We start from the raw sequence: 57,671 nt of genomic DNA, 5'->3' as shown, positions 1-57,671 counted from the left end.
GGTGGTGTCGAATATTGGCGCTACGGTCTTGAAAGGTTTGAAGAAGAAATACGCGCAAGCGGCATTGAACTGATTGTTGTTCCCGGTGACGACAAATGGGATGCCGATCTCAGTGGGCGGTCAACAAGGCCTGTTGAAGACGTTCATCGGTTTTGGCGGTACTGTGTTGAGGGCGGATCTGAAAACTATGCCAATGCTCTGCGCTTTTGTGCATTCCTGATCGGAGATTCTGAAGAACCCGCCCAGCCAGTTCCTCTTCCGCGTGCCGGTCTTTATCTTCCCGGACACGCATCCCCGGATCTGAGCACCTTGAAGTCGACCTGGCATGATCAGGCCAGGCCGCTGGCTGCCATCACCTTCTACCGTGCGCTTGTACAAGGTGCCCAGACTGCTCCGGTCGACGCCCTGGTTGATGCCCTGGACAAAGCAGGCGTCAACGCGATGCCGGTTTTTGTTTCGAGCCTGAAGGAAGCAGAATCCGTTGCCGTGCTGGAGAGCCTCTTCGCCGACGCGCGACCGGACGTCGTTCTGAACGGTACAGCATTCGCCGTTTCTAAGGCAGGGGCGCCGCATCAGCCCACGCCATTGGATCGACCGGGCAAGCCCGTATTGCAGGTCGTCTTTTCGTCTTCCTCAAAGGAAGGATGGGAAGAAAGCGATCAAGGTCTTTCCATTCGTGACCTCGCTATGCATGTGGTGTTGCCGGAAATAGACGGGCGCATCTTGAGCCGAGCCGTGTCGTTCAAGGAAGAGGGCGTTTTCGACGAGGCGACGCAATCAACACCCGTCAAATTCACACCCGTGCCTGATCGAATCACCTTTGTTGCGGACTTGGCGGCAAATTGGGCGAAGCTTGGCAAAAAGCCTAAGGCAGAGAAAAAGACCGCACTGATTCTGGCAAATTACCCCAACAAGGACGGTCGTCTTGCCAATGGAGTTGGCCTGGACACACCCGCATCCTGTGTCAAAGTTCTGGAAGCATTGAACAATGCCGGATTTGATACCGGCGAAGCCCCAAAAAGTTCCGCTGCCCTGATGGAGACACTGACAAGTGGGGTCACCAATTCTCTTGATAAACGTTCTGACAAAATGGCGTTTCAGGAATTTGACCTGAACGACTACCAATCGGCCTTTGCGCGGCTGTCTGATGATGTGAGGCGTTCAGTTCTCGAGCGTTGGGGACAACCTGAAGACGACCCACATGTGACAGACGGCAAATTCCGCTTGGGTCTACACAGGTTTGGCAATCAGGTTGTCGGTATTCAACCGGCGCGCGGCTACAACATTGATCCGAAGGAAACGTATCACGATCCGGACCTTGTACCGCCGCACAACTATTTCGCTTTTTACTTCTGGCTGGGTTGCTCCTTCGGGGTGGATGCTGTCATTCATCTGGGCAAACATGGCAATCTGGAATGGTTGCCCGGAAAGGCGCTAGCTCTTTCGGCAAACTGCTTTCCCGAAGCAGTGCTTGGGCCGGTGCCAAACATCTATCCATTCATTGTCAACGATCCGGGTGAGGGGGCGCAGGCAAAAAGACGGACCTCTGCCGTCATTGTCGATCATTTGACGCCAGCCTTGACGCGGGCTGAAAGCCACGGCGTCGCGGAAGAGATGGAGACACTCCTGGATGAGTATTATCTCGCCAGCGGCGTGGATCCGCGCCGCTTGAAAGCACTGACCGGCGACATTCTGGATGCCGCTGCACGTCATGGGCTCGACAAGGATATCGGCCTTTCTGACGAAATGGACGAGGAAACGCGTTTGGCGCGTTTGGACGCGCATTTGTGCGACTTAAAGGAGCTGCAGATCCGCGACGGACTTCATATTCTTGGAGTAAGCCCGGACGGAGAACAGTTGACCGATCTCCTGGCAGCGCTTGCAAGAGTGCCACGCGGGGCCAGCCCTGCAGACGAGAGCCTTCAGAGAGCCATCGCAAAAGACCTTGGGTTTGGTGACTTTGATCCCCTCGACTGCGACTTTTCCGAGGCCTGGACCTACATTAGGCCCAAACTGCTTCAAGAAGTGCTTGCCTCCGCCTGGCGTTCCAACGGTGACACTGTCGAGCGAATTGAGGTGCTAGCCCAGCGACTGATATCCGGCAATTCGGATGCGCCAGAAGACTGGATATCGACGAAAGCGGCTCTTCGTGAGGTCAATGAAACCCTTCGGCCTTCGGTTTGCGGGTCTGGGAATGCCGAAATCGCTGCGGTGTTAACGTCGCTCTCTGGAGGGTTCGTAGAGCCAGGGCCGTCTGGTGCACCTTCGAGAGGCCGGCCGGACGTTCTGCCGACAGGCAAGAATTTCTACTCCGTCGATGTTCGGGCCGTTCCAACCGAAACTGCCTGGCGGCTTGGTCAGAAGTCCGCTCAGTTGATTGCGGAACGCTATTTTCAGGAGGAGGGCGAGTGGCCCTCGTCCCTGGTGTTGACTTGTTGGGGCACTGCGAACATGCGCACCGGAGGAGACGATATCGCGCAGGCATTGGCTCTGATTGGAGCAAAACCCGTTTGGGAGACCGGCTCGGGTCGCGTTACGGGATTTGAAATTCTCAAACTGTCAGAACTCGGGCGTCCACGTATCGATGTGACATTGAGAGTTTCAGGCTTCTTTAGAGACGCATTTCCGCACCAAATGGATCTGTTCGACAGCGCGGTTAGAGCAGTTGGTGCACTCAATGAACCAGAGGTCGCAAACCCCGTCGCTTCGCGTATGAAAGATGAGACGAGACGCCTCGTTGAAGACGGTCTGGACAAGAATACGGCGGCTCAACGAGCGGGCTTCAGAGTGTTCGGGTCCAAACCAGGGGCCTATGGTGCAGGTCTTCAAGCGCTTATTGATGAGGGCATTTGGCAGAAACGCGCAGATTTTGCAGACGTGTTTCTGAGCTGGGGCGGATATGCTTATGGCGGCGGCGCGGAAGGGACAGGCGCGCGCCCAGATTTGGAAAAGCGCCTGCGGTCCGTTGATGCCGTTCTTCACAATCAGGACAACCGGGAGCATGATCTGCTCGACAGCGATGACTATTACCAGTTCGAAGGTGGGCTGGCCGCGACGGTCGAAACGCTGTCTGAAAAAGACCCCAAGATTTATCACAATGATCATTCCCGGCCCGAACGTCCGGTGGTTCGTTCATTGACGGAAGAGTTGGGCCGTGTCGTCCGGGCCCGTGCCGCAAACCCGAAATGGATTCGTGGTGTCATGCGCCACGGTTACAAAGGGGCATTTGAGATGGTTGCCACGCTCGATTATCTCTTCGCGTTCGCAGCCACAACACATGCTGTTGGGGACCATCACTTTGATCAGCTTTACGACGCATACCTGGATGATGAAACCGTTCGAGATTTCCTTAAAGATGCCAATCCTGCAGGTTTCAATGAAATGCTCGACCGATTTCAGGACGCAATTGAGCGCGGCCTCTGGACGCCGCGTCGCAATTCGACCCATTCTGCCTTGAGTGACATGAAATCCAATCTCGTGGAGACACCAGCACCGTGACCGAAGAAAACGACAAGCCAGGGTTGACCGAAGAAGAACTGAATGCCCGTCACGCCGAGAAGATGCGCAAGAAGAAGGCGGCGCGCGACAAGATCATGGCGACCAAGACCATCGAAAAAGGTCTTCTGATTGTGCATACCGGCAAGGGAAAGGGAAAATCGACCGCCGGTTTCGGTATGGTTTTTCGCTCTCTCGGTCATGGCCACAAAGTTGGCGTTGTGCAGTTTGTCAAAGGCCGTATCGAAACTGGCGAGCGTGCAGCACTCGAACGATTTTCAGATCTGGTGACCATAAAGCGCATGGGCGAAGGTTTTACCTGGGAGACACAGGACAGACAGCGCGACATAGACGCCGCCCAACAAGCCTGGGATGCGGCGAAAGAGATGATTACATCCGGTGATTTTCGGCTGATCCTTTGCGACGAACTCAACATCGTTTTGCGCTACGACTATCTCGACATTGCTGAAGTGGTCGACTTTCTGAAGAACGAGAAGCCCGATGATGTGCACGTTGTCATCACAGGCCGAAATGCCAAAGACGAACTGATTGAGATTGCCGATCTTGTGACCGAGATGACGCAAATCAAGCACCCGTTCCGATCAGGCGTTAAGCCACAAGAGGGTATAGAGTTCTAAAGGTGAGTTCCGGTGCAGGGTTCATGTGTCGTAACATCGGCACAAGCTGCCGATGTTGAAGAGATTACACAGGTTCTGAGACGTTCAATCGCGGAACTCTGTGTTGCCGATCATCTCGGCGAAACTTCGAAACTCGAACCGTGGTTGGCCAACAAGACGTCGGAGAATGTGCTTCAATGGATTGAAGGACCGGATCTGGTCGTGGCCGCTCACCTTCAAACAGATAGCACCCGGTTCATAGCTGGTGTCGGGATGGCGTCAACGGTGGGCGAGGTTTTGTTGAACTATGTGCATCCGGATGCTCGGCTGGGTGGTGTCAGCAAGGCAGTCATGCTCTCGCTGGAGGATCATCTTAGAAAGCTTGGCCTCACAAAGGCGCGGTTGACGAGCACGGTTACCGCTGAGCGGTTTTACAGATCGATTGGCTATGTCGAGACTGGCGGCACCAGATCGCACAGGGGCGTGGTGGTGCGGGATTTTGAGAAGGTGTTTTGATAATGAACAGGCTCTTTGATCATTCGTTACGGTCCGCGTCGGCAGATCATGCCGAGATTGTCCGCAAATATGAACTTTATCGAACCATTGTCGAATTTCTGGCGGCGGTGTTGTTCATCATTGGCAGCATATTTTTCTTCTATGAGCGTCTCGTATTCGCAGGCACCTGGCTGTTTCTGATCGGATCAGTGTTCTTTGCTGTCCGTCCCACCATTCGGCTGTTGCTGGAGCTTCGACTTGCAAATCTGCCGGTGCCAAAGGAATTTCGACCTTATGGAGCCGCTCCCGTGTCAGAAGACACCGCACAATGATTGAAAGCAAGTTCGCCAGGAGTTGCCCGGCGATAATGGTGCAGGGAACCGGCTCAAATGTGGGCAAAAGCCTTATCGTTGCAGGCTTATGCCGTTTGTTCGCCAATCGTGGGCTTTCGGTAAATCCGTTCAAACCGCAAAACATGTCCAACAATGCGGCCGTGACTGTCGATGGCGGTGAAATCGGCCGGGCACAAGCGCTTCAGGCTTTGGGGAGCCGAGTGTCTGCGACGGTCCACATGAATCCCGTGCTGCTTAAACCCGAAACCGATACCGGAGCACAAGTCATCGTGCAGGGAACCAGATTTGGCACGATGCGAGCTCGAGAATATGGAAAACAAAAAAGTGCACTCCTACCGAGGGTTCTTGAGAGTTTTGAAAAAATTACTTCAAGCTCAGACCTTGTGATTGTCGAAGGAGCAGGCAGCCCGGCCGAAATCAACTTGAGGGCAGGAGACATTGCAAATATGGGGTTCGCAGAAGCGGCGGACCTGCCGGTCGTCTTATGCGCAGATATCGACCGAGGTGGCGTCATAGCATCCGTGGTTGGGACCCACGCGGTGCTGCTTCCTGAGGAGAGGAACCGTATCAAGGGCTTCTTCATAAACCGCTTCAGAGGCGATCCGAGCCTTTTTGAGGAGGGCATGCGCGAGATTGAAAGCCGTACAGCATGGCGTGGCCTTGGTGTTGTGCCGTGGTTTTCCGACGCTGCGAAACTGCCGGCGGAGGATGCCCTCGGACTGGCAGACGGCTTCGGCACAGGCAAAGTCAAAATTGTCGTGCCCGTTATGTCCCGGATCGCAAATTTCGACGATCTGGATCCCCTGCGACTGGAACAGGATGTCACCCTTGAACTGGTGCAATCCGGTGCGCCGTTGCCTGCCGACGCGGATATCGTTCTACTTCCAGGCTCCAAATCCACCATCGGCGATCTTGCGTTTTTCCGGGCGCAGGGTTGGGACATCGATCTGAAAGCACACCATCGCCGTGGTGGGCATATTCTTGGCGTCTGTGGAGGATACCAGATGCTCGGCAAGACGATCTCAGACCCGGATGGTATTGAAGGGACACCCGGCACGGTCGAAGGGCTTGGATTTTTGGACGTGACGACGATACTGACACCGCAAAAATCAACGGTATCAGCATCCGGAAATCACATCGCAAGTGGTGCTGCTGTGAAAGGGTACGAAATCCATATCGGGGTTACATCGGGACCGGATTGCGAGCGACCCATGATGATGCTCGAAGACGATAAGCCTGATGGCGCGATTTCTGCGGACGGGCGCGTCTATGGAACCTATGTGCACGGGCTTTTTACGGGCGATGATTTCCGAACGGCTTATCTCGACGGTTTTGATGCCAGGGCACTGGTTGCGTATGACAGGCGCATCGACGAAATTCTGGACGACCTTGCAAGTCACCTGGGTGAAGTGATGGATATAGATGCGATTCTGGATATTGCACAGCGCAGATGACTGCAGTTGGCGTTCAGATAGGCTAAGCCACAAAAAGGATGGCCAGACTGACAACCAGCACGGCTTGAAGCCAGCAAGCACCAACCAGTAGGACAAGTGCCTCCGCGATATCATCAGATGACGCTTGCTTGCGTCCGGTTTCGTTCAGATAGCTGTCCTGGGCGGTATATTCGGCATAAACGCGCGGCCCAGCCAGCGCCAGATTAAGCGATCCCGCCATGGCTGCTTCCGGCCAACCCGCGTTTGGAGAGCGGTGTTTGCCAGCGTCTGAGCGAATGCACTTGAGGCTATCGGCAATGTTTCCCTTTGCCATTGGCGCCGCAAACGCGATGAAGAGGCCCGCAAGGCGCGACGCAGGCAAATTGATCAGGTCGTCAAACCTTGCCGATGCCCAGCCGAACTCGCCGTATTTTTCATTTTTATGGCCGATCATACTGTCTGCGGTGTTGATGGCCTTGTAGGCAAGCAGTCCGGGAAGTCCCAGCACGGCAAACCAGAACGCGGGAGCGACGACCCCGTCCGAGAAGTTTTCAGCGCAAGATTCAATCGCAGCACGCGAAACGCCGGCTTCATCCAGCTTGTCCGGGTCGCGCCCAACGATCATTGAAACCGCTTTTCGCCCGCCGGAAAGGCCATGCTCTTTAAACCCATCCCGAACCGCTGCAACATGCCGGTAAAGGCTGTTTTGTGCCAAGAACACAGCAGCGATGACAACTGTGAGTATGTCTCCAAAAGGCAACTTGGCTGTCAGCGACTGAAGACAAAAACCTGCCACCAACGACAGCATGATGATTGTGATCAGCACCAGAATGCCATTTTGCTTTCTTTTGACATCCGACAAAGTCGACTGGTTGAAACGGTGATCGAAGGCTGAAATCAGTTTTCCGAACCAGACGACAGGATGAGGCAAACGGCGCCACAACCAGTCGGGATCACCTACAATCGCGTCCAACAAAAGCGCTGCCACCAACAGCCATAAAGCATTGTCCAACACCAGCATCGTTGTAGATCAACTCTCGGCCTGAATTTCAGTGAGCGCATCGGAAAGGCGTTCCAGATTTTCTGCGCTTCCCGGCAATCCGAACCGGATCCAGGTTGGAGCATAGTCAAATATCCGCGTCCAGATATGTCGGCGCGCCAGTGCCTGATGCAGTTTCGAAGCGTCCCGCAGCCCTGCCAGCGCGTAAAGCGGCGTTCCACCAAAAACACTCAAGTTGTTCTGGGAAAGGCAAAGCGTCAGATCGGCCATCTCATCTGCCAGTTGACCTGACATTTTTTTCTGCCAGTCAGTGTCTTTGAGCGCAGATGTGCCGATTTCGATCGCTGGACCGCTCAAGCTCCAGCTCTCCAGGATCGACGACATGTTTTCTGTCACGGTCTTGGGGCCCGCAAGAAATCCGAGACGAAGTCCGGCGAGGCCGAAAAACTTGCCAAATGATCTTAACACCACAACGTTTTCGCCAGCGATGTGGGGCAAGATGCTGGAACCGGGCACCACATCCGCAAATGCTTCATCCACAACCAGGAATCCGCCCTTGTCTGTCAGCGATCTTGCGATCTCCAAGAGGCTCTTCACGTCAATCAGTTGACCGTCGGGGTTGTTCGGATTGACCAGCACCACAATTTTAGCGCTTTCCGGAACCGCATAGATGCTGGACAATTCGACCAAATCGCATTTCTCGCGAACCCAGACGGCTTTGTGGCTGGTGTAACTGGGGGAGGTGAGCGCGACGGGTCCGTCCGACAGCACGGATGGCAACAGGGAAATAAGAAGCTGAGTGCCAGGTGCGGCGACGACGCCCAGATGATCCGGAATGGCATAGGCGCGCCGTGCGGCGGTGATCAGTCGTTCCTGACCTGCCCTGGCCGGCAGATCCGTCCATGCCGTCTTGGTGACCGAGCCAGGCAGTGGATAGGAATGTGGGTTGATGCCGGTTGACAGATCCAGCCAGTCGACGCGTGTGCCGCCATACTGTTCCATTGCGCGCGTAAGGTCCCCGCCGTGTTCCATCAAATTGTCCCTCGCCAATCGCTTCGGATTTGAGCATCAGAGCGAAACGCGTAACCGATTTGCAGCGACAGGTCACCGACGGAAACGACATGCCCTTGTCAAAAGCACAGATTGACAGCAAGAACACTCGGTCGCTAAAAAGAACAAAGAGTGAACAAATGCATCTCTTTGTCCGGAGAGTTTTATGACGACAGGTCGACGCAGCCAATCAAAAGCTAATGAAATTGAACGAGAAGACCTCTTGTCGGCGCTTTCGGCTGCCAGGGCATCCTTGATCGAAGCGCAGCGATGCATGCGACCAAGGTCCGGTTTGGCCAGATCCGCAAAAGCCGTCATTTCCGAAATCGACGAGTTTGCCTTTGTCCTGACTGGAAAGGAGAATTACTTTTACACCAAAGCACATGGCACGCCGCCAAGAAGCGTTTCAACGCGGTGAAGGGAATTGGATTGCACCTGCCACCTGTTGAACTAGGTGAGACCTGCCTGGGTTTCCTCAATCAGATGATCAACCATCCTGTCCAGTGTTTCCTGAGGCAGTTGGCTGTCTTCTGAAATTTCTCCGGCAAGCGCCAGCTGTTTATCCGCTGATGTTCCCCTGGTCGCAATTTCCCGGATGTGCATGAGGTCGCTCTCGCAGCCAAAATGTTCTGCGTCGGGCCAGACCAGTTCAATCATTTCGTCAATCAGATCAATGAATGGAACGGTTTCGTTGCGGCCGAAGTCGATCAGTCGCACTGCCGTACCGTGACGTTGGGCCTGCCAGCGATTCTCCGACAATAGAAAGCGTGAGTACCTGCGCCAGCTTTGGTTTGCACGGCGAAGCCGAAACAGCATTCTGCACAAGCATCGATAGAGAGCGGCAATGGCAATGGCATCGTCCAAACGCGGGCAGACATCCGTTACGCGCATTTCCAAAGTGGGAAACCGGTCTGACGGGCGAAGGTCCCACCAGATTTTGGTGGCATCCTCGATTACGCCGGCATTCGTCAGAATGTCGACCGTGTGCCGGTACTCGTAGTTGCTCTCAAAACGTGGCGGCAGACCGGTCCTTGGCAACTCGTTGAAAACGGACAGGCGGTAGGACTTCAATCCCGTTCTGCGTCCGCGCCAAAAGGGTGACGAGGTGCTGAGTGCCAGAAGATGTGGCAGAAAATAGGAAAGTTGATTGAACAGTTCGATCCGAAGTTCTTCATCTTCAATCCCGACATGCACGTGCATGCCGCAAATCAACATCCGTTTGGCGACCACCTGCATGGTTCTGGCGATTTCGTTATAGCGTTCCTTGTTGGTATGCGGCTGATCTGTCCATTCCGCAAACGGGTGCGTGGAAGCGGCAATCGGGGCCAAATTGAATTGGGACGCCTCCTGAGTGATTGTCTTGCGGAAATAGGAAAGTTCAGCACGAACCTCAGCTAGTGTCATGCAAACCGGTGTGCCGACCTCGATCTGGCAGCGCAGAAACTCCGGACTGACCCGGCCTTCCAACGCGCTCTCACAGGCCTGAAAGAGCTCAGGAGGCGGGCTGCTCGCCAGTTTACGACTCGACTTGTCTACGAGAAGATATTCTTCTTCGACACCAATGCTGAAACTTGGTTCTTTCATCAAGGAACCTTCCGAATATTTGTTTTGCCTCATCAAGGCAGAAAAGCTGCCTATTTGGCAAACAAAGTTTCGGACTTAAGCAATCTGCGATGCATATCAAAAGGCTACCAGATGTTTCCAGCTCCAGGCGTATAGGCAGCCCCCATCACTGTATTGGCCTTAAGGACGTCGCATTCCGCGATGCCGGAAAATTTGGCGATAGCAGTGCTGCTCTCTGAAATTGAAGCCGCGAACTTGAGCTTGCTTCCAGCAGAGATTTCGACTGTATCAAGGCCCTGAATGAGAACGCTTTTCGGCGCGCTGATGATAACGTCCTGATTTTGCAGCGTGATGATGCTTTCAAGCTCGGCCAGCCTGGCTTCAAGATCGTTGACCCGTTGACGAAGAGCCTCAACTACCTGATCGCTGTTGCCGGATTGAGATACGACTTGAGGGGTCTTCCTGGGGCGGGGCGGTTCCACGCGCTTCATCGTCGATGTAGTCACAGCGCGAGCGGGCTTTTTCAAAGCGGCGGCTGGATTGGAAGGCGGTTTCATTGGCTTTCCTCAATGTTTGGGAACAGAGGGAAAACGCTAACATGCCGTAAGGGAAATGCACAATCAGCCGCAATGCTGAAGCATTTTGAACTAGCAGGTCGAACAATGAGAATAAATGGAGGCCCCGACCGGAATCGAACCGGTGTACACGGATTTGCAATCCGCTGCGTCACCACTCCGCCACAGGGCCTCTTGGTGGTGTGCCGCGCCTTATCAAACAGTTGTACGCGTTGGTCAAGTCCTGAATTCCGGCAGCAGAAAATATCCACCGGTCGCCGATTTGAAATCTTGGAGGCAAATGTTCACCGTGTGAAAAGCACCCAAAACCTGGAAATGGCGGGGCATCCGCAGTTTCTGATACTTGTCAGGGCGCTTCCGCATCGCTAATGAACGTCACTTGAGAGGCGCCGGACGCTCGGCGAGTCAAATATGAGGGCCGATATGACGGACTTTAGCCAGTCGCGCCGCAAGATGGTGGACAACCAGCTGCGCACGAACGACGTGACCGACCACAGGATCCTGGACGCAATGGAACTGGTTCCTCGGGAGCGTTTTGTACCGGCCTCAAAAAAAGCCGTCGCATATATCGATGAAGACCTGCCAGTCGGTCCGACTGACAGCGGCCGGGTCGTCATGAAACCGCATATTTTTGGCAAGCTGGTGCAGCTGTCTGAAATCCGGGAAGGCGATGTGGTCCTCGTCGTGGGCGCAGGGACAGGCTACAGTGCTGCGGTCGTTTCCAAGCTGGCAGCTTCCGTGGTTGCACTGGAAGAAAATGAAGAACTTGCAAAAACAGCGACTGAAATCCTCGTTGAGCTTGGGATCGAAAACGCCGTGGTGGTTGAAGGCGCACTGAACAAAGGGTTTGCATCCGAAGGACCTTACGATGTCATTCTGATCGATGGCGCTGTTGAGGTTCTGCCCGATGAACTGACCAAGCAGCTGAAGCCCGGTGGGCGGCTGACGGTTGTCGAAGGACAGGGCGGTTCAGGAACTGCCAAGCTCTATCGAAATTCCGACGGTGTTATCGGCAGCGTGTTCGGCTTCAACGCTTCGGTCAGCCTGCTGCCCGGATTTGAGAAAACGGAAGAATTCGAATTCTAGGTTTTTCTGCGCTTCTTAAGTTATTTGGCCCGCCTTTTTTGGCGGGCTTTTTTGTTGCAGAACGAATTGATCAGTCGTTGGACGTCCGACTTGTTGCACCAATGCCTCACTCGTCGAAAAACGGATTTTCTTGATCGCAAACAGTTGAAGAATAACACCCATCAGTTTACTCAACACTGTCGAGTAGGGTGACCCGGAAGGAGTACGGCGTGTCTGGTCGTTCAACACTGAAAGCAGTGGCCATAACTGTTGGGCTTATGGCGAGCGTTTCCAGCGGATCCTTGACGGGGGGCATGTCTGCCGCGCAGGCAGAAACGATTCGCGAATCTTTAGCGCTAGCATATTCCAACAATCCGACGCTGAATGCCGCTCGCGCGCAGCTTCGCGGAGTTGATGAGAATGTGCCTCAAGCGCTGTCGGGGTGGCGTCCGACAATTACCGCGTCGGGTTCTGCCGGACGCCTTGCCAATGGAACAGATGGCAACATCGATTACCGCAACAATGCCTCGATATCTCTGACGATCAGTCAGACATTGTTTCGCGGGTTCCGGACAATCAATTCCACGCGTCAGGCCGAGGCCGTTGTGCGAGCACAGCGCGAAAGCCTGAGTTCAACGGAGCAGGACACGCTTTTGAGCGCTGCAACGGCTTATGTTGACGTCATCCGTGATACCGCGCTCGTGTCGCTTCAACGCAGTGACCTGGCCTTCCTTCAGGAACAGGTGCGCGCGGCGCGTGACCGTTTTGACGTAGGCGAGGGAACTCGGACCGATGTCAGCCAGGCTGAAGCGCGGGCGGCGGAAGCGCGCGCAAGTCTGAACACGGCACTTGCCAACCTGAACACCAGCCGGGCCATTTATCGTCAGGTCATAGGGATCGAAGCCCGCAGTTTGTCAGCGGATACCTCGATCAACCGTGTTGTGCCGAAGTCGCTTGATCAGGCCATGCAGCTCAGTGAAACGCACCAGCCGCTGATCCGGCAGGCCCAGCATCTGGTTGACGCCGCACTTTTCAACATCAAGGCAATTGAAGGTGAGCTGCTGCCGACAGTGACGTTGGATGGTAGTATTTCAAGAACCTGGAACCCCTCCGCATTTGCGGATGAAAGCGACAACGCACAAATATTCGGAAATGTCAGCATCCCCATCTATCAGGGCGGTGGCGTTTCCTCTCGGGTACGCCAGGCAAAGGAAGAACTGGGTCAGACCCGTCTTCAGCTGGATGTCACCCGAGATCAGGTGCGCGCGAACGTGATTTCAGCATGGGGCGTCTATCAAGCTGCCGAAGCGTCGATTGTTGCGGCTCAAGCGGCGGTCGAAGCACAGCAGTTGGCTCTTGAAGGTGTCATTGAAGAACAGCGTGTGGGTCAGCGGACAACATTGGACGTTCTGGATGCGCAGCGTGAACTCGTGACACAGCAGTCCAATTTGGTAACCGCGCAGCGCAATCGGATCATCGGCGGATATCAGCTTGTTTCTGCTATCGGGCGTCTCGATGCGGACAGTCTCGGGCTGAATGTTGCCCGCTACAATCCCAAGCAGCACTACAAGGCGGTTCGTGACCAGTGGATTGGTCTTCGCACACCTGACGGTCGCTAGGCTTTTCGGCAAATCTTATTGATAATGCAGTGAAAGCTGCACTGTAGTTGAAGCGTATGGGCAGACAGCTCATACGCTTCATGTCGTTGAAATTGCGATTTTCAGATGTGAATTTCTTGAGAAATGGTCTCTTGCAACGCCTAAATCCGACTTAAGAGGGGAAAAGGCGTTGGTAATGGACGCGCTTGCTTTGCGCGTTTCTTATTGACCCGCATAATTTCGATTAACGAATCATTCAGCATTGGCTGAGTGTTCGGTAGCGTAGCCGGCAAGTACGGGGGAAGGCATGGCACAGGCGAAAAAGGCTGACGAGCCGTCGATGGAGGAAATCCTCGCATCGATCCGCCGTATTATATCCGACGAGGATTCCCAAGGTGCTGACTCTGGCGAAGCCGATGCAAGTGAAGAAGTTGAAACCCCAGTAGCAGAAGAGGCGGCTGACGATATGGGCGATGCCTCCGAAATGTCCCAGGACGATCTCGACAAGCTGTTCGATATGAGCAGCGATGACGATGACATTGAAAGTGAAGACGATACTGGCGGTGAAGACGTCGACGACATGGCTGCGGCCATGGAAGCAGACGCAGCCGAAGACGAAGAAGAAGACATTCTTGAACTGACCGAGGAATTGGCGGTTCCAGACGAAATGGAGATGGTCGAGGGACTTGCCGAAGACCTTGAAGGGGCCGAGGGCGACCTATCGTTTGCAGAAGCTCCAGTGGAAGACGCTGAGCCAGAGCCCGAACCGGAAGCTATGCCTGAGCCGGAAATGGCGATGGACATGCCTATCCCGGACGATCTTCCAACGGTCGCCGATGACGCGCCTTTGACTTCCAACAACACGGGTGAAGCCGTACATGCTGCATTCGACAATTTGTCGAACATGTTTGTCGGCTCTCAAGCCCAGACCGTGGAAGAGCTTGTCAAGGAAATGCTCCGTCCAATGCTGAAGGCATGGCTTGATCAGCATTTGCCTGGAATGGTCGAGCAGATGGTGCAAAAGGAAATCCAGCGTGTAACGCGCCGCCGATAGAGTTCCTGTTCAGCTATGACAATCAGTCAGGGGGTGCTAAATGGCACCCCCTATATTTTTTGGATGCGATGCTGGAACACAGATCGTGCCATTCGCAGCCTTCACATCCTGCTCGAATGGACTCGTCTGCGAAAGCGGCCCTTAACGCGGCCACCTGTGATGCCGTAAGACGCAATGCCATTTTGGTTTCAAGGCTGGTTTTGAGAAGAGAGCCAATCTGGCGCGCCGCCATTTCATCCCGAGTTCGAACACTGTCATTGTGACAATGGCAACCGGCTTCGTCCAACATCGGTGTGCAGATATCGTCCGGCCCGGAAACAAGCTGCACAGCTTCACCCTCATTCAAACGTGCGATGATCTGATCATAGTTCTTGACGAAATCGGGTGTGTACCCCCGGCCAAGGTAGGTCAGCATACATAAGAGGTGATGCGGTCGGATCGAGACAGTCATTTACCGCTTATGGCAGGAAATTGCTCAGCGCCCAAGGCGACTTCTCTCAGCTTTGGCCCATCGGCCTGATTTGCCAGCCATTGGACATTGTTTCACATCTATCGGCTGTTGACTTGCGGCTGAGCATCAGATTTACACGGGTGCTCACGAATTTAGACTTTTATCCTCCCAACGAGTGACCCTGATGCTGGATAAGACTTACAATGCGGCCAGCGTTGAGCCGCGGATTTACGAAACCTGGGAAAAGGCCGAGGCATTCAAGGCCGGTGCTGGTGCCAAGGATGGCGCTGATGCTTTTTCCATCGTAATTCCGCCTCCCAATGTGACGGGCTCACTGCACATGGGACACGCGCTTAACAACACGCTCCAGGATATTCTCATTCGCTGGAAGCGCATGCAGGGTTTTGATGTCCTCTGGCAACCGGGAACCGACCATGCCGGCATCGCCACGCAGATGGTCGTCGAGCGCGAGTTGATGGAAACTCAACAGCCTGGACGGCGCGAAATGGGCCGTGAAGCGTTCGTTGAACGAGTCTGGGAGCAAAAGCGTAATTCTGAAGGAACAATTCTCGGTCAGCTGAAACGGTTGGGGGCTTCATGCGATTGGAGCCGAACCGAATTCACGATGTCGCCAAACCTGTCGGCAGCCGTTCTGAAAGTCTTTGTCGACCTTTACAATGAAGGTCTGATTTACAAGTCCAAGCGGCTCGTCAACTGGGATCCGAAATTCGAAACCGCAATTTCGGACCTTGAAGTTGAGAACATCGAAACCGATGGCCACATGTGGCACTTCAAGTACCCTCTGGCCAGCGGTGAAACGTATGAGTACGTCGAAAAGGACGAGGAGGGGAACATTACCCTTCGCGAAACCCGCGACTACATCTCTATCGCGACCACACGCCCGGAAACGATGCTCGGCGACGGTGCGGTTGCTGTTCACCCCGACGATGAACGCTACAAGCCGATTATCGGCAAGCTCTGTGAAATTCCGGTAGGGCCGAAAGAGCACCGACGCCTGATACCGATCATCACGGATGACTATCCGGACCCGGATTTCGGTTCAGGCGCGGTCAAGATTACCGGCGCGCATGACTTCAACGACAATGGCGTAGCGCAACGCAACAAGATCCCGATGTACCGCCTGATGGACACCAGGGGCGCCATGCGCTCCGACGGGGCTCCGTATGTTGAAGAAGCTGTGAAGGCACAGGCGATCATTGATGGCGCAGAAATGTCCATCAACGAAGTCGATCTCATCAACATCGTTCCAGACGACCTGCGTGGCCTGGATCGCTTCGAGGCGCGCAAGCGGGTTGTAGAGCAAATCACTGCCGAAGGACTGGCGGTCATGGTGCCTAGCGATCACCCTGAGGTCGCCTGGATGAAAGGTCAGGCACCGGACTGGCATCCGCTTGGCAGGGCAATTGTCCGTCCACTTGGAGAAGACGAGGAAGGGCCGACAGAGTTGCCTTTGGTCGAATCCAAGAAGATCATGCAGCCCTTTGGCGACAGGTCGAAAGTCGTTATCGAACCGATGTTGACCGATCAGTGGTTTGTCGACGCCAAGAAACTGACTGGACCCGCGTTGCAGGCGGTCAAGGACGGCTCGACGAAGCTGATACCAGGCAACGCGGACAAAACGTACTTCAACTGGCTGGATGACATTCAGCCCTGGTGTATTTCGCGCCAACTCTGGTGGGGACACCAGATTCCAGTCTGGTACGACGCTGAGGGCAACGAGTATTGCGCACAGACTGAAGCCGAAGCTATTGAAATGGCCAACGGAAAGGCTTTGACGCGAGATCCGGATGTTCTGGACACATGGTTCTCGTCAGCGCTCTGGCCGTTTTCAACGTTGGGGTGGCCGAATGAAACGCCGGAACTTCAGCGATATTACAAAACGGATGTGTTGGTCACAGGTCTCGATATCATCTTCTTCTGGGTCGCCAGAATGATGATGCAGGGCATTCATTTTATGGGCGAAGTGCCGTTCCACACGGTCTATTTCAACTCGATCGTGGTCGATGGCAAGGGCAAGAAAATGTCCAAATCGACTGGAAATGTTATCGATCCTCTCGATTTGATCGATCGTTTCGGCGCGGATGCGACGCGCTTCGCACTTGCAAGTCAGGAAGTCCAGGCGCGCCGCACTTTGCGAATGTCCGATCAGGCAGCTGAAGGCGGACAACGGTTTGCCACAAAGCTTTGGAATGCGTCCAGGTTTGCTGAAATGAACGGTTGCGCGCGTGTTGAAGGCTTCGATCCTGAAGCAACCCGACATACATTGAACCGCTGGATCGCGACCGAAATGGGCCGCTGCACGGCTGAAGTAACTGCCGCGCTTGAGGACTATCGTTTCAACGATGCCGCCGGGGCCGTTTATCGCTTCACCTGGAACACCTTCTGTGACTGGTATCTGGAGCTGGCCAAACCGATCTTCAACGGTGAGGACGAAGAGGCAAAGACAGAAACCCGAGCAACAACGGCCTGGGCGATCGATGAGATTTTGAAGGTTCTCCATCCCTTTATGCCGTTCCTGACGGAAGAGCTTTGGGAACGTCTTGGCGATGAAGGCGTTAGGGCCGACAACCTGCTGATGCTGACCGCGTGGCCGGAAGCGCTTGTTTCAGACAGCAATGCCGCGGCCGAAATCAATTGGCTGGTGACATTCATTTCTGAAATTCGGTCGGTTCGCGCCGAAATGAACGTGCCGGCAGGGGCAAAGGTCAATATCGTCGTTGCCGGGGCAAGCGATCAGACCAGGTCTCGGCTGTCTACGCATGAAGCTGCCATATTGCGCCTTGCTCGCGGTGAAAGCGTGGAGCTTGCCGATGTTGCACCGTCCGGATCGGCTCAGATTATTGTGGGCGAAGCTACAGTAAGCCTGCCGCTTGCCGGGGTTATCGACCTTGGTGCGGAAAAAGCGCGGCTCGAAAAGGAGATTGGAAAACTCCAGGGCGAGATTTCCAAGATCGAAAAGAAGCTGGCAAATCCGAAGTTCGTTGAAAAGGCGCCGGAAGAAGTTGTTGAAGGCGAACGGGAAAAGGTGGCCGAATCCTCTGAAAAGCTGGAAAAGGTTCAGATCGCCCTGAAACGGCTTTCGGAAATTGGCTAAATGATTTTCGGTCCGGTCAAGCGTCGTCTTTTCCGGGCCGTAATTCGGTGCTAGCGCGGCTGAAGGAAACTTCGTTATGCTGGTCCAAGGGATTCGAAAAGAAGCAGATGGTCACCTTGATTGACGCATTGAAAGCGGCGAAACATCTACTGACTGGTCTTGCGGTCGCTTCTTTGGCCATGTCTGCGTCAGGTGCCGCTGCTCAATCGGAAAAAATTGAAAACCCTGTCGCGGTCTTCTCGGGCCTCGACAAGATTACGGGCCGGATCATCTCGTTCGATGTCTATATTGGCGAAACGGTCCAATTCGGTGCTCTGCAGGTGACACCAAGGGTTTGCCATACGCGTCCACAAACCGAATCGCCCCTGACAACAGGATTTGTACAGGTCGATGAGATAACGCTGAACAACGAAGTTCGGCGCATCTTCTCAGGCTGGATGTATGCTGCAAGCCCTGGGCTTCATGCCGTTGAGCACCCCGTCTATGACATCTGGCTGACCAACTGCAAGCTGGCCTCGACCGTGCCGCCACCGGAAGACTATGACGGGCCTCCGATCAAGGGAGTTGTTGCAGAGGGTGAAGACCCGCTGGCCGGGCCGGATGATGGCGTCGAGAGCGGGCCTGGTGTTCCCCGGCCGAAGCCATTCCAGGGCTGATTGTTTCAGAAAAAAAAGTTGTCTCAGGTGAGTTCGCGTTTGGGGTACCCTTCCGCTCTCAGTTCAAAGCCTCTCTTTGAAGTCTTGAAACCGAGGCTTTCATAGAACTTGTGGGCTTTCGCGTTGTCCGCACCGGACATCAGCATGATCTTGAAGCAACCTGCCTGCCAAGCCAGACGAATTGCCTCCGACAGGACCTTCTTTCCAATGCCCAGACCTCGCCGTTCTTTATGGGTGACGACATTTTCGATCAGTGCGTAAGGTGCGCAGCCGCGCGTCATGTTTGGAACCACAACAAGTGTGCATGAACCGACCGGGACCGCATCTATCGAGGCAATCAGAACCGTCAGACCCGGGTGTTTGATGAGACGTTCGAATGTTTTTCGTTTGAGCAGGTCGTCCGCATGAACGTCCTTCGGATTGAGGTGATCGAAGAGCGCGGAAACGGCGTCAAAGTCGCCGAGATCAGCCGGGCGGATCGTCAGATTGCCGTCGCTTGAAACCATTTCAACACCTGAAAAGAAAAGCCCGCCAGGTGGCGGGCCTTGCGAAACGAAATCAATCGATGTCAACGTAGTCGGCTGGTGTCAGGCCTAGCCGGCCGTCAACATATGTTCCGCATCGATCCATCAGATCGTCCATATCATTTTCAAAGAAGTGATTGGCACCGGGAATTGTCTCGTGATCGATCACAATGCCTTTTTGGGTCTTCAACTTGTCGACAAGCGTCTGAACGTCTTTTTGCGGTACCACCTTGTCGTTGTCACCGTGGACAATCAGACCGGAAGACGGGCAGGGGGCAAGAAACGAAAAGTCGTGCAGGTTCGCAGGTGGTGCAACGGAAATGAAGCCTTCCACTTCCGGGCGCCGCATCAGGAGCTGCATGCCGATCCAGGCTCCGAAGGAAAATCCGGCAATCCAGCACGCGCGCGCGTCGGTGTGAACAGTCTGCACCCAGTCAAGTGCCGCTGCGGCGTCGGAAAGTTCGCCCTGTCCGTGATCAAATGTCCCCTGTGACCGTCCGACACCTCTGAAATTGAACCGTAGCACCGCAAAACCGCGCCGGGCGAACATGTAGTACATCTGGTAGACGATCTGGTTGTTCATCGTCCCGCCAAACTGCGGATGAAGATGCAAGACCAGTGCGATAGGTGCGTTGCGTTTTTTCGCGGGATGGAACCGGCCCTCGAGCCGGCCGGCGGGACCGTTAAAGATCACCTCAGGCATGAAGTGCGATGTCCTTGTCATTTGTGGCGCATCTAATGCGATGCGCAGATTGGGGTCAGATACGTGATTACCCGTAAGTCTAAACTTGACTCTTAGCCTCCGAGTTTCTAGAACCTTGTTTAGAATTATTCGAAACTTCGCACCGCCAGCCAATGACGGCAACGCTCGGGTCATCCGATTGGGGGGTGTTATCGTCACCGCAGCGAAAAATATCAAGGTTTTTCGCACATCTGTCTGACGATAAAGCGGAAATTCGAATTCAGAAGAATGCTGATTCAGGCTCTAGAGGTGTCATGCCGCGTCTTTCAGACCCAATCTATCTCGATCATAACGCCGGCGCTCCTATGCGTCCGGCGGTGCGCGAGGCCATGATTGAGGTCATGGGAGAGGTCGGCAATGGTTCATCCGTTCATAGCCATGGTCGCAAGGCGCGGGGCCGTATCGAGGATGCCCGAGAAAAGGTCGCGCAACTTTGCAACGTCAAAACACGCGCTGTGACATTTGTATCCGGCGGTACCGAGGCCAATATGACTGCGCTTGCGCCCGCCTGGCAGGACCAGGGCGTGCCTGTCTATTTGGACAAGCTGTTCATTAGCGCCGTTGAACATCCCTCCGTGAAGACGGGTGGGCGCTTTGCTGTGGCCGATCAGGAAGTCGTCCCAGTGACGTCAGATGGCCTGATTGATCTTGGAAAACTTGAAGAGCTGGTTGCGAATGCGGAACCGGGTCTGATTTCCGTCATGGCCGCAAACAACGAAACAGGGGTCATTCAACCGGTCTCCGAAGTGGGTCGGATTGCGCGTGAATACGGGCACTTTTTCCACGTAGATGCTGTGCAGGCCGCCGGGAGATTGGCGATCGATCTCGACGCCTGGCAGGCCGATGCCGTCACTTTGTCAGCCCACAAATTCGGCGGGCCCCAGGGTATTGGTGCGATTGTCGTCCGCACAACCGGGCGGGTTCCGTCACCGCTGATGGTTGGCGGAGGTCAGGAAAACTGGCGTCGCGGCGGCACGGAAAATGTGGCTGCGATCGTTGGATTTGGAAATGCTGCGATCGAAGCCCTTGAAGACCTCGAACAGGTGCGCCATTTCGCTGAGATGAAGACGCGTCTTGAGGCGGGTTTGCAGTCCACATGTTCGAAAACGGTGATCTTCGGCGAACAATCTGATCGTCTGGCAAACACAAGTTGTTTTGCTGTTCCAGGCATTTCAGCTGAAACGGCTTTGATCGCTTTTGATCTGGAGCGCGTATCCCTTTCATCGGGCTCGGCATGTTCGTCCGGAAAAGTGTCTGTTTCCCATGTGCTGACAGCTATGGGCGTGGATGAACACCTGGCTCGTTGCGCGCTGCGCGTGAGTTTCGGCTGGAACACAAGCGAAGCTGACATAGATCGTTTTTTGGTGCTTTGGCCGAAGATCATCGACCGGTTGGATCCACAAGCCCGCCATCGGGCGGCATGACGTGATAATTCGGGCTTTGCCCGGCAAGTGAGATGCGGTTCAGGGATCCTGTCCTGAATTGCAGGGAAAACTGCAATGAGCAGACACAGGGTCTGCTAAATGGAGGCACAGTATGCCAGCTGTACAGGAAACCATCGAACAGGTGAAAGCCATCGATGTTGACCAGTATAAATACGGCTTCGTAACGGACATTGAGTCAGAAAAGGGCGCAAAGGGCCTTTCTGAAGAGACTGTTCGTTTTCTCTCGGCCAAAAAGAACGAGCCGCAGTGGATGACCGACTGGCGGCTGGATGCGCTGCGTCGTTTTCAGCAGATGGACGAACCGGATTGGGCGCGTGTTTCCTATCCGAAGATCGACTTTGACGATCTTTACTACTGGGCCGCGCCAAAGTCCGTGGAAGGTCCGAAGAGCTTGGATGAAGTCGATCCCGAGCTGCTTGCGACCTACGAAAAACTCGGTATTCCGCTGGCAGAGCAGGAAATTCTCGCCGGTGTTGAGCCAAAGAACCGGGTCGCGGTTGATGCGGTGTTCGATTCTGTGTCCGTTGTGACGACCTTCAAGGAAGAGCTAAAAAAAGCTGGCGTTATTTTCTGCTCCATTTCCGAGGCTGTTCGCGAATATCCGGATCTGGTGAAAAAGTATCTCGGGTCCGTTGTTCCGATCACTGACAACTACTACGCGACGCTCAATTCCGCTGTGTTCTCTGACGGGTCGTTTGTTTACATTCCCGAAGGTGTTCGCTGCCCGATGGAACTCTCGACCTACTTCCGCATCAACGAGCAGAACACTGGTCAGTTCGAGCGTACCCTGATCATTGCCGAGAAAGGGTCCTACGTTTCCTATCTGGAAGGGTGCACAGCCCCGCAGCGCGATGAAAATCAGCTGCACGCAGCCGTGGTTGAACTTGTGGCTCTCGACGACGCGGAGATCAAATACTCCACGGTTCAGAACTGGTTTCCGGGCGACAAGGACGGCAAGGGCGGCATCTACAACTTCGTCACCAAGCGTGGTGACTGCCGCGGCAAGAACTCCAAGATCTCATGGACACAGGTCGAAACGGGTTCTGCGATCACCTGGAAGTATCCGTCTTGCATTCTTCGCGGTGAGAATTCACGCGGAGAGTTCTATTCGATTGCGGTATCCAACGGACACCAGCAGATCGACAGCGGCACCAAGATGATCCATTTGGGCAAGAACACCTCCAGCCGGGTGATCTCAAAGGGGATCTCTGCCGGCAAGTCGGAAAACACATACCGTGGTCTGATCTCTGCACACCGCAAAGCGTCGAACGCAAGGAACTTCACTCAGTGTGATTCACTGCTGATCGGCCAGGACTGTGGTGCTCACACCGTTCCTTACATCGAAAGCAAGAATGCGTCGGCACAGTTCGAGCATGAGGCGACAACATCAAAGATTTCAGACGATCAGATGTTCTATTGCCTGCAGCGCGGACTGTCCGAAGAAGAGGCAGTCGCCTTGATCGTCAACGGCTTCGTCAAGGACGTGATCCAGCAGTTGCCGATGGAATTCGCGGTTGAAGCGCAAAAGCTCATCTCCATCAGTCTTGAAGGATCCGTGGGTTAACGAGCCGCTTTCGAATTGAATTTGAATTTGGGGCTGTGTGCCCGTGAGTTACAAGGAAACATCTCAATGCTTGAGATCAAAAACCTGCATGCCCGCATCGCGGAAGACGAAACTGAAATCCTTCGGGGTGTCGACCTGACGGTTAATGCCGGTGAAGTTCACGCCATCATGGGACCGAACGGTTCAGGCAAGTCCACTCTTTCCTACGTGCTGGCCGGTAAGGACGATTATGAGATCACTGAAGGGGAAGTCCTCTTCAATGGTGAGAACATGCTCGATATGGATCCGGATGAGCGCGCCGCCGCTGGCATGTTCCTGGCGTTTCAGTATCCAATCGAGATTCCAGGCGTTGCCACAATGGAATTCTTGAAAACCGCGATGAATGCGCAGCGCAAGGCGCGTGGAGAAGACGTTCTGTCCATTCCGGACTTCATGAAGCGCGTAAAGGCAGCAGCAGCACATCTCAATGTTTCCATGGACATGTTGAAGCGCCCTTTGAATGTCGGCTTTTCGGGTGGTGAGAAGAAGCGTGCGGAAATCCTGCAGATGTCTTTGCTTGAACCAAAGCTCTGTGTATTGGACGAAACAGATTCAGGCCTCGATATCGACGCATTGCGCGTCGTTTCCGACGGCGTCAACAAGCTTCGCTCACCGGAACGGGCAATGGTTGTCATAACGCACTATCAGCGTTTGCTGGACCATATCGTGCCGGATGTTGTCCATGTCCTTTCCAAAGGCAAGATCGTCAAAACAGGTGACAAGGATCTTGCACTTGATCTGGAGAAGCATGGCTACGCCGAATATATCGATACAGCCGCTTGAGGGAGCAGGGCGACATGAATGCAACGGCACTCATCAAACACACACAGGCTGAAAGCAACCTGTTGGACCGTTACCAGAGCTCTAAAGACAGTCTGGAAGGTTCCGTCGCAGTGTCTGCGCTCAGGGAAGCGGCGGTAGAACAGATCCGTGACAGGGGACTGCCTCATCGCCGGGTCGAGGAATATAAGTACTCGGATCTGCGCGCCTTCTTGAAATCGGCAGCACCTCTCGCGGCTGCCGCCGATGAAACAGCCGCCAAAGCAATTTTGGCGGATCAGAACAGCTACGGCGACCTCGACAGATACCAGATTGTAACGATCAATGGCGTGTTTGCTCCTCAGCTCTCTGATCTGGACGGGCTCACCGGCGAAGGAGCCGTCGTTTCTGACTTCAACACCGCGTTGAAAGGAGAAAACGGGGCGCAGTTGCTTCGTTCTCCGAAGTCCGCTGCAAATGATGGCGTTATTGCTCTCAACACAGCCTTTGTACAAGGCGGTGTTGTTATTTCGCTCGCAGCTGGTGTGGAAGTCACCAAGCCGGTAGAACTGATTCAGGTTGCAACCTCTGAAGGCGCGCAGGTTAGCCGACACAAAATAACGCTCGGCGAAGGTGCCAAGCTGCGTTTGTTGGAGACGTTCGTTGGCGAAACCGGAATGGGCGAATTGAACGCCGTTTTCGACTATGACGTCGCCGACAAAGCGTCGTTGGCGACGACCCGCCTGATTGTTGGCAAGGTTGATGCCGCAAGGCTCTTTACAACGATCGCCACGATCGCAGGCGAGGCTGAGTTCAAATCGCTCGGGTTTATGGCTGGACCAAAATTCGCGAGGAACCAGCAGTTTATCGAGTTTACCGGTGAACACTCCGAGGCGAAGATCTACGGCGTGACAATGGCGGGTGGTGAAGATCTGGGTGACCAGACGCTGATCGTTGACCACGCAGTACCAAACTGTAACAGCCGTGAATTCTTCAAGACCGTTCTTGATGGTCGTGCGCGGGGTGTTTACCAGGGCAGGATCAACGTTGCCCAACATGCCCAGAAAACCGACGGCGAGATGATGACCCAGGCCCTGCTTCTTTCTGAAGAAGCAGAAATGGCAAACAAGCCGGAGCTTGAAATTTTTGCCGATGACGTGATCTGTGCACATGGTGCGACCAGCGGACAGATTGACGAGGACCTGCTCTTTTACCTAAGAGCTCGGGGCATACCTGAAGACGAGGCACGAACCCTGCTGGTTTTGGCTTTCCTTTCAGAAGCTATCGAAGAATACGGCGAAGACGATGTGACCGAAGGGCTTGAGGAGCGGGTGCGTGACTGGCTGGCCGGCCACTGACATCGCTTAAGCTGAGTGGAATAAGGAGCAGCGGCGCATGACGGTCGCAACCGCAGAAACGATCATTGATGATGTTGGATACGACGTCGACGCCATTCGCAGGGACTTCCCGATCTTGTCACGGGAAGTCTATGGCAAGCCTCTGGTTTACCTGGACAACGGTGCATCCGCTCAAAAACCTCAGGCGGTGATAGACGCCGTGACAAAGGCGTATTCCGAAGAATACGCAAATGTCCATCGTGGCCTCCATTTCCTCTCCAATACGGCGACCGACAACTATGAGGCGGCGCGCGAAAAAGTTCGCCGATTTCTAAACGCAAAGTCGGTTGACGAAATCGTCTTCACCAAATCGACAACCGAGGCGATCAATCTCGTTTCCTATGGATTGGGACCGGATTTCTTCGGTGAAGGTGATGAGATCGTTCTCTCGATCATGGAGCATCATTCAAACATCGTTCCATGGCACTTTCACAGGGAACGTAGTGGCGCCAAGTTGAAATGGGTTTACGTGCGAGAAGACGGCAGTTTCGATCTCGACGCGTTTGCAGATACGTTAACTGACAAAACAAAACTGGTCGCAATTACACAGATGTCCAATGTCCTGGGCACTGTCGTACCGATAAAGGAGATCTGCCGGATCGCGCACGAGCGCGGTATCCAGGTGCTTGTCGATGGCAGTCAGTCCGCGGTGCATTTGCCCGTCGACGTGCAGGACCTCGATTGCGATTATTACGTCTTCACCGGACACAAGGTTTACGGCCCGTCCGGCATTGGTGTGCTTTGGGGAAAATCAGAGCGGTTAAATGCGCTCAGACCATTTAACGGAGGCGGAGAGATGATCCTCGATGTCACCGAAGACATGGTGACATACAACGATCCTCCGCATCGCTTTGAGGCAGGGACCCCACCCATTGTTCAAGCCATTGGCCTTGGCGCAGCGCTTGACTATATGGATGGGATTGGCCGCGAGAACATAGCTCGGCACGAAGCTGATCTAAGGTCTTATGCACATCAGAAACTGAAAGAAATCAACTCGTTGCGAATTTTCGGCGAAGCGCCGGACAAGGGCGCGATCGTTTCCTTTGAAATCAAGGGCGCTCATGCCCATGATGTCGCGACAATCATCGACCGTGCAGGAGTTGCGGTAAGAGCTGGCACACATTGTGCGCAACCGCTCTTGGCAAAATACGGCGTGACGTCTACATGTCGAGCAAGTTTTGGCCTCTACAATACACGCTCTGAAGTGGATGCCCTCTATGAGGCCTTGTTGAAAGCACAGAGCTTTTTCGGGTAAGGACGGACCCAAAGATGGAAAATGCGACGACAATTGACACCAATGCGGATGGTGAAGCCCTGCAGGCCGAGGTCTCCGCAAAGAGTGCTATTTCATCGGACGAACTGGATCGACTGACAACAGACATCGTTGGCGCACTGAAATCGGTCTACGACCCGGAGATTCCGTGTGACATCTATGAACTTGGCCTGATCTACAAGGTCGATATTGAAGATGACAGATCCATCAACATTGACATGACCTTGACTGCACCTGGTTGTCCGGTTGCAGGTGAAATGCCGGGCTGGGTGGAAAACGCTGTTTCAGCGGTTGCAGGCGTCGGGCCCGTCAATGTCGACATGGTCTTCGACCCTCCCTGGACACCAGAACGTATGTCCGATGAGGCAAAAGTCGCACTGAATTGGTACTGAAGCTGCACCGCGTAGTGACAAATACCACTACAGCCAGACCCTTTTTTCTTATAAGCTGAGAGCTTATATCAGGTTTTGGACCGCCGGAACTGAATGAGGAAAATATGGCCGCCGGAAATTTTCAGGTCATTTCACTGACCGATGACGCAGCTGATAGAGTGAAAAGCCTTGTCGAGAATTCGGACAAGGATGCCATCGGCTTGCGCGTAGGCATCAAGAAGGGCGGTTGCGCGGGCATGGAATACACCATGGACCTCGTGGAAGAGGCGAGCGCAGGTGACGACGTTGTGGAAGATAAAGGAGCCAAACTTTTTGTCGACCCCTCGGCAGTGCTCTTTCTGCTTGGAACGGAAATGGACTACGAAGTGACCAAATTCCGGTCTGGTTTTGTGTTCAAAAACCCGAATGAAGTTTCAGCGTGTGGCTGCGGCGAATCTGTGTCTTTGCAGGAAGCCGACCTCAGTGCCTTTGCGCGCTGAGACAACGAACCTTTGTCCGGTTTTTCAAGTAAGCGAAATCAATGAAATTGTTTGAACGGCTCAAGGCCGACGCGGCGCCGCAGTGGGCTGACTACACGCAGCATGACTTTGTCGAGCAGTTGGGTGACGGCAAACTCCCTCTGGAGTGCTTCAAGCACTACCTCGTTCAAGACTATCTGTTCCTGATTCAATTCGCGCGGGCCTATGCCTTAGGGATCTACAAGAGCCCGAGAGTTGCGGACATGCGAATGTCGCTGGAAGGTGTGAAGGCCATCCTTGATGTGGAGTTGGAACTGCACATCGAGTTGTGCGGCAAGTGGGGCATGTCCCGCGATGAAATTGAACAGGCCCCGGAAGACACACCGACAATGGCCTACACGCGATTTGTCTTGGATGCGGGTATGTCTGGAGACTTGCTCGATCTTCAGGCCGCGCTAGCTCCCTGTGTCATTGGTTACGCCGAAATAGGCAGGCAACTCAGTGCGAAGGGCTGTGACAACGATACCAACCCTTACCAGCGGTGGATTCAGGAATATTCAAGTGAAGCTTACCAGAGCCTCGCAAATGACTTTTCCAGCTGGATGGATGGCACAGCAGACGACGTCATGACAGAGCGTCGCTATCCAAGGGTACTGTCACTTTTTGAAAAAGCCTGCCGGTTGGAAAGTGATTTCTGGCAGATGGGCTTGAGAGCAAAAGTCTGAAGTTTTGTTTCACCGAACAACCAGAGCCAGAAAGGTCATGCGTGTGTCCGAGATTGGACTAGGCGACGCTTTCCTGGCTTTCTGCAGATAGGTCCAGCTCGGTCTTGACGAGATTGCGGCCGGCATTTTTGGCTGCGTAGAGAGCTTCGTCTGCGCGAGCAACGATAGAGTGCCCGCTGTCATCAGAACGGAACGTCGCAATTCCGACAGAGATGGTCACACGACCGAGGTTTTCTCCCGTGGAGCGTTTCACCAGTTCCTTGGACATCACGGCATTGCGGATCCGCTCGCCAATCTCCGATGCCTCTTCGAGACTGGAGTGGGGAAGGATGATACCGAATTCTTCTCCGCCGTAGCGACAGGCAATATCCTGGGCCTTGATATTCTGTTTGACGGACAACGCAACAAGCCGCAGGACCTGGTCTCCGGTCTGGTGACCAAAGGTGTCATTGAACTTCTTGAAGTGGTCAATATCGGTCATCAGAAGAGCAAATCCGCGTCTGCTTTCCTTTGACTGTTCGATCACTCGTTCAAGTGAGTTTTCAAAGTGCTTGCGATTGTTGAGGGTTGTCAGCTCGTCCGTGAGCGATTCGTATCTGATCGCTTCTAACGAGGACTGCAGGTTCTCAATGTGCTTCTTAGATTCCAGCAGCTGGCTTTCCAGCTTTCTGTTGGTGGCAACTGCGTTCTGGGTCGATTTCACCAGGTGAGTCACGTAGATCTGCAGCTTTTCCGCGTCTTCGATGGATTTGATCTTTTCGCCGGCCTGTTCCAGCGCACTACCATAGTCTGACGTGGCGTCTGCACTCAGTTTGAGCGTGTCGACAAGCTCTTCAACTTCTCTGGAAACTTTGGATCCAACTTCATCAAGACGATCGCCGAGCCGTGTGGGGGACAGGAAGCGGCCATATAGCGTCAGCATCTCATCTGTGCTTACGCGCCCGCTCGCTTTGATCGTGTCGTTGATAGCCCGGTTCAGGCCCTGATTGTAGCCAGCAGAATAGGTGTACCAAAGCTCATAGGACCTCGGGTAAGCTGGCAGAACGTTCTTCTTGATGTAACTGATTGCGGATTCTCCATACTGGATTGTCCGCTTATGGTCGTCGTCATCCGCCATCAAGCTTCTCTCACTACACACTCGCGAATCCGCCCCACACGGACGCAAGTTCTAGGATCAAACTCGGATGTAAGATTTAAGGAGGCGTTAAGGTTATGAGGATTCTCACACGAACTTGACGTTAGGACGCTTTTTTTGGTCTTGGTTCGCGCAGAAGGAAAGCAGGAATGTGAACACCGGCACCAAACGCAGGCTCCATTTTGTCGCTGCGAGTCTTTTTCCCGCTAGATTTGTGCGGAATGTTGGAGATTGGCAAAGTGTTCAAGGCGTCCTGTTGCTCCTCATTTCGATTGTCGTTGCCGTCACGATTCTTTTGCTGGGAACGGCGGCGTGAGTTGGCTGGTTTTGGCTGATCTGCCTCGTTGTCGTTGCTTGATGCAGCAGTCTTGGCGGACTTTCCTGCTTTCCGACGCGCTTTCCGCTCTTTTGCAACAGCTTCGAAGTCAATCGCGTCACCGGTCCAGTCGATCGACATCTTGATCAAAGCCTCAATAGCTTCCAGGTACTTCTGGTCTTCACCGGTCACGAGCGTATAGGCAGTTCCTGAGCGACCGGCACGCCCTGTGCGTCCGATCCTGTGAACGTAATCTTCCGCATTGCTGGGAACATCATAATTGAAGACATGGCTGACTTCGGGGATGTCGAGGCCGCGCGCAGCAACATCGCTGGCAACCAGGAGTTTGATGTTACCCTTTCGGAAATTGTCGAGCATCAGCATACGGGTTCGCTGATCCATATCACCATGCAATGTGCCGACATTGTATTCGTGACGCTCGAGAGAGCGGAACAGTGTCGAGACGTCTCGTTTTCTGTTGCAGAAGACGATCGCGTTCTTGAGGTCTTCAGCGCCTTCCAGAAGCTCACGAAGCGCAGCACGCTTCTCATAGTCTTTCGATGGCGACGCCTTGAGAAGCTGCGTTACGTTTTCCGCTGTCGAAGACGTCGGCGCAACTTCGATCCGCGCGGGGTTCTGAAGAAAAGTCTCAGTCAATCGTTGAATTTCGGGCGGCATGGTTGCGGAAAAGAACAGTGTTTGCCGCGTAAACGGGATCAGTTTGCAGATCCGTTCAATGTCCGGAATGAAACCCATGTCGAGCATCCGGTCGGCCTCATCGATCACCAGGATCTCTACGCCCTGCAACAGAAGCTTGCCGCGTTCGAAATGGTCCAGAAGACGACCGGGCGTCGCGATCAGGACATCGGTACCGCGATCGAGTTTCTTGTCCTGCTCCGCGAAAGATACGCCGCCAATCAGGAGCGCAACGTTGAGCTTGTGATTGGTTCCATACTTTTCGAAATTCTCTTCGACCTGAGCGGCAAGTTCTCGTGTCGGCTCGAGAATGAGCGTCCGTGGCATGCGGGCGCGAGCACGACCCTTTTCGAGCAATGTCAACATGGGCAGAGTAAAACTGGCTGTTTTACCTGTGCCCGTTTGAGCAATGCCAAGAATGTCACGCCGCTCAAGAACCTGAGGTATGGCACCCGCTTGGATTGCCGTTGGTTCTTTATAACCTGCTGCATCAACTGCAGAGAGGACCTTCTCGCTTAAACCGAGAGTATCAAATGCCATGGAGCGGTGTGCCCGAATGTTGTGATGGTTAGAAAACAGTGCCTTGGACGGACCAGGCGCCGATTGGCGCACACCCTACATTTATGCGCTCAGGTGTCAATGCGTCGTTGAGGTAATTTGCAAAGAAACTCGAGTATTTCCATTAAAGTTTTGCCATCTCAGTTAATAAAGGAAATGGACGTGGGTGCGATTTTTGCTGCTTTGATTGATGCAAATTACTCGGATTGAACCTTTCGACCGCGTTTTAGTTGCCTTCAGGTCGTCTCGTGCAAGCTGAAATCAAGGAATGAAAACAAACAGCAATGTCAGGCGTAAGCTGCTTCTTCGGCATAAAAGAGATCGTAGTCAGCATGGTAGCGCCGTTGCAGTTTCCGGCGAATTCCTTCGTCTTCAAACGAGCACAAAGTGCCGTAGGAGACGAAATCTGAAATACGATACCGAGATCTTGGTATATTGCGCATCGCAACCGTGCTTTCAGACAGGAAAGCGGCAAGCGAATGATCAAATTGCTCTACTTGCAGGACGATGTCTGCAGTCAGCGTGCCCTTGTGTGTCAATGCAGCTGATTGGCTGCGGAACAGGTTGTCAGCTTCCAGGTCCGAAATTGACGAAATATGTTCGACGAATTCCTGTGGTGACATAAGCTGATCAAAGCCACTTTCGCTGTAATAGGAAGGCAAGGCATTTTGAGACAGAATGACACGCTCATAACAGTAGGACAGACGTTGAGCGGGATCTTGAACCCAGGCGATCACTTTTGTGTCTGGGTACCGTCTCTTTAGCTCTCGAGCTGTGAGCAACTCGACATTGCCATGAAATAGAAGCTGCTCATTCCGTTCGCTGGCATGGGTATCTTGTCTGATCGACTGCAGCGAGTGTTTGTTACCCGCCAAATGATTGAGAACACCACCAAGGGCCTGAAAAGCAGGCTCGGCTACGCGCGCGTAGGCAATATTGTGCTCTGGAAATACGAGATAAACGTGATTGCGCAGCGGTCGCAGCCGTCGGTCGAAAACTGAATAAACCCGGTTTAACATTATACTTGTCCGGCAGGTGAAAACGGGTTCGATGTCAAAAGGCCAAACCTTCCAAGCAACTCCCGACTAAAAAACTGCTCTAAACTATCCGTTTTTGCCCCTAAATATCAAGGTCCTCTGCAAATTCTGCATTGTCTTGAATGAAACGGAACCTGGCTTCGGGTTTATTGCCCATTAGCCTCTCGACGGCATCATTGGTATCTCCAATTTCACTCTCATCTACGTCCACCTTGAGAAGTGAACGTTTCGAGGGATCCATCGTGGTTTCTTTCAACTGAGCCGGAAGCATTTCTCCAAGCCCTTTAAAACGGCCAATTTCGACCTTGGATCTGCCTTTGAATACAGTTTCCAGCAGTTCATCTTTATGCGCGTCGTCGCGAGCATACAGAGTTTTTCCACCTTGGCTGAGACGGTAGAGAGGCGGAACCGCAAGATAGAGATGGCCTCCGCGAATAAGTTCAGGCATTTCACGGTAAAAGAACGTAATCAAAAGTGAAGCAATGTGCGCGCCATCCACATCGGCATCTGTCATGATTACGATCTTCTCGTATCGAAGATCGGTCTCGCGATACTGAGATCTGCTGCCGCATCCAAGTGCTTGAATAAGATCCGCCAGTTGCTGATTGGCAACGAGTTTGTCGCGACCAGCGTTGGCGACGTTCAGAATTTTTCCGCGCAGCGGCAATACGGCCTGGTTGGATCTGTTGCGCGCCTGCTTTGCAGAACCACCCGCCGAGTCACCCTCGACAATAAAGAGTTCGGTGCCATCTGCCTGGTTGGCTGAACAGTCGGCAAGTTTGCCAGGAAGCCGGAGTTTTCGGACGGCGGTTTTACGCGCGACGTCTTTCTCCTGCCGGCGACGAAGCCGCTCCTCCGCGCGATCGATAACCCACTCAAGCAGTTTGTTGGCCTGATTGGGCGATGCGGTCAGCCAATGGTCAAACGCATCTCGCACGGCCGCTTCTGCTATTCGAGTTGCCTCATTGGTCGCGAGCTTGTCTTTGGTTTGGCCGACAAACTCAGGTTCGCGGATGAATACGGAGAGCATTCCGCCGGCGGAGGTGAGCACGTCGTCGCCGGTGATGATGGACGCTTTTTTGTTGTTGGTCAGCTCACCGTAGGCTTTTAATCCACGAAGCAGTGCATAGCGGAAGCCCGCCTCGTGCGTTCCGCCTTCCGGTGTCGGTACCGTATTACAATAGGAATTGACGAACCCGTCGCCGGCAAACCAGCTGACAGCCCATTCCACCGAACCATGTTTGCCAGCATTGTCTGTTCGTCCGGCGAAGACCTCATCAACGACCCTGCGTTCTTTGGTCAGCCGTTCGGCGAGAAAGTCCTTCAAACCACCTGGAAAGTGGAAAACAGCTTCTGCAGGCGTTTCATCCTTGTCGGACAAGAGGTTTGGCGCACAGTGCCAGCGGATCTCTACGCCGCCGAACAGATAGGCCTTCGACCGCGCCATCTTGAGCAAGCGCGCCGGTTGGAATTTTGCACCTTTTCCGAAAATCTGGTCGTCGGGTTTGAAGCGTACTTGTGTTCCACGGCGGTTCTGGGTGTCGCCCACCAGTTCCAGAGGACCATCCGCCTTACCACGGCGAAAGGTCTGGCGGTAAAGCTTACGGCTGCGGGCAACTTCAACGACCAGTTCTTCAGACAAGGCGTTGACGACTGAAATACCGACACCATGGAGGCCGCCGGAGGTTTCGTAGACCTTACTGTCGAATTTTCCGCCCGCGTGCAGCGTTGTCATGATGACTTCCAGCGCGGACTTGTCCTTGAATTTCGGATGAGGGTCGACGGGGATGCCACGACCATTGTCCGTAATCGTCAGATAGCCGTCGTCCGCAAGCGTTACATCGATCCATGTTGCGTGCCCGGCGACCGCTTCATCCATGGAATTGTCGATCACCTCAGCGAATAGGTGATGCAGTGCCTTTTCATCGGTCCCGCCGATATACATGCCTGGCCGACGGCGAACCGGTTCCAGACCTTCAAGAACTTCAATGTCAGCTGCAGAATAGTCATCGGAAACGGCGGTAACCGCAGGCATGGAGCGAGGTTTCTGTGGTGCGCGAGATGGCGTTTCCTGCTCCACAGGAGTAGAAACTGCGGCATTGCCGGCAAATAAATCGTCTTTCGCACTCATTCCATATCGCCTGATTGGTTTTAGATCTTCATCGTCCGGGTCTTAGCGGGCTTTACCTACACCGAATCGGTTTCCAGTTTGAAGGACAAACATAGAACGGCAAGGCGATTAGGCCAAAAGCCCCCGTTTTCAACAGCTGCGCATGGCATTTCGCACGCTGGAAACACATCATCAACCAGACTGTGCGCATTATCGTTCCACGTGAGGGATGGGGTGTAAGCTGAAATTGTGCCAATTTCGCAACAGTTGAATAGAGAGTGGCGACGGGAATGCTCGAATGAAGGCATTGCCCATGTTCGGCCATGTTTGCCATTCAACCGTTGCGTTATTATCAGTCCACAAGCCGGTTGTACTTCTTGACGGCAGTGAGGCGGATTGGGACACAAATAATCTGCAAATGGTCTTATTTGGGCGGCAAACGGCCCAACTTAGGCCGAAATGATTGGCCATTTTTGGCCATATCAAAAAACAGGGTCCGGCGAGTACTGCTCGACAGGACACAGTGAAATCAAATGCGCATGGCGCGGATAAAAAACAAGACCGTCCGTCGGAAAAATAAATTCTGTCCGGCGGATAATAGTGTGAATGGGATGCAAAAGAAGAGCTCATTGATTCAACGCCTAGGAAAAACCGGAACTGTGCTCGGTGCGTTGATGATTGCGGGCATGGCAGGTGAGGCGCTGGCGTTTGATGGACAGCCGGCCGCCCCGAGAACCATTGGTCCGCAAGATCTTTCTCCCAGCGAAGCTTTGCGCGCTGGAGCGCGTCAATACTATTCCGGTGACAAAGCTGCAGCGCTCAGCTCTCTGCAATACGCTGCGGAAAACGGTCAGCCTATGGCAGCGTGGAAACTTGGCGAAATGTACTCCAAGGGCGACGGCGTCAAAGAAGACGACCTGAAGGCGTTTGAGTACTACAGCCAGATCGTTCGCGAACATGGTGATGATCGGCCGGACGCGCCTGATGCGCCGTTTGTTTCCAGCGCGTTTGTGGCACTCGGGTCATATTATCTGACCGGAATTGACGGTGCGGTTCCACAAAGTGAAAGCCGTGCACGTCAGATTTTTACTCACGCAGCCTCCTATTTTGGTGACGCGGCCGCTCAGTACGAGCTTGGACGGATGTACCAGAACAACAACAGCCGCATGGCCGTGCGTTGGTACAATCTGGCAGCCCTCAAAGGACATGTTGGAGCTCAGGCACGCCTGGGCGAGACACTCTACGAGATCGGCAACTCCGAAAAGAAGAAGGCGCGCGGGTTGATGTGGATGACAGTCGCGCGCGCGCAGGCCTCTGGTGTCGATGCGAGCTGGATCAACGCGATGCACGAACAATATTTCGCGGTCTCTCCCGAAACCGTGCGCCAGCAAGCGCGTTCGCTAGCTGATGGATGGATCGAACAAAACCGACCGGACATCCTGGCCTCACAGCAGGTTCCGTCTCAATAAACCGGTGTTAAGAGTGCTTCCGGTTCGACAACGGTAGCGACCGCGTCGGCTGCTTGTCCGTTTCCTTCAACTTCGGTGTCATAAGCTTCGAAAGCGGGCAGGGCGTGCTGCTGAAGTTCCATGACGTATTGTTGAGAACCATCTGACAGGTGGCCAGTCGCATGCCATCCGGGCTTTTCAGGCATATGGATTCGCCGACGCCATAGTCTTCACCCTTGTACCTGCAGGTACAGGAAATGGACTGTGAGTATGAGGGTGCGCTCCACATGAATAGAAAAACAACAAAGAACGCGATGAGAGATTTCAAACGCGCTTGCCCGGCCAATTTGCTCATTGCCGGTAAGAATGGCCCACACTTTTGAAATGCGGACGGATATGTGTTGTCCGTTACCCCATGGCCTCAAAGAGTAGCACGGCGTAAGAACACTGCAAGTCCCTACGTAAGGTGCCGTGTTTTCGGCGCGTTCAGGTCGCCGATACACGAAATCTGAATGGTGGAAAAAAGAGAATCACGCTGCAAGATCTACCCAGACCGGGACATGGTCTGAGGGCTTTTCCCAACCTCGAACGTGTTTGTCGATACCACAGCCGGTCATTCGATCGGTCGCTTGTGCTGACATCAGAATATGGTCGATGCGGATGCCATTGTTCTTTTGCCAAGCTCCTGCCTGATAGTCCCAGAACGTGTAGGTCTCAGGAGCTTCCGTACAGGAACGGACTGCTTCCGTAAGACCTAGGTTCAAAAGTGTTCTGAAGCGCTGACGGCTTTCTGGCTGGTAAAGAGCGTCTCCAACCCATCCTTCCGGGTTTTTTGCGTCGATGGGGTCTGGAATGACGTTGTAGTCGCCAAGCAGCAAAAACGGGACTTCGTCCTTTAGCCGCTCTTTGGCGTGTGCAATAAGCCTGTCCATCCAATCTATTTTATAGGGAAACTTTTCCGTACCCAAAGGATTGCCGTTGGGAAGATAAAGACAGCCGAAGCGAAGAGCGCCGCCTTCCGTCGATACACTTGCCTCGATGTAACGTGCTTGTTCATCAGAATCGTTGCCCGGCAGTCCCCGCTGCACGTCTTCCAGCGGCGATTTGGAAAGCAAGGCGACACCGTTGAAACCTTTTTGCCCGTGGGTTTCTACATTGTACCCAAGGTCTTCAAACGGTTGGCGCGGAAAATTCTCGTCGACCGATTTGATTTCCTGAAAACAGGCAATATCCGGACTCGTTTCTTTCAGCCAATCTTGGACCGTATCAATGCGCGCCTTTACCCCATTGATATTCCAGGTCGCAATTTTCATGGCTGTGTCGCCTCCAATTCGAATAGGTCGGGGCAACAGCCCGGATAGAGTGGCTTGCAGCTTCTAGATAGTAAAGCTGGTGCCGCAGCCGCAGCCGGCCACTGCATTCGGGTTGTTTATCTGAAAGGACTGACCAATCAGATCGTCGACAAAATCAATCTCCGAGCCACTCATATACTGCAAGGAAATCGCATCGATCAAAACCGTCGCGCCCGGGTTCTCAATAACGAAATCATCGTCTTCGCTGTCGCCGACGACGTCGTATTTGTATTGCAGGCCCGAACAGCCGCCGCCTTCCACACTGACCCTGAGCATGCTGCCCGCAGGTTCATTTGATAAAATGGACGCAATTCGCTTGGCTGCGCGCGCGCTGACTGTTACTCGATTTTCAAGTGTTTCGGTCATGTGTTGCCGACTCGCTGGGTTCTTGAAGAGTTCAAGAGCATTAAAGCTGATGTATCGAGATAAGTATGTTTTGAAGTTGCCCGCGTCAATGGAGTGAGTATCTCGCAGCTTCGGCGGATGATACGGGACAACGCAGTGAGCGAAGGTTGGCCACAAATGAATGGGGACATCGGATTTGGAGCGCAATCGCGAGCGGTTTACGCGGAAAACCCGTTTCGCAGTCGCGGTCGTCTGTTTCCCGAATCCGAAAGCCCGACCAGAACGCCCTTTCAACGTGACCGGGACCGGATCATTCATTCCTCGGCCTTCCGCCGTCTGAAGCACAAAACGCAAGTCTTCGTGTATCATGAAGGCGATCATTTCCGCACGAGACTGACGCACACAATCGAAGTGTCACAAATCGCGCGATCACTGGCCCGCGCCCTGCGTCTGGACGAAGACCTGGCAGAGTGTCTGGCCTTGTCGCATGACCTTGGGCACACTCCATTCGGGCATGAAGGTGAAGATGTCATGCATGAATGCATGGCGCCATTTGATGGTTTTGACCACAATGCACAGTCCTTGCGCGTCGTGACAAACCTGGAACAGCGATATGCGGACTTTGATGGACTAAATCTCGCCTGGGAAACTCTCGAAGGTCTCGTCAAACACAACGGACCGTTGCTAGATCAGAACGGGAAACCGGTCGGGAAGTTTAAAGACACAGTATTGCCCTTTGCGATCAGGGACTATGCGGAAAAACAAGACCTTCTGCTCGATACCTGGCCCGGTGGAGAGGCGCAAGCGGCGGCAATAGCAGACGATATTGCCTACGACGCACACGACCTGGATGACGGTCTGAGGGCGGGGCTCTTCGCAATCGAAGATATGCGCGACGTTCCGTTCCTGGCGAATATTCTTATCGAAGTTGACGTTAAATATCCGGGTTTGGAAGAAAGCCGGCGCATTCATGAAATCGTTCGTCGTTCGATAACGAGAATGGTGGAAGACGTTATTCGGGAAGCCATACGCAATCTGTCGGAGCTGGATCCCCAAAACGCACAGGACATCCGCATGGCTGGCAAATGCTTGGTTGGGTTTTCACCCGACATGACCAAGGCGGAACGCGAAGTGAAAGACTTCCTGTTTGCGCGTGTTTATCGGCACGAGGACGTTCTTGCTGTTCGAAAACTCGTGGCACGTATCGTCCGGGACCTGTTTGGCAAATTCCATTCAGACCCAGGGCTGATGCCTGAACCCTGGAACTTGGGTATGAGCGATCTGAGCGATGCGGAAATTGCACGGCGAATTTGCGACTACATCGCTGGAATGACTGATCGATATGCAATTGAAGAACATCGCAGATTGTTTGACGATACTCCCGATTTGGGGTAGGCGCTGAGGCAATCCAATAGCCAGCGACGCCGAACGTGGAATTCTCTGCAGTGCGACAGTGCTTGGAAACCAAAAATCGAAACCAGATCGGTGCTCTATGAACATCTTCGCTGACTTTACGCAGCGCGTTAAAAAAATCATTCAAACAATTGACCTTAAAGACGCAAACGGCAATGAATCGAATCTGTCTCGAGTCGTTGTAGAAGCGCCACGCGATCGTGCTCACGGTGATCTGGCAACCAATGCAGCAATGGTTCTTGCAAAACCACTTGGATTGAAGCCCAGAGATCTTGCAGAACAGCTTGTTGAAAAACTGAGTGCTGATCAGGACATTGTCGAGGCCACAATTGCAGGGCCAGGTTTTATCAATTTGCGCGTGGCACCGGTTGTCTGGCAGCGAGTTCTCGGCAGCGTTCTGGAACTTGGCAAGAGTTACGGAAGTATCCATCTCGCCGAACCTCGAAAAGTGAACGTTGAGTATGTGTCAGCCAATCCCACTGGCCCGATGCATGTCGGTCACATTCGCGGTGCGGTTCTCGGCGACGCTCTTGCCAACCTTCTGGCTTTCGGCGGGTGCGATATCGTCAAGGAATACTACATCAATGATGCCGGTTCGCAGATTGATACGCTCGCCCGCAGCGCATATTTGCGGTATCGAGAAGCGCTCGGCGAGGATATTGGCGATATTCCAGCTGGACTATATCCTGGCGACTACCTGAAACCGATCGGAGCCCAGCTCAAGGATGAATTCGGCGAGAATTTGAAAGCCATGAATGAAAGCGAGTGGCTTCCACTCGTGAAAGAGCGTGCAATGGCTGCAATGCTCGAACTTATCAGGTCCGACTTGGCTGCGCTTGGTGTCGAACACGAGATTTTCTTCTCTGAAAAAACATTGCATGAGCGGGAAGGGACCAACGCTTCCAAAATCGACTTCATGCTCGAGACATTGCGCGAGAAGGGGCTTGTTTACGAAGGAACGCTGCCACCTCCGAAAGGGCAGGTGCCGGACGATTGGGAAGACCGGGAACAAACTTTGTTCCGCGCAAGTGACTTTGGCGACGACACAGACCGCGCTTTGAAGAAGTCCGACGGCTCTTACACCTATTTTGCCGCAGACGTTGCTTACTTTCAGGACAAGTTCTTGAGAGGGTTCCAAGAGGCAATCTACGTACTGGGCGCTGATCATGGCGGCTATGCCAAGCGGCTTCAGGCGGTTGGAAAGGCTGTGTCAGACGGCAAAACGGATGTGGTCGTAAGGTTCTGCCAACTTGTAAAGCTCATGCGCGATGGTGAGCCGGTCAAGATGTCAAAACGCTCCGGCGAGTTCATTACCCTTCGAGAAGTGGTCGACGAAGTGGGCCCGGACCCAATTCGGTTCATGATGCTGTTCCGCAAAAACGATGCGCCGCTTGATTTTGATTTCAAGAAGGTCACGGAACAATCGAAAGACAATCCGGTCTTCTATGTTCAATACGGACATGCTCGTTGCTGCTCGGTGCTGCGGCAGGCGGCTGATGATCTCAAGGATCTGGATATTGGGGACAGTTCTCTTTCAACCGCCGACTATACGCAACTTGATGATGTCGGTGAGCTGGAATTGATCGCAAAAATGGCAGAGTGGCCAAAAGTGATAGAAGCGGCAGCCGAAACGCATGAACCTCACAGAATCGCTTTTTACCTGCATGAGTTGGCGAGTTCATTGCATGGTCACTGGAATAGAGGCAAGGAAATGCCGCATTTACGCTTTATTGACACTAGTAACGCCAAATTAACCCTAGCACGTCTTGCATTGGTTCGTGCAATATCTTTGGTGCTTGCTTCAGGCTTGTCGATTCTCGGCGTAAATGCCCCTGAAGAAATGCGCTAGATTCTTTCTTGGCCGCTTGACACATAGTGTTGGCTTAACTGCGGCAGAACTGGACCGGTTTTCGTAAGGCTCATGTCAGAAGATTACGAACCAAAGCGAACAGACTTGCATGCGTCCGTGCAGAGTGCGGACGCAGAGCGTCCTGCTGCGGAAGATCCGCTGCTCGAACTGGCTCGCATTGTCCAGAAAAACAAGCAATCGGGGGCAGATGTGAGTAGTGGTCGTGTTGGTAGTACCGACTATTTTGCAGGATTGAACGAATTCGCCGAGGAGCCACAGGAAGAGGTGCCGACGCTCCAGTCCTCAGGCCGCATTGAGCCCTCCTTCGTGGCTGTACAGCCAGTTGCAGACAATCAGAACCACGGTGGCGAACAATCACTGCCAGAAGAACCGCTAGGCGCTGCTTCTGTTTCGCAGGTCGCAGCGCCCGAGCCTGTTGTCTTTTCACCAGCACAACAGCCGCCGATTGACGCTGCTCCTTCGGGCCATGTTTCTTCCCTATGGCCCAAAGTTCCTGAAAGTGAACCATCTGAAGAAGTGGCGTCGGTCATTCCGGCGCAAGAAAGAACGGCCCCCGTTCAGCCCAGTGTGGTCGAACCTCAAACGCCGACTTTCGAGCAGCCCTCAACCCATTCGTTGGCATCCCAGGAAACAGAGACGCAAGCACCTTTGACGTCCTCCGTGGCATTGGATTTGGAACAAAATCTGACCGCGGAACTTGAAGACGAACTAATCGGTGCGCTCCGACAATCCGTTGATGATACCCCGGAGCCTTTTGCTTCGGCAGCCACCGGTTATCCAGCAGCGACCGAAGAAATCGAGCCCCCTCCGCAAAATGTCGCAGCTCCGGCCGTTGAAGCGATTTCGCAGACCGAAGACGCAGTCAGACCGAGAGTTCGCGATCTCGATTTCGAACAGGCAATCGCAGTTGATCCGGAACCTGCTCCTGCGCCGGAAGTTGAAGTGCAGGCAACACCTGCGGCAGTCAGCCGGCCAAGGGATGATTTTTCTGTCAGGCTGTCTGCGAACCCGGCGAGGGAAGCAGAGCAGAATTTCTCACAGCAAGCGCCAGACTTTGGTACTGCTGCCGTCAGCACGCAAATTGACGACAATAAGCGTCCACGGATCGACGAAAGCGATCTTTTTGCAGCTCTAAATCCGGTAGAGACTGAGCCTGCGCCTGTTGTCAGGCCTGCTGGTTCTACGCCACAAGGCGATGCAGAGGGTATTGAGGCGCTGTTTGCAGACCTTGAGTTTCCTGATCCAGCGGAACGTAAGGTGCAATCTGTTGTCGAAGAAGCGCCGAAAGAAATACCGGCTCCGGCCAACGAGACTGCGTCTGCAGCAGATATTGACGATATGACATGGCCGGCGGCTGCCGGATCCGTCCCACGTCTTGAGGATGATGAAACCCCGCCTCCGCCTGAAGGATATGACCTCGACGCAGTTGCAAGGGCCATGCAGGAAAGTGACCCAAGCCTCAGCGGCGAGGGCGTGTTGCCGCCCCATCCGGCAGCAGAAAAGCAGGCCGTCCCTCAAGCGCAAGAACGTTCGCGCCGAGGACTGTTTGTTGCCGGAGGTATTCTCGGTGTTGCGGTTTTGGGAGCAGCCGGCTTTTTCCTGATGGATGGAAGTTCGGTTCAGGTGCCAAGCGGACCACCGCCGATTATCAGTGGATTGCAGGAACCGCTCAAGGTTTACCCGGAACAAAGCCAGGCACCAACCGACAATCAGTCGGCCAAGCTTATCTATGACCGGATTGATGGAACAGGTGAAACTGGCCCAGATCAATTGGTGAGACCTGAAAGCCCGCAACCTGCTGAGTTGCCGCCTGCACCGGCCGGTGCCAATGGAAATGCGGATCTTCTGCCGGGTGCTCCAAAACGAGTTCGGACACTCGTTGTGCGTCCGGATGGTTCAATCATATCCGGTGACGAAGCAGGGGCTCCGCCGGTCGCCTCACCAGAACCGTCTGTTGCCGCAGTTGAGCAGCCCGTGGTTCCCGAGCCCGCAGCACCAGAACCTGCGCCAGCTGCGCCTTCGGTTACCGCCAACAGTGAAACTCCGAGGGTTGTTTCAACAACACCCGTAGTTCCTGAATCTGTTCCTGACGCCCCGGTTGCAGCTGTCCCATCGCCGGCTCAAGCCACCCAGACGGACGCGCCGGATGCTGCGACACCAGCCACACCTGCAATTGTTGCAGGAAGTGAAACGCCAGCAGTGAGCGAACCCGCACAGCCTGTCCCAACCGTATTGCCGCGCAAGAAACCGGCAGCGCCCGTTCAAGTGGCGAGCGCACCTGCTGCAGCAACGACGCCTGCGCCAGCCAGTCAAAACGATGGGCCGCTTAATCTGGGTCAGCAAAACGCAGCGGCACCAGCACCTGCAACGACCACCCCAGCAGCTGCACCGGCAACAACTAATTCTGGGAGCATTCCAGCCGGTACGTACATTGTTCAGGTGACGTCACAACGTTCTGAGCAGGCTGCCAGCAACGCCTATTCCGGCTTGCAACGGCAGTACCCGAGCATCCTTGGAAACCGCAATGCAGTGATTGTGTCTGCAAATGTCCAGGACCGTGGAGTTTTCTACCGCGCTCGTATCCCCACAGGCTCCCGTGAAGAAGCTATTTCACTTTGTGAAAGCCTCAAGGGTGCCGGCGGTGACTGCTTCGTACGCAGGCAATAGAACAAGCCAGAGTTTGAACGATGACGATCGGAATGAAGGCCGGGCATAAACCCGGCCTTTATTCTGCGGCAACAACCGCTGTTTCGTAATTGGTTCCTTCTAGCCGGCAGGCCATGGATTTGTAGACCGTTGCAATTGCATCAATCGCCCGGCGAACAGCCGGCTCACGGCGCAGATCACGATGCACAATGATATGCTCAGGGTTCGTTAGTTCTGGAATCGGCTTTGTAAGCCGGACAAGATCTTGATGGTCATCGCCCATAAATACTGGCAACAAAGACAATCCAGCCCCGGCAACAGTCATGTTCAACAGAGTTGTCATGGTGTTGGTCCGAAGTAGCGGCGCTGTCACGAGGCGTTCCTCTAACCACCGAACATGCGTCGGGTACCAAAGATCGTCGGGCGTGAAACCAAGCCAGGAGCAGGATGCATAGGCCACCGGATCAAGGGCTGACGGATTATTTGCAACAAAGGATTTGGATCCATAAACCGCATAGGCAAGTTCACCGACTTTTCGAGCGATCAGTGTATCGGTTTGAGGAAGACAATTGCGGATCTGAAGTTCAATGCTTCGGCTTTGATGGTTGACGGACTGGTGGCTTGAAATCAGTTCAAGTTCCACACCGTCGAGCATAGCAGTGAGTTCACCAAAACTGTCTGTGAGCACGCGAGCGCGAACTTCGTCAACGGCCACCCGCACAACTTTGAGAGCTGAACCCGACAAGTCGGGCAAAATACGGCATGCGGCCTCAGCTTTCTTCCTCATGTCCTCGGCAAGCGGTATCAGTCGCAACCCGGCTTCTGTAGGTTTAAGGCCTGTCGGTGTTCTGTCAAAAAGGCGCGCGCCCACTCTGTCCTCAAAGCACTTGAGCCTGCGACTCAATTGAGGCTGACTGATATCGAGCGCTTTGGCCGCACCTGACAAGGACCGCATTCGCGCTGCGGCATCAACGAGTTTAAGGTCATCCCAATTCATGAAATGAGTATACAGTTTCGCAGAGCAGGCATCAACGCGATGCATATTTGAATACCCGTCATGGCTATTTGGCACCTGACATTTTGCAGATGCATCTCTTATGTAACTTTGAAGAAGCTCAGGATTGATAACGGTGCACACAGCCTACCGAAGAGAACAGCATACGGGATTGGCATTTGTATTGGCCATTGCCGGAATGTCTGCCTTTACGCCGATTTTTGCCGCAGGAAAGATTGCAGATGGCCTGCTTCCGGTGATTGTTCTAGTCTGGCTACGTTACCTTGGCGGAGCCATGACCATCGTGGGGGTGTCGGTTGTAAAGCGGGTGTCGCTCACTGGCGGTTTAAGCCCATTATGGAAACTGCATGTGTTGCGTGCTTGTTGCGGTATCGGTGGGTTGGGTTGTTCAATTTATGCCGCCAGTGTCCTGCCTTTGGCTGACGCTACGGCGATCGGACTGACCAAAGGTATCATCGCAATCGGGTTGGCTGGCCTGATTCTGAAGGAAATCGTTACCGGAAGACACTGGATTGCCGGCGCACTTTGTGCCTTGGGAGCTTTGCTTGTGGTTCGCTCCACGGAAGTGACGGGCACGTATGACGGTCTTGCACTCGCTGGTGTTGGAGCCGCCTTGTTGGGGGCGGTGTTCATGGCGCTGGAGACACTCATTATCCGCTTTATTTCTCAACGTGAGAACACGGTAACAATCCTGGCCTACGTCAACGTACTCGCTGCGTGCGTTCTGACTGGTCCAGTTGTCTGGCTGATTATGTACGAGGAAATTTCCCTGGCATCTCTCATGCTTTTCGCCTGGATGGGGCCCCTTGCGATCATTGGTCAGTCTCTGAATGTTTCTGCCTACAGGCGCGCTGGGGCGGCGACGTTGGCGCCGATCTACTATGGAACGGTTCTGTTGTCCGCATTGTTCGGTTTCGCGGTCTGGGGCGAGATACCAACACCAATTGCAGCACTTGGCGCGTTGTTGATCATATTTGGCGGCGCAATCTTGACGCTGCCGCAGTCATTTACAATCAAACGCGGTGGGTAGTCATGTGACGCAATCGAAGTTCGCTAGTCCAGCAGACTGTCTACCAGGAACGGCAAGCTTTCATCCAAACGGTAGTCAATGGACGAATGGGTATCGTTGAATTCATGATAAGCGTGCTCAATGCCGGCAGATTCAAGCTTCCTATGAAAGCGGCGGGCCCCATAGACGAGATTGTATTGGTCGATATCTCCACACTCGACCCAAAGACCCTTCATTGACTTTAGAGCATCGGCGTATTCGTCAACGATGTGGACAGGGTCCCATTTCAACCAAGCGTTCCATCTTTCCTCGATGATTTCACACGTTTCAAGGTCGACCGGTAGCCTGATGCCGCAAAAGACTTCTGGATCTGGATCGGGATCATAGGTAGCGGCCATCGCAAACGTCATCAGGTCATGCAGGGCGTTTCCTGGAAATTTGGGCCCTTTTTCGAAGTTTTTGACGAATGCTTCAATCGAACCAGCTTTTGCGATTGCGCGAAGCGCGCTCGGCATTTCCGGCAGGTAGCAAAGCTCGAATGCCATATCGCCCGAATGACAGGCCGCAGCTGACCAGACATCCGGATACTTCATTGCGTGAATGATTGCGCCATAGCCGCCGGAAGATTTTCCGAAAAGACCGCGTTTTCCTTTACCTCCGCAGTGAAAGCGGTTTTCAACTTCTTCCAGCATTTCTGTCGTTAGCCACGTGCCCCAAGGTCCCATGACTGAACTGTCGATATACTGGTTGCCTCCAAGGCGCGTAAAACAGTCTGGAAAGGCCACGACAACTGGCTTGAGGGCACCGTCGAAAATGAGTCTGTCCAAGCGTTCGGGAACGTTTTCTCCGAAGTTCTTCCAGTTGACATGTGCAGGGCCACCCGCAGTGAAGCCGACGATATCCACCAAAAGCGGCAGGCCGTCCCCGTCATGTCCGTGCGGCGTATAGACAATGATGTCTCGCGTTGCGGTATCGCCAAGCCGGTTGCTGCCAAGAATTTCAGATCTATGGGAAATCCGGTGCAGCTGGCCGGCCGGAATATCAAGTCGCGCGCGCATGCGGGGCTCCAATCTTGGCGGTGTGGGTTGGGACAGTTTGCAAGTTCGCCGATCAGGTGCAAGAGCAACTAACAGCCTTTCTTGACGGACTTGAGGTGGACCGCTAATCCGGTTCCATGACCAAAGCCTTTGTTTCCGGCTGTTCCGGGCCGACGCTCACACCAGATGAAACGTCTTTCTTCAGGAAAGAAAACCCCTGGGGATTGATATTATTCGCCCGAAACATTGAAACGCCGGATCAAGTGCGCGCTTTGACGTCAGCATTCAGAGAAGCAACGGGCAGAAAAACGGCACCGGTTCTCATCGATCAGGAAGGTGGTCGCGTCCAGCGCATGAAGCCCCCGCACTGGCCGAAATATCCAGCCCCCAAACTTTTCGGCGACTTGTTTGAGACCAACGAAAAGGCGGCTACCAGAGCGGCTTGGCTTGGAGCAAGGCTGATCGCTTATGATCTTGAGGCTGTCGGCATTACGATCGGTTGTTTACCGTGCCTCGATATTCGTTTTCCCGAGACCGTTGACGCGATCGGTGATCGGGCAATTTCAGGAGATCCCGAAATTGTCACCAAACTTGGAAACGAGATGGTCAAGGGTGCTTTCGCGGGAGGTATTCTCCCCGTTATAAAACATATACCCGGCCACGGTAGGGCACAGGTTGACAGTCATTTTGAGCTTCCAAGGGTCTCAGCAAGCAAATCAGCGTTGGAAAGCGTGGATTTTCGCCCGTTTAAAGCTCTTTCCCACGTGTCATTGGGCATGACAGCTCATATTGTATACGAAGGCATCGATGCCGCGAAAGCGGGAACCCAGAGTGCGGCGGTTATTCAGGATGTCATCCGTAAAGAGCTTGGCTTCAATGGGTGTTTGATGAGCGACGACCTATCGATGAAAGCACTTGGCGGTGACTATGAAAGCCGGTCACGGAAGGTCATTGAAGCAGGCTGTGACATCGTTCTTCATTGCAATGGAGACATGGATGAGATGCTTGCTGTGGCCAAGGCGGTTCCCGAGCTGAAAGGCGATGCCCGGGCCCGGTGCGAAACAGCATTGAATGGCTTGAAAGCTCCGGAACCCGGATTTGATCGGGACGAAGCTTTGAACGAGTTTTTGGAACTGACCGGCCGGCAGGCCGTTTGACCGGAGCGGGAATGGCGGAATTGGAAACCACGGAAAAGCTCGCCGATGATGGATCTTTTGATCTTCTGAGTTCGGTCCATTCCGCCGAGGAGAGAGCCTCGTCCGATCCGCAGTTGGTTGTGGATGTCGAAGGCTTTGAGGGGCCACTCGATTTGCTGCTGGGTCTGGCGCGAACCCAAAAAGTGGATCTGGCCCGTATTTCGATCCTTGAACTTGTCGAGCAATATCTTGAATTTGTTGCCGAAGCGCGCCGGATGCGTCTTGAACTGGCAGCGGACTATCTTGTCATGGCTGCTTGGTTGGCGTTCCTCAAATCCAAATTGTTGTTACCGGAACAGCGAGATGAAGACGAGCCGACTGGCGAAGAGCTTGCTGCTGCTCTCGCCTTTAGGCTACGCCGGCTTGAAGCCATGCGCGAAGTTTCCGAAAAGCTCATGATACGCAGCCGTCAGGGGCGAGAGGTGTTTCATCGTGGTGAACCAGAGACAATGTCGGTTCAGCACAACAGCATCTGGGAAGCATCGGTTTATGATCTCCTGTCAGCTTACGCGACCCAGAGACAACGGCAGTCCGTCACGTCTGTCAGGGTTTTACGGCGTACCGTCTGGTCATTGCAGGAAGCCAGAGAGTTGCTGACCAAGCTGGTCGGCAGAATTAGCGAGTGGGCGCCGTTGAACGGTTACCTGCGTGAATATCTTTACGACAATAAGGATTGGGCGACGATTGTTGCCAGCACATTCTCCGCCAGCCTTGAAATGGTGCGCGAAGGGCAAGTAGAGATCCGCCAGGGAGAACCATTTTCGCCTGTCTATATCCGCTCGGTCACCAAGGAGCCCGAGCATGGCAGCTGAAACAGATCGTCTGGATCTGGAACCCTTGGAGCAAAAGGGGAAGGGGACAACGGTAGATCTTGCGGGCCTTCGCATGGTCGAGGCACTGCTGTTTGCCTCATCGGAACCATTGTCGCTGGAGGAGTTGACGCTCCGGTTGCCGGAAGGGTCTGACGTTTTGTCCTTGCTGGAAGACCTTCAGCAGACCTACGCACCTCGCGGCGTGAATCTGGTTCGTGTGGCGGGAAAGTGGTGTTTCAGAACTGCAGAGGATCTTGCCTATCTGATGCATCGAAACGTCGAGGAACAACGCAAGCTTTCGCGCGCTGCGTTGGAAACGCTCGCTATCATTGCCTATCACCAACCGGTCACGCGGGCAGAAATCGAAGAAATTCGGGGAGTGTCTACCTCGAAGGGTACTCTTGACGTGCTTCTTGAAACCACCTGGATCCGCATGCGCGGCCGCCGTCGTACACCCGGCAGGCCTGTGACATATGGCACCACTGAACAATTCCTGGTTCACTTCGGCCTAGAGAATGTCAAGGATCTACCCGGACTTGAAGAACTCAAAGGGGCCGGGCTTCTTGACAGCGCGGTCCCCGCGTCGTTCATGGTGCCAACACCAAATGATGATGCGGCATTGACAGAGGATGAAGATCCTCTTGAAGACGGTTCGCTCTTTGATGGAGATACGGACGAAACCGCCGAAACCTGATGTCTCGACAAGATCCAACCCTATTTGAAAATGGCCGTCCACGGAATTGGGGCGCGCCGGGAACGGCCGGTGCGACGATCGCAGCCGGTCTCGTATTTGAAAATGTGTCTCACGACTATGACGGTGTCGTGTCGGTGAGAGATATGAACCTGTCGATAGCTCCAGGGGAAATTCTGTGCTTGCTCGGCCACTCAGGCTGCGGCAAAACCACATTGATGCGTATTGCGGCCGGCGTTGAACGTCAAAGCCGTGGCAAGGTGCTCATCAACGGACATGAAATTGCAGGCGACACTGCGTTCCTCCCTCCGGAAAAACGCGGTGTCGGCTTGATGTTCCAGGATTATGCGCTCTTTCCGCATATGAGCATTCTCGCCAATGTCATGTTCGGCTTGACACAGTTGCCAAAATCCGAGGCCAAGACTGCTGCACTAAGTGCACTGGGTCGCGTCGGTCTCGCCGACTATGCAGAAGACTATCCGCATGCCTTGTCTGGCGGTGAACAACAACGTGTTGCTCTTGCAAGAGCGCTTGTCCCGCGCCCGGGCATTTTGCTTATGGATGAGCCATTTTCAGGTCTCGACAAGCGACTGAGAGATAGTGTTCGCGATGAAACCCTAGCGGTTATCCGGGAAACGCGGGCAACATGCATCATCGTCACCCATGACCCGGAAGAGGCCATGCGCATGGGAGACAAGATTGCCTTGATGCGACAAGGACGGCTGATTCAGCACGGCACGGCAGCCGAACTTTACAACAGTCCTGCCGATCTCTTTTCGGCTCGGTTCTTTTCTGAATTGAACCAGCTACAGGGGCGCGTCACATCATCTGGTGTTGAAACACCGCTTGGGGTCTTACCGTCTGAAGAACTTGAAACAGGGCAGCAAGTCGATGTTTGCGTAAGGCCACAGGGGGTCATCCTGAACACGGCTGGACTGTGCGGAGTTCCAGGACGCATCCGCTCAAAACGATTCGTCGGAGAGGTGGATTTGCTGTCCGTCGTTGTCGAAGGCATCGACCAACCACTTCAGGCGCGTGTGCGCGCTGGCAGTAAATGGGAGATGGGAATGGACGTGGCAGTAACCACTGATCCGAAAGACGTGCTTGTTTTTCCTCGGCCTGCGCCCCAAGTCTAGGGAATGAGGATCCGATTAATCATTGTGTCTAAGTGCATTAAATGATCATGTCGGACATGTTGCAGGGAGGTGGCCCTTTTTGTAAGAAGGGCCTAAGGGCTTTAAAGCCGATTATCAGGAGTTTGGCGTATGGGCATTAGTATTTGGCAGATCTTGATCATAGCAGTGGTCGTGGTTCTGCTGTTCGGACGTGGCAAGATTTCCGAACTCATGGGCGATGTTGCAAAAGGCATCAAGAGCTTCAAAAAAGGCATGGCAGAAGACGATACAGCCGATGCCCCGAAGACCATCGACCATCAGAACAGCGAAGCGGCCCCAACGGCCAAAGCTGAAGATCAGACCAAAGCGAGCTGATCTTAATCTGCATCGCGTCTCCTTAAGGGACGAGACATCTCATGTTCGATATCGGCTGGACCGAACTCTTGGTGATTGCCAGCGTGGCAATCATCGTTGTGGGGCCAAAAGACCTGCCGCGCATGCTGCGCACGCTCGGGCAGACGATGGGCAAAATGCGTCGTATGTCACGCGAATTTCAGTCCACGTTCAATGAAGCGCTGCGAGAGGCTGAGCAACAGGCCGATATAGCGGACATGAAGAAACAGGTCGAAGACGCTGCCAACTTCAACCCGTTGGGCGACCTGAAGAAATCCATCGAAGAAGATGTTGCCCAGGCAACTGGCAAGTCCAAGGCGGAAGTGCCCGCGAAAAAGCCTGAGAGCGAAATGCCGAAGGCCGAAGTGAAAACACCGGCCGCACCTGCAGAGGTAACCAGCGATTCGCCGGCGGCCGAAGCGACCGCGCAGTCGGACAGCAAGCCCGCGACGGAAGATGTGAAGGCATGAGCCAGGAAGATATCGACTCCTCAAAAGCGCCCCTGATCGAGCATCTTATCGAACTGCGTCAACGCCTGATGTGGTCGATCGCCGCCATTCTCGTGATGTTTGTCGTTTGCTTTTATTTTGCGACAGACATCTACAACATCCTCACCATTCCATATATCCGGGCTGCTGGTGAAGGGCATCCGGTGGAGATGATTTTCACCGCGCCTCAGGAATGGTTCTTCACGCAATTGAAGCTGGCGCTTTTCGGCGCCTTGTTTCTGGCATTTCCCGTTGTTGCCAGTCAGATCTACATGTTTGTGGCGCCAGGCCTTTACAAGAACGAACGCGGCGCGTTTCTGCCGTTCCTGATCGCGACACCAATTCTGTTTCTGATCGGTGCCTGTTTGGTCTATTTCCTCATCATGCCGATGGCGATGGGCTTTTTCCTCTCCCAAGAGCAACTGGCACGAGAGGGACAGGTTGCCATTCAGCACCTTGCCAAGGTCAGTGAGTATCTTGGTCTGATCATGATCTTGATCTTTGCGTTTGGCCTTGTCTTTCAGTTGCCGGTGGTTCTGACGCTGCTTGGCAGGGCGGGGCTGGTGTCTTCTGCTTCGCTGAAGACGAAGCGCAAATACGCGATAGTTGGTGCGTTCGCCGCCGCGGCAATTTTGACGCCTCCAGACCCGATCTCGCAGATCGGTCTTGCGCTGCCAACGTTGCTTCTCTACGAAGTCTCCATTCTGTCAGTCAGGCTTGTGGAGAAACAGCGCGCTCAGCGTGAGGCGGAACGAGAAGCGGAAACCGCCTAATCTTCGTTCCCGACATCCAGACCTTTCCGACGGAATGAATGTACAACGACCGTCGTTCGGAAAGTGAAGATGTTTGATATCAAGTGGATCAGGGAAAACGCAGACGCATTCGACAAGGCTTTGGCAAAACGGGGTTACGAGGCCTCCTCCGCCAAGCTGATCGCGCTGGATGATTCCCGCCGTTCCCATATCACGAAGCTTCAGGAAGCCCAGGAACGACGCAACGCCGCGTCGAAGGAGATCGGTAAGGCCAAAGGCTCTGGTGATGAAGCCAGGGCCCAAGAGCTGATCGACGAAGTCGCGCAGATCAAAGCGTTCATTCAGTCTGGTGAAGAAGAAGAGCGGACACTTGTCGGCAATCTGGAAGCTGCCATGGCGGTTATTCCGAATCTGCCGTATGAAGATGTGCCTGTTGGTTCAGACGAGAACGAAAACGTTCTTCTGAAAACCCATGGTGAGCGCCCGACCTTTACCTTCAACGAAGCGCCGAAAGAGCATTACGAACTTGGCGAGGCGCTCGGCGATATGGATTTCGCGAGGGCTGCGAAACTCTCTGGCTCTCGCTTTGTGGTGTTAAAGGGACAGATTGCGCGGCTGGAGCGGGCTCTCGGTCAATTCATGATCGATCTGCACACACAAGAAAACGGCTACATGGAAGTGTCCCCGCCGCTCCTCGTCAATGCAGACCCTCTCTATGGAACCGGCCAGCTTCCGAAGTTTGAAGAAGATCTCTTCAAGTCGACCACGGATCACTATCTGATCCCGACAGCAGAGGTGCCGCTTACGAACCTTGTTGCGGGTGAGATCCTGAGCGATGAACAGCTGCCTTTACGTGTTACCGCGCTCACCTATTGCTTCCGCTCGGAAGCCGGTTCGGCAGGACGCGATACAAGAGGCATGCTCAGGCAGCACCAGTTCCTGAAATGTGAACTGGTATCTGTCACCCGGCCTGAAGAGTCTCTGGATGAGCTGGACAGGATGCTTGGCTGTGCAGAACTGATTTTGCAAAAACTCGGTCTGCACTACCGCGTCATGACCTTGTGTACGGGAGACATGGGCTTCGGTGCCCGGAAAACCTACGATATCGAGGTTTGGCTTCCGGGCCAGGATGCCTATCGTGAAATCTCTTCCTGTTCGGTCTGTGGGGACTTTCAGGCGCGCCGTATGAACGCAAGGTATCGCCCAACCGATTCCAAACAGCCTCTTCATGTCCATACACTGAACGGGTCTGGAATTGCTGTCGGGCGCGCGCTGATTGCGGTGCTTGAAAACTACCAGAACGGCGACGGTTCCATCACGGTTCCTGAAGTGTTGCGTCCTTATATGGGAGGCCTTGAGAAGCTCGGCTAACGGCGGGCATGCACCGGAGCGCCAGGCCCCGGTGCATGAAGGTTTCATTTCTGGTCGGCATTCGTGAGGTGCCGCCGGAAGATGTTGGCCGCCGCCAAATCAGACAAAAATGGAGTAGGGCGAAAATGCGGATTTTGATCACCAACGATGACGGCATTCTGTCGGAAGGCCTGACGTCGCTTGAACGGATTGCCAGGTCCTTGTCCGACGATGTCTGGGTGATCGCGCCGGAAACAGATCAAAGCGGCGTTGCCCATTCGCTTACGCTCAATGATCCGCTGCGGCTTCGCCAACTTGATGATCGTCGCTTTGCGCTCAAAGGAACGCCGACTGATTGTGTGATAATGGGCGTTCGTCAGGTTCTGCCGGAAGCACCGGACCTTGTGCTTTCCGGTATCAACAGGGGGCAGAACCTTGCCGAGGACGTGACCTACTCAGGAACTGTTGCAGGCGCAATGGAAGCTGCCATCTTGGGCATTCGCTCAATTGCCGTTTCACAGGCTTATGATTGGGGCTTTGCTTCCCAAATTTCTTATGCACCGGCGGAAGCCCATGCGCCGGCTTTGTTCAGAAAGCTGATCGATTTTGATCTACCGCCATATTCGCTCCTCAACGTCAATTTTCCGTCTTGCGACGCGGAAGCGGTCAAGGGTGTGAAGGTGACCGTACAAGGACATCATGAACAGAGCGGGCTTTCGATAGATGCGCGTACAGATACACGCGGTGCGCCATACTACTGGTTACGGTTTCAGGACAGGGGCAACTCGGTTCTTGATAATTCAGACCTGCAGGCAATTGCAGATGGATATGTTTCCGTTTCACCGTTACGCATAGATCTGACAGCCCACGACTTGGTGAGTCGCCTGGCTGGAGCACTTCAATAATCCCGTATCGGGGAGCAATGCATGGCCGGACATCCGACCGGCGGAGAAGCAACGTCAGGATCCAAAGCACTCCCGGACGAGTCAGAGGCTCGCGCGGCGCTGGTTCTCGCTTTAAGACGGCGTGGGATCGGAGCCACAAACGTACTTGCTGCAATAGAAAGAGTGCCGCGCCGTTTGTTTCTGTCAGCACGGCATCACGGACTTGCCTACGAAGATGCAGCGTTGCCAATAGAATGTGGTCAGACTGTTTCCGCACCTTCATTGGTTGCCTTGACCATGCAGGCTCTCGACCTTTCTAACGAGCATGCGGTCCTGGAAATTGGTACTGGCTCAGGATATCAGGCTGCGATCCTGGCACATCTGGTTGGCCGGGTTGAGACACTGGATCGCTTTTCAACGCTGACCGACCTTGCAACACGCCGCTTCGCGGCCTTGAAACTTGCAAACGTCAATGCGCGTCAGGAAGACGGTTTTGAAGGGCTTCAGAAACAGGGACCTTTTGATCGCATTGTGGTCAATGCTGCAATCGAAGCCGTGCCGGATCCCTGGATACAGCAGTTAAAACCTGGCGGTCTTTTGATTGCGCCTGTCGGTCAGGCAAAGCAGCCTCAGCCTTTGATCAGGTTCCAGAAGACAGACAATGTCATGACGGCTGAGACACTCACCACAGTTCGCACAGTGATGTTGCAGCGTGGCTTGGCCAAGAAGCTGTAAGAGTATGGAATCAGATGGTCTCCAGGCCATTCCAAGTTGCGATTCTTGGAACAGCTTTTGCCTCAAATTTACTATGGTCAAGCAATCTGAGTTTTTCCGAACTGTTCGAAATACTGAGAAAACAGCGTTTTTCGCGACCTTTCCGCTCGGTCTTTAGCCTTTATAAACCTTACTGCCGTCTACTCTTAACCATAACAGTCATTGTTAGCGGTCAGAGTTTAGGCGATGAAAAAGCGGATGCGTACCCTCCGCGGGGATCTTTTGAGCAAGGTAGCGACGGTATCACTCCTTGCTGCCGTATTGGCGGGATGTTCCGGCGCGGTTGAACGATTTGGTGAACCTCCGTTTTATACCGGAAACACACAAAATCAGCGGAACATTCTGAACGGTGGCCAAAAGCAACCGACTTATCAGGATATCGTCAATGGTCCGGGAGGGACGAGTGCAGGTCTGCCGCAGTCAAATACTGCTCCTGCGACCACCGGTTCCATTCCTCAGAGAACATCGCAGATCAGCTCGGCACCTTTGCCCGCGCCTGCGCAATCTGGATCCCAGCCAATCAAGCCAGCACCCATCGCGGTGAAGCCAGCTCCTGAAATTTCGAGCGCTCCCGTGGTCTCTGCCGCGGCGGGGCAGGCGAAAAGCTGGAAAGGCTGGACATCAACTGGTGGTACCAGGGTCCAGGTCCGTCAGGGTGACAGTGTGCAATCCATGGCACGCCGATTTGGTGTTCCGGAAAAAGCTATAATGTCTGTCAACGGCATCAGCGATCCGAACCAGGTGCGTCCCGGACAAAGCATTATCATTCCGACGTATGTCTATTCTGAGCGTAATGGGTCGAGCAGCGTAAGTGCTGACAAGGTGCGATTGCCTAAGGCTGGCTCAAATGAACGCGTTGTTACCGGGTCCGTACCAACTGCAGTTGCTGGGATGCCCAAGCCGGATCGAAAGCCCTTCAGTCAACCGACTTTTGCTGACATCAGTCGGGGTGAGACCGTTGTCGAGGAAGTTGAAATCCTTCGTGTAAGCACTTTGCCCAAAAAGAAACCCTCGGGCTTTGGTCAGTCGCTTACGACAGCTTCGATCAAGAGCAATACTGCCGATGGAGTGCCTTCGCCAAGACGCCAACCTGGCTCTGGTGCAGTGACGCCAACGCCCGTTGCGGCAGCGCCTTCCGGTACAGTTGACAAGAACAGCTTACCGGCGCCGGCATTGACCGACGAGGCGAGGCCGACGGCTCCGATCAAGACACCAACCCAGGTTGCCAGTGTTCGTCCAGACGCAAACGTTTCTTCTGAGAAGTTTCGCTGGCCGGTGCGCGGTCGGATAATTTCCGACTTCGGCAGCAAACCAGGTGGTGGCAAAAACGAGGGCGTAAACCTCGCGGTTCCGGAAGGCACGCCGGTGAAAGCAGCAGATGGCGGTACCGTTATCTATTCAGGCAACGAACTCAAAGGATACGGCAATCTCGTGCTCGTAAGGCACGATGAGGGCTGGGTCTCTGCGTACGCTCACAACAGCGAATTGAAGGTTAAGCGTGGCGATACTGTCCGTCGTGGCGATGTTGTCGGTCTTGCCGGCAAGACCGGTTCGGTCAACCAACCGCAAGTTCATTTTGAATTGCGCAAAGGCAACAAGCCCGTCGACCCGCTTAATCACCTGCCACGCAGATAGTTTTCGACTACGGAAAAAGAAAGCCCGGTCAATTGGCCGGGCTTTTTTGTCAGCTAAGCGGCTTTCCGAGCCGTCCGGCCAGGTCTTGTATGAACTGATATGCGACGCGACCGGAGCGGCTACCACGCGTGGTTGCCCATTCTAGAGCCTCTGAACGCATTCGATCCTCATCGATTTGCAGTCCAAAGTGGGTCGCATAGCCACGCACCATGTCCAAATAGTCGTCCTGGCTGCATTTGTGAAAACCAAGCCAGAGACCGAACCGGTCCGAGAGCGATACTTTTTCTTCGACTGCTTCTGCCGGATTGATAGCTGTAGATCGTTCGTTTTCGATCATGTCACGTGGGAGCAGATGCCGGCGATTGGACGTGGCGTAGAAAATCACGTTGTCAGGCCGGCCTTCAATCCCGCCTTCCAGAACGGCTTTCAGCGATTTGTAGGACGTGTCGTCATTGTCGAAACTCAGATCGTCGCAAAAGACTATGAACCTGAGCGAGGACTTTCGGATCTCAGTCATAAGTTTGGGAAGCGATTCAATATCTTCTCGATGAATTTCTATCAGTTTCAAAGATGACGAACCGTTTTCAGCGTTGACCGACGCATGCGCAGCCTTGACCAGCGAAGACTTTCCCATGCCCCGTGCACCCCAAAGCAATGCATTGTTGGCCGGCAGCCCCTTCGCGAAACGTTTTGTATTTTCCAACAGCAGGTCACGGACATGTGAAACGGCGCAAAGAAGTGCGATATCGACTCGATTAACCTTCTTCACAGCTTGCAGCTCGCCTGGTTCGGGAACCCAGACAAACGCATCGGCGGAGTTCCAATCTGGTCGGCTGGCTTTAGCCGGGACTGCTCTGGCAACAAGCTCGATAAGGGAATCGAGTTTGGCGTTAAGTGCAGCGATGTCGTTTTGCGTGCTCATTCTTCTTGCAAGCCCTGTCAAAAAGGCCCATGTGAGGCCCTGAAAGTACCTGCGGTTGGAGTAACACGCAGACTGAAACACGAAAACGCCAGTTATTCCCATACCGGTACGCTGGAAACTGCTTGGAAAGCTTGAAAAGAAGCGCGCCGCCGTTATAGTCCGCGCCACCAGAATGAGAGCGTTTTTGCTTTGGGGTCAGGGTTTTCCCAAGCAATGAATAGCGCCACCTTAGGAGAATTGAATGTTCATCACCCCAGCCTATGCGCAGACCGCCGGAGCAGGTGGAATGGAATCCCTTCTTTACGGTCCGATTCCAATGATGGTCGCGCTGTTTGCGATCATGTATTTTCTGATTATTCGCCCACAACGGCAACGTATGAAACAGCACCAGGAATTGGTTTCGAACCTGCGTCGTGGCGACACGGTCGTTACTTCCGGTGGTTTGATCGGCAAAGTGGCAAAGGTCGTTGATGATGGCGAAATTCAGCTGGAACTGTCTGAAGGTGTGAAAGTGCGCGTTGTTCGCGGCATGGTTCAGGAAGTCCGCTCAAAGACTGAGCCTGTCAAAGACAACGGCTAAGAGCCCGTTCCGCCGTTCAGATATTATTGCCGGGCCGGTCTGATGTCGGCCCGGGCGCTATTAAGGCTTGACTATGCTCTATTTCGCTCGCTGGAAAATCGCGCTGATCGTGATTGTGGTTGCTGCAGGCATCCTGACCACGCTGCCGAATTTCTTTTCCCAAAAACAGCTTGAAAGCTGGCCAGATTTCCTGCCGAAGAGCCAAATGGTTCTGGGGCTTGATCTTCGAGGGGGCGCGTATCTCCTCTATGAAG

The 57,671-nt window shown here is 53.9% G+C and carries 54 protein-coding genes and 1 tRNA gene (2 of these 55 only partly in view); 37 read left to right on the top strand and 18 right to left on the bottom strand.

The features are described from left to right. The 5 genes in view from cobN to K1718_RS15975 are tightly spaced (at most 12 nt apart) and all read left to right on the top strand, a layout consistent with a single transcriptional unit that may run on beyond the window. Positions 1–3,498: the 3' portion of a cobaltochelatase subunit CobN gene (cobN, locus tag K1718_RS15995; RefSeq protein WP_265681586.1), read on the top strand. Its footprint begins 261 nt before the window's first position; the window shows 3,498 of its 3,759 coding nt (coding positions 262–3,759); its start codon lies beyond the left edge, outside the window; its stop codon occupies positions 3,496–3,498. Continuing rightward, the gene (gene cobO, locus K1718_RS15990; protein WP_265681587.1) at positions 3,495–4,133 is read left to right on the top strand and encodes a cob(I)yrinic acid a,c-diamide adenosyltransferase; all 639 of its coding nucleotides are present in this window, start codon (positions 3,495–3,497) and stop codon (positions 4,131–4,133) included. The genes cobN and cobO overlap by 4 nt, the downstream gene beginning before the upstream one ends. A gap of 12 nt (positions 4,134–4,145) precedes the next feature. Further along, positions 4,146–4,628, top strand: a complete 483-nt coding sequence (locus tag K1718_RS15985) for a GNAT family N-acetyltransferase (RefSeq protein WP_265681589.1) — start codon at positions 4,146–4,148, stop codon at positions 4,626–4,628. A 2-nt stretch (positions 4,629–4,630) separates the two neighbouring features. Continuing rightward, complete coding sequence (locus tag K1718_RS15980) at positions 4,631–4,939, top strand: YrhK family protein (protein ID WP_152501896.1); 309 nt, start codon at positions 4,631–4,633, stop codon at positions 4,937–4,939. Continuing rightward, on the top strand, positions 4,936–6,414 hold the full coding sequence (locus K1718_RS15975) for a cobyric acid synthase (protein WP_265681590.1): 1,479 nt from the start codon (positions 4,936–4,938) through the stop codon (positions 6,412–6,414). The genes K1718_RS15980 and K1718_RS15975 overlap by 4 nt, the downstream gene beginning before the upstream one ends. Before the next feature lie 22 nt (positions 6,415–6,436). On the opposite strand, the gene cbiB is transcribed toward K1718_RS15975, so the two are convergent. Continuing rightward, on the bottom strand, positions 6,437–7,414 hold the full coding sequence (gene cbiB / locus K1718_RS15970; protein WP_265681591.1) for an adenosylcobinamide-phosphate synthase CbiB: 978 nt from the start codon (positions 7,412–7,414) through the stop codon (positions 6,437–6,439). A gap of 9 nt (positions 7,415–7,423) precedes the next feature. Then, the gene (cobD, locus tag K1718_RS15965) at positions 7,424–8,425 is read right to left on the bottom strand and encodes a threonine-phosphate decarboxylase CobD (RefSeq protein WP_265681594.1); all 1,002 of its coding nucleotides are present in this window, start codon (positions 8,423–8,425) and stop codon (positions 7,424–7,426) included. A 184-nt stretch (positions 8,426–8,609) separates the two neighbouring features. Here cobD and K1718_RS15960 point away from each other — a divergent pair, with 184 nt between their 5' ends. Continuing rightward, on the top strand, positions 8,610–8,861 hold the full coding sequence (locus K1718_RS15960; protein WP_152501892.1) for a hypothetical protein: 252 nt from the start codon (positions 8,610–8,612) through the stop codon (positions 8,859–8,861). 32 nt (positions 8,862–8,893) lie between these two features. Here the strand turns inward: K1718_RS15960 and K1718_RS15955 are convergent, their stop codons facing one another. From K1718_RS15955 to K1718_RS15945, 3 genes are all read right to left on the bottom strand, one after another. After that, positions 8,894–10,027: a carboxylate-amine ligase gene (locus K1718_RS15955; RefSeq protein WP_152501891.1), complete on the bottom strand. Its 1,134-nt coding sequence runs from the start codon at positions 10,025–10,027 to the stop codon at positions 8,894–8,896. 104 nt (positions 10,028–10,131) lie between these two features. Beyond that, on the bottom strand, positions 10,132–10,563 hold the full coding sequence (locus K1718_RS15950) for a hypothetical protein (protein WP_265681597.1): 432 nt from the start codon (positions 10,561–10,563) through the stop codon (positions 10,132–10,134). Positions 10,564–10,679: 116 nt separating this feature from the next. Beyond that, positions 10,680–10,753: transfer RNA gene (locus K1718_RS15945), tRNA-Cys, on the bottom strand. Between the two features lie 251 nt (positions 10,754–11,004). Here K1718_RS15945 and K1718_RS15940 point away from each other — a divergent pair. The 3 genes from K1718_RS15940 (at position 11,005) to K1718_RS15930 (ending at position 14,298) form a co-directional block, all read left to right on the top strand. Next, the gene (locus K1718_RS15940; protein WP_152501889.1) at positions 11,005–11,667 is read left to right on the top strand and encodes a protein-L-isoaspartate O-methyltransferase family protein; all 663 of its coding nucleotides are present in this window, start codon (positions 11,005–11,007) and stop codon (positions 11,665–11,667) included. A gap of 209 nt (positions 11,668–11,876) precedes the next feature. Next, complete coding sequence (locus K1718_RS15935; protein WP_335343003.1) at positions 11,877–13,265, top strand: TolC family outer membrane protein; 1,389 nt, start codon at positions 11,877–11,879, stop codon at positions 13,263–13,265. A gap of 286 nt (positions 13,266–13,551) precedes the next feature. Continuing rightward, positions 13,552–14,298 carry a PopZ family protein gene (locus tag K1718_RS15930; protein WP_265681599.1) on the top strand — a complete coding sequence of 249 codons (747 nt, stop codon included), beginning with the start codon at positions 13,552–13,554 and terminating at the stop codon, positions 14,296–14,298. A 22-nt stretch (positions 14,299–14,320) separates the two neighbouring features. On the opposite strand, the gene K1718_RS15925 is transcribed toward K1718_RS15930, so the two are convergent. After that, positions 14,321–14,749, bottom strand: coding sequence for a DUF1284 domain-containing protein (locus K1718_RS15925; RefSeq protein ID WP_152501887.1), 429 nt, complete (start codon positions 14,747–14,749; stop codon positions 14,321–14,323). A gap of 184 nt (positions 14,750–14,933) precedes the next feature. Here K1718_RS15925 and K1718_RS15920 point away from each other — a divergent pair, with 184 nt between their 5' ends. Together K1718_RS15920 and K1718_RS15915 are read left to right on the top strand one after the other, a co-directional pair. Beyond that, a complete protein-coding gene (locus tag K1718_RS15920; RefSeq protein WP_265681600.1) occupies positions 14,934–17,864 on the top strand; it encodes a valine--tRNA ligase in 2,931 nt (976 codons plus the stop codon). A 107-nt stretch (positions 17,865–17,971) separates the two neighbouring features. Beyond that, a complete protein-coding gene (locus tag K1718_RS15915) occupies positions 17,972–18,520 on the top strand; it encodes a DUF2155 domain-containing protein (protein ID WP_173006029.1) in 549 nt (182 codons plus the stop codon). Between the two features lie 23 nt (positions 18,521–18,543). Here the strand turns inward: K1718_RS15915 and K1718_RS15910 are convergent, their stop codons facing one another. Together K1718_RS15910 and K1718_RS15905 are read right to left on the bottom strand one after the other, a co-directional pair. After that, a complete protein-coding gene (locus K1718_RS15910; RefSeq protein WP_265681601.1) occupies positions 18,544–19,092 on the bottom strand; it encodes a GNAT family N-acetyltransferase in 549 nt (182 codons plus the stop codon). Beyond that, positions 19,079–19,747, bottom strand: a complete 669-nt coding sequence (locus K1718_RS15905) for an alpha/beta hydrolase (RefSeq protein ID WP_152501884.1) — start codon at positions 19,745–19,747, stop codon at positions 19,079–19,081. Before K1718_RS15905 ends, K1718_RS15910 begins: the two co-directional genes overlap by 14 nt. A 293-nt stretch (positions 19,748–20,040) precedes the next feature. Between K1718_RS15905 and K1718_RS15900 the strand changes: the two genes are divergently transcribed. The 8 genes from K1718_RS15900 (at position 20,041) to tenA (ending at position 27,838) form a co-directional block, all read left to right on the top strand. After that, positions 20,041–21,210, top strand: coding sequence for a cysteine desulfurase family protein (locus tag K1718_RS15900; RefSeq protein ID WP_265681603.1), 1,170 nt, complete (start codon positions 20,041–20,043; stop codon positions 21,208–21,210). A gap of 112 nt (positions 21,211–21,322) precedes the next feature. After that, entirely contained in the window at positions 21,323–22,795 is a 1,473-nt protein-coding gene (gene sufB / locus K1718_RS15895) for a Fe-S cluster assembly protein SufB (RefSeq protein ID WP_152501882.1), read from the top strand. A gap of 66 nt (positions 22,796–22,861) precedes the next feature. After that, positions 22,862–23,617, top strand: coding sequence for a Fe-S cluster assembly ATPase SufC (gene sufC / locus K1718_RS15890; RefSeq protein ID WP_152501881.1), 756 nt, complete (start codon positions 22,862–22,864; stop codon positions 23,615–23,617). A 14-nt stretch (positions 23,618–23,631) separates the two neighbouring features. Next, on the top strand, positions 23,632–24,951 hold the full coding sequence (locus K1718_RS15885) for a SufB/SufD family protein (protein ID WP_265681606.1): 1,320 nt from the start codon (positions 23,632–23,634) through the stop codon (positions 24,949–24,951). Positions 24,952–24,988: 37 nt separating this feature from the next. Further along, positions 24,989–26,245, top strand: a complete 1,257-nt coding sequence (locus K1718_RS15880) for a cysteine desulfurase (RefSeq protein ID WP_265681608.1) — start codon at positions 24,989–24,991, stop codon at positions 26,243–26,245. 14 nt (positions 26,246–26,259) lie between these two features. Further along, on the top strand, positions 26,260–26,655 hold the full coding sequence (locus K1718_RS15875; RefSeq protein WP_152501878.1) for an SUF system Fe-S cluster assembly protein: 396 nt from the start codon (positions 26,260–26,262) through the stop codon (positions 26,653–26,655). Between the two features lie 104 nt (positions 26,656–26,759). Then, on the top strand, positions 26,760–27,134 hold the full coding sequence (gene sufA / locus K1718_RS15870) for a Fe-S cluster assembly scaffold SufA (protein ID WP_152501877.1): 375 nt from the start codon (positions 26,760–26,762) through the stop codon (positions 27,132–27,134). Positions 27,135–27,175: 41 nt separating this feature from the next. After that, positions 27,176–27,838 carry a thiaminase II gene (gene tenA / locus K1718_RS15865; RefSeq protein WP_152501876.1) on the top strand — a complete coding sequence of 221 codons (663 nt, stop codon included), beginning with the start codon at positions 27,176–27,178 and terminating at the stop codon, positions 27,836–27,838. Between the two features lie 58 nt (positions 27,839–27,896). Here the strand turns inward: tenA and K1718_RS15860 are convergent, their stop codons facing one another. The 4 genes from K1718_RS15860 to parE form a co-directional block, all read right to left on the bottom strand. Next, on the bottom strand, positions 27,897–28,955 hold the full coding sequence (locus tag K1718_RS15860) for a GGDEF domain-containing protein (RefSeq protein WP_152501875.1): 1,059 nt from the start codon (positions 28,953–28,955) through the stop codon (positions 27,897–27,899). Between the two features lie 121 nt (positions 28,956–29,076). After that, a complete protein-coding gene (locus K1718_RS15855) occupies positions 29,077–30,525 on the bottom strand; it encodes a DEAD/DEAH box helicase (RefSeq protein WP_265681611.1) in 1,449 nt (482 codons plus the stop codon). Between the two features lie 305 nt (positions 30,526–30,830). Beyond that, entirely contained in the window at positions 30,831–31,562 is a 732-nt protein-coding gene (locus K1718_RS15850) for a sulfotransferase family 2 domain-containing protein (RefSeq protein ID WP_152501873.1), read from the bottom strand. Positions 31,563–31,662: 100 nt separating this feature from the next. Next, complete coding sequence (parE, locus tag K1718_RS15845; protein ID WP_265681614.1) at positions 31,663–33,711, bottom strand: DNA topoisomerase IV subunit B; 2,049 nt, start codon at positions 33,709–33,711, stop codon at positions 31,663–31,665. 608 nt (positions 33,712–34,319) lie between these two features. On the opposite strand from parE, the gene K1718_RS15840 reads away from it, so the two are divergent. Beyond that, a complete protein-coding gene (locus K1718_RS15840; RefSeq protein WP_265681616.1) occupies positions 34,320–35,159 on the top strand; it encodes a tetratricopeptide repeat protein in 840 nt (279 codons plus the stop codon). Here the strand turns inward: K1718_RS15840 and K1718_RS15835 are convergent. The 3 genes from K1718_RS15835 to K1718_RS15825 all read right to left on the bottom strand — a co-directional run bounded on the left by K1718_RS15835 (position 35,153) and on the right by K1718_RS15825 (position 36,856). Next, complete coding sequence (locus K1718_RS15835) at positions 35,153–35,344, bottom strand: hypothetical protein (protein WP_265681618.1); 192 nt, start codon at positions 35,342–35,344, stop codon at positions 35,153–35,155. The genes K1718_RS15840 and K1718_RS15835 overlap by 7 nt on opposite strands. Before the next feature lie 324 nt (positions 35,345–35,668). Beyond that, a complete protein-coding gene (gene xth / locus K1718_RS15830; protein ID WP_265681620.1) occupies positions 35,669–36,451 on the bottom strand; it encodes an exodeoxyribonuclease III in 783 nt (260 codons plus the stop codon). A gap of 63 nt (positions 36,452–36,514) precedes the next feature. Continuing rightward, positions 36,515–36,856, bottom strand: coding sequence for a HesB/IscA family protein (locus tag K1718_RS15825; protein WP_152501868.1), 342 nt, complete (start codon positions 36,854–36,856; stop codon positions 36,515–36,517). 156 nt (positions 36,857–37,012) lie between these two features. Between K1718_RS15825 and K1718_RS15820 the strand changes: the two genes are divergently transcribed. The 3 genes from K1718_RS15820 to K1718_RS15810 all read left to right on the top strand — a co-directional run bounded on the left by K1718_RS15820 (position 37,013) and on the right by K1718_RS15810 (position 42,785). Next, positions 37,013–38,230, top strand: a complete 1,218-nt coding sequence (locus tag K1718_RS15820) for a deoxyguanosinetriphosphate triphosphohydrolase (protein WP_265682550.1) — start codon at positions 37,013–37,015, stop codon at positions 38,228–38,230. Positions 38,231–38,327: 97 nt separating this feature from the next. Further along, on the top strand, positions 38,328–40,097 hold the full coding sequence (gene argS / locus K1718_RS15815; protein WP_265681622.1) for an arginine--tRNA ligase: 1,770 nt from the start codon (positions 38,328–38,330) through the stop codon (positions 40,095–40,097). A 117-nt stretch (positions 40,098–40,214) separates the two neighbouring features. Further along, positions 40,215–42,785: an SPOR domain-containing protein gene (locus K1718_RS15810; protein ID WP_265681624.1), complete on the top strand. Its 2,571-nt coding sequence runs from the start codon at positions 40,215–40,217 to the stop codon at positions 42,783–42,785. Positions 42,786–42,843: 58 nt separating this feature from the next. Here K1718_RS15810 and K1718_RS15805 read toward each other — a convergent pair whose 3' ends face one another. Further along, complete coding sequence (locus K1718_RS15805; RefSeq protein ID WP_265681625.1) at positions 42,844–43,761, bottom strand: LysR family transcriptional regulator; 918 nt, start codon at positions 43,759–43,761, stop codon at positions 42,844–42,846. Between the two features lie 133 nt (positions 43,762–43,894). Between K1718_RS15805 and K1718_RS15800 the strand changes: the two genes are divergently transcribed. Then, positions 43,895–44,809, top strand: coding sequence for a DMT family transporter (locus tag K1718_RS15800; protein ID WP_265681626.1), 915 nt, complete (start codon positions 43,895–43,897; stop codon positions 44,807–44,809). 23 nt (positions 44,810–44,832) lie between these two features. Here the strand turns inward: K1718_RS15800 and K1718_RS15795 are convergent, their stop codons facing one another. Beyond that, positions 44,833–45,846, bottom strand: coding sequence for an alpha/beta hydrolase (locus tag K1718_RS15795; RefSeq protein ID WP_265681628.1), 1,014 nt, complete (start codon positions 45,844–45,846; stop codon positions 44,833–44,835). A gap of 116 nt (positions 45,847–45,962) precedes the next feature. Here K1718_RS15795 and nagZ point away from each other — a divergent pair, with 116 nt between their 5' ends. The 11 genes from nagZ (at position 45,963) to K1718_RS15740 (ending at position 55,915) form a co-directional block, all read left to right on the top strand. Next, positions 45,963–46,982 carry a beta-N-acetylhexosaminidase gene (gene nagZ / locus K1718_RS15790; protein ID WP_265681630.1) on the top strand — a complete coding sequence of 340 codons (1,020 nt, stop codon included), beginning with the start codon at positions 45,963–45,965 and terminating at the stop codon, positions 46,980–46,982. 11 nt (positions 46,983–46,993) lie between these two features. Then, positions 46,994–47,833 (top strand): segregation and condensation protein A, encoded by an 840-nt coding sequence (locus K1718_RS15785; RefSeq protein WP_265681632.1) that lies wholly within the window; start codon positions 46,994–46,996, stop codon positions 47,831–47,833. Further along, complete coding sequence (gene scpB, locus K1718_RS15780; RefSeq protein ID WP_418068040.1) at positions 47,823–48,527, top strand: SMC-Scp complex subunit ScpB; 705 nt, start codon at positions 47,823–47,825, stop codon at positions 48,525–48,527. The genes K1718_RS15785 and scpB overlap by 11 nt, the downstream gene beginning before the upstream one ends. Further along, on the top strand, positions 48,527–49,660 hold the full coding sequence (locus tag K1718_RS15775; RefSeq protein WP_265681633.1) for an ABC transporter ATP-binding protein: 1,134 nt from the start codon (positions 48,527–48,529) through the stop codon (positions 49,658–49,660). Before scpB ends, K1718_RS15775 begins: the two co-directional genes overlap by 1 nt. Before the next feature lie 129 nt (positions 49,661–49,789). Further along, a complete protein-coding gene (locus K1718_RS15770) occupies positions 49,790–50,014 on the top strand; it encodes a twin-arginine translocase TatA/TatE family subunit (protein ID WP_152501858.1) in 225 nt (74 codons plus the stop codon). Positions 50,015–50,055: 41 nt separating this feature from the next. Further along, positions 50,056–50,502, top strand: a complete 447-nt coding sequence (gene tatB / locus K1718_RS15765; RefSeq protein WP_265681635.1) for a Sec-independent protein translocase protein TatB — start codon at positions 50,056–50,058, stop codon at positions 50,500–50,502. Beyond that, positions 50,499–51,293 (top strand): twin-arginine translocase subunit TatC, encoded by a 795-nt coding sequence (gene tatC, locus K1718_RS15760; protein ID WP_152501856.1) that lies wholly within the window; start codon positions 50,499–50,501, stop codon positions 51,291–51,293. Before tatB ends, tatC begins: the two co-directional genes overlap by 4 nt. Before the next feature lie 69 nt (positions 51,294–51,362). Then, positions 51,363–52,643: a serine--tRNA ligase gene (gene serS / locus K1718_RS15755; RefSeq protein WP_265681637.1), complete on the top strand. Its 1,281-nt coding sequence runs from the start codon at positions 51,363–51,365 to the stop codon at positions 52,641–52,643. A gap of 125 nt (positions 52,644–52,768) precedes the next feature. Further along, positions 52,769–53,527: a 5'/3'-nucleotidase SurE gene (surE, locus tag K1718_RS15750; RefSeq protein ID WP_265681638.1), complete on the top strand. Its 759-nt coding sequence runs from the start codon at positions 52,769–52,771 to the stop codon at positions 53,525–53,527. Positions 53,528–53,548: 21 nt separating this feature from the next. Continuing rightward, positions 53,549–54,241 (top strand): protein-L-isoaspartate(D-aspartate) O-methyltransferase, encoded by a 693-nt coding sequence (locus tag K1718_RS15745; protein WP_152501853.1) that lies wholly within the window; start codon positions 53,549–53,551, stop codon positions 54,239–54,241. Positions 54,242–54,478: 237 nt separating this feature from the next. Beyond that, positions 54,479–55,915 (top strand): peptidoglycan DD-metalloendopeptidase family protein, encoded by a 1,437-nt coding sequence (locus K1718_RS15740; protein WP_209006589.1) that lies wholly within the window; start codon positions 54,479–54,481, stop codon positions 55,913–55,915. Positions 55,916–55,964: 49 nt separating this feature from the next. Here K1718_RS15740 and K1718_RS15735 read toward each other — a convergent pair whose 3' ends face one another. After that, a complete protein-coding gene (locus K1718_RS15735) occupies positions 55,965–56,837 on the bottom strand; it encodes an ATP-binding protein (RefSeq protein WP_265681640.1) in 873 nt (290 codons plus the stop codon). Between the two features lie 241 nt (positions 56,838–57,078). Between K1718_RS15735 and yajC the strand changes: the two genes are divergently transcribed. Together yajC and secD are read left to right on the top strand one after the other, a co-directional pair. After that, positions 57,079–57,417 (top strand): preprotein translocase subunit YajC, encoded by a 339-nt coding sequence (gene yajC, locus K1718_RS15730; protein WP_152501850.1) that lies wholly within the window; start codon positions 57,079–57,081, stop codon positions 57,415–57,417. Between the two features lie 73 nt (positions 57,418–57,490). Beyond that, on the top strand, positions 57,491–57,671 hold the 5' portion of the coding sequence (secD, locus tag K1718_RS15725; protein WP_247649426.1) for a protein translocase subunit SecD. It continues 1,430 nt past the right edge of the window; the window shows 181 of its 1,611 coding nt (coding positions 1–181); it begins with the start codon at positions 57,491–57,493; the stop codon falls past the right edge of the window.

Source organism: Roseibium porphyridii (assembly GCF_026191725.2).
Lineage (GTDB): Bacteria > Pseudomonadota > Alphaproteobacteria > Rhizobiales > Stappiaceae > Roseibium > Roseibium porphyridii.
This window is presented reverse-complemented; position numbering and strand designations above follow the sequence as displayed.

Coding starts and splice junctions, on each gene's coding strand:
- K1718_RS15805 (WP_265681625.1), bottom strand. CDS start 43,761: ATGAATTGGGATGACCTTAAACTCGTTGATGCCGCAGCGCGAATGCGG.
- K1718_RS15975 (WP_265681590.1), top strand. CDS start 4,936: ATGATTGAAAGCAAGTTCGCCAGGAGTTGCCCGGCGATAATGGTGCAG.
- K1718_RS15955 (WP_152501891.1), bottom strand. CDS start 10,027: ATGAAAGAACCAAGTTTCAGCATTGGTGTCGAAGAAGAATATCTTCTC.
- K1718_RS15925 (WP_152501887.1), bottom strand. CDS start 14,749: ATGACTGTCTCGATCCGACCGCATCACCTCTTATGTATGCTGACCTAC.
- K1718_RS15940 (WP_152501889.1), top strand. CDS start 11,005: ATGACGGACTTTAGCCAGTCGCGCCGCAAGATGGTGGACAACCAGCTG.
- K1718_RS15795 (WP_265681628.1), bottom strand. CDS start 45,846: ATGCGCGCGCGACTTGATATTCCGGCCGGCCAGCTGCACCGGATTTCC.
- K1718_RS15900 (WP_265681603.1), top strand. CDS start 20,041: ATGCCGCGTCTTTCAGACCCAATCTATCTCGATCATAACGCCGGCGCT.
- tatC (WP_152501856.1), top strand. CDS start 50,499: ATGAGCCAGGAAGATATCGACTCCTCAAAAGCGCCCCTGATCGAGCAT.
- xth (WP_265681620.1), bottom strand. CDS start 36,451: ATGAAAATTGCGACCTGGAATATCAATGGGGTAAAGGCGCGCATTGAT.
- K1718_RS15820 (WP_265682550.1), top strand. CDS start 37,013: ATGAATGGGGACATCGGATTTGGAGCGCAATCGCGAGCGGTTTACGCG.
- K1718_RS15880 (WP_265681608.1), top strand. CDS start 24,989: ATGACGGTCGCAACCGCAGAAACGATCATTGATGATGTTGGATACGAC.
- tenA (WP_152501876.1), top strand. CDS start 27,176: ATGAAATTGTTTGAACGGCTCAAGGCCGACGCGGCGCCGCAGTGGGCT.
- K1718_RS15770 (WP_152501858.1), top strand. CDS start 49,790: ATGGGCATTAGTATTTGGCAGATCTTGATCATAGCAGTGGTCGTGGTT.
- K1718_RS15920 (WP_265681600.1), top strand. CDS start 14,934: ATGCTGGATAAGACTTACAATGCGGCCAGCGTTGAGCCGCGGATTTAC.
- cobD (WP_265681594.1), bottom strand. CDS start 8,425: ATGGAACACGGCGGGGACCTTACGCGCGCAATGGAACAGTATGGCGGC.
- cbiB (WP_265681591.1), bottom strand. CDS start 7,414: ATGCTGGTGTTGGACAATGCTTTATGGCTGTTGGTGGCAGCGCTTTTG.
- K1718_RS15850 (WP_152501873.1), bottom strand. CDS start 31,562: ATGTTAAACCGGGTTTATTCAGTTTTCGACCGACGGCTGCGACCGCTG.
- sufA (WP_152501877.1), top strand. CDS start 26,760: ATGGCCGCCGGAAATTTTCAGGTCATTTCACTGACCGATGACGCAGCT.
- K1718_RS15875 (WP_152501878.1), top strand. CDS start 26,260: ATGGAAAATGCGACGACAATTGACACCAATGCGGATGGTGAAGCCCTG.
- K1718_RS15950 (WP_265681597.1), bottom strand. CDS start 10,563: ATGAAACCGCCTTCCAATCCAGCCGCCGCTTTGAAAAAGCCCGCTCGC.
- sufC (WP_152501881.1), top strand. CDS start 22,862: ATGCTTGAGATCAAAAACCTGCATGCCCGCATCGCGGAAGACGAAACT.
- K1718_RS15785 (WP_265681632.1), top strand. CDS start 46,994: ATGGCGGAATTGGAAACCACGGAAAAGCTCGCCGATGATGGATCTTTT.
- K1718_RS15930 (WP_265681599.1), top strand. CDS start 13,552: ATGGCACAGGCGAAAAAGGCTGACGAGCCGTCGATGGAGGAAATCCTC.
- K1718_RS15825 (WP_152501868.1), bottom strand. CDS start 36,856: ATGACCGAAACACTTGAAAATCGAGTAACAGTCAGCGCGCGCGCAGCC.
- nagZ (WP_265681630.1), top strand. CDS start 45,963: ATGACCAAAGCCTTTGTTTCCGGCTGTTCCGGGCCGACGCTCACACCA.
- K1718_RS15905 (WP_152501884.1), bottom strand. CDS start 19,747: ATGCCTGAGGTGATCTTTAACGGTCCCGCCGGCCGGCTCGAGGGCCGG.
- argS (WP_265681622.1), top strand. CDS start 38,328: ATGAACATCTTCGCTGACTTTACGCAGCGCGTTAAAAAAATCATTCAA.
- scpB (WP_418068040.1), top strand. CDS start 47,823: ATGGCAGCTGAAACAGATCGTCTGGATCTGGAACCCTTGGAGCAAAAG.
- K1718_RS15775 (WP_265681633.1), top strand. CDS start 48,527: ATGTCTCGACAAGATCCAACCCTATTTGAAAATGGCCGTCCACGGAAT.
- tatB (WP_265681635.1), top strand. CDS start 50,056: ATGTTCGATATCGGCTGGACCGAACTCTTGGTGATTGCCAGCGTGGCA.
- K1718_RS15915 (WP_173006029.1), top strand. CDS start 17,972: ATGGTCACCTTGATTGACGCATTGAAAGCGGCGAAACATCTACTGACT.
- K1718_RS15745 (WP_152501853.1), top strand. CDS start 53,549: ATGGCCGGACATCCGACCGGCGGAGAAGCAACGTCAGGATCCAAAGCA.
- K1718_RS15960 (WP_152501892.1), top strand. CDS start 8,610: ATGACGACAGGTCGACGCAGCCAATCAAAAGCTAATGAAATTGAACGA.
- surE (WP_265681638.1), top strand. CDS start 52,769: ATGCGGATTTTGATCACCAACGATGACGGCATTCTGTCGGAAGGCCTG.
- K1718_RS15980 (WP_152501896.1), top strand. CDS start 4,631: ATGAACAGGCTCTTTGATCATTCGTTACGGTCCGCGTCGGCAGATCAT.
- K1718_RS15855 (WP_265681611.1), bottom strand. CDS start 30,525: ATGGCATTTGATACTCTCGGTTTAAGCGAGAAGGTCCTCTCTGCAGTT.
- parE (WP_265681614.1), bottom strand. CDS start 33,711: ATGAGTGCGAAAGACGATTTATTTGCCGGCAATGCCGCAGTTTCTACT.
- K1718_RS15735 (WP_265681640.1), bottom strand. CDS start 56,837: ATGAGCACGCAAAACGACATCGCTGCACTTAACGCCAAACTCGATTCC.
- K1718_RS15885 (WP_265681606.1), top strand. CDS start 23,632: ATGAATGCAACGGCACTCATCAAACACACACAGGCTGAAAGCAACCTG.
- serS (WP_265681637.1), top strand. CDS start 51,363: ATGTTTGATATCAAGTGGATCAGGGAAAACGCAGACGCATTCGACAAG.
- K1718_RS15860 (WP_152501875.1), bottom strand. CDS start 28,955: ATGGCGGATGACGACGACCATAAGCGGACAATCCAGTATGGAGAATCC.
- K1718_RS15835 (WP_265681618.1), bottom strand. CDS start 35,344: ATGCCTGAAAAGCCCGGATGGCATGCGACTGGCCACCTGTCAGATGGT.
- sufB (WP_152501882.1), top strand. CDS start 21,323: ATGCCAGCTGTACAGGAAACCATCGAACAGGTGAAAGCCATCGATGTT.
- K1718_RS15740 (WP_209006589.1), top strand. CDS start 54,479: ATGCGTACCCTCCGCGGGGATCTTTTGAGCAAGGTAGCGACGGTATCA.
- yajC (WP_152501850.1), top strand. CDS start 57,079: ATGTTCATCACCCCAGCCTATGCGCAGACCGCCGGAGCAGGTGGAATG.